50 protein-coding genes (2 of these 50 only partly in view) are annotated in these 57,671 nt (G+C 60.6%); 30 read left to right on the top strand and 20 right to left on the bottom strand.

Annotated elements, in window-relative coordinates; all coding sequences use genetic code 11:
- From etfB to AB4N64_RS27095, 6 genes are all read right to left on the bottom strand, one after another.
- Positions 1-380, bottom strand: partial view of an electron transfer flavoprotein subunit beta gene (gene etfB, locus AB4N64_RS27120; RefSeq protein ID WP_460120193.1) — the start only. 391 nt of this gene lie to the left of the window's left edge; the window shows 380 of its 771 coding nt (coding positions 1-380); the start codon lies at positions 378-380; the stop codon falls past the left edge of the window.
- 15 nt (positions 381-395) lie between these two features.
- Positions 396-1,616 (bottom strand): electron transfer flavoprotein subunit alpha, encoded by a 1,221-nt coding sequence (gene etfA / locus AB4N64_RS27115; RefSeq protein ID WP_460120191.1) that lies wholly within the window; start codon positions 1,614-1,616, stop codon positions 396-398.
- Positions 1,616-3,562, bottom strand: a complete 1,947-nt coding sequence (gene dgcB, locus AB4N64_RS27110) for a dimethylglycine demethylation protein DgcB (RefSeq protein WP_460120190.1) — start codon at positions 3,560-3,562, stop codon at positions 1,616-1,618. Before dgcB ends, etfA begins: the two co-directional genes overlap by 1 nt.
- A 111-nt stretch (positions 3,563-3,673) precedes the next feature.
- Positions 3,674-5,734, bottom strand: a complete 2,061-nt coding sequence (gene dgcA / locus AB4N64_RS27105) for a dimethylglycine demethylation protein DgcA (RefSeq protein ID WP_460120188.1) — start codon at positions 5,732-5,734, stop codon at positions 3,674-3,676.
- A 152-nt stretch (positions 5,735-5,886) separates the two neighbouring features.
- Positions 5,887-6,420 carry a DUF5943 domain-containing protein gene (locus tag AB4N64_RS27100; protein WP_108589013.1) on the bottom strand — a complete coding sequence of 178 codons (534 nt, stop codon included), beginning with the start codon at positions 6,418-6,420 and terminating at the stop codon, positions 5,887-5,889.
- Between the two features lie 78 nt (positions 6,421-6,498).
- Positions 6,499-7,476 carry a dipeptidase gene (locus tag AB4N64_RS27095; protein ID WP_175376594.1) on the bottom strand — a complete coding sequence of 326 codons (978 nt, stop codon included), beginning with the start codon at positions 7,474-7,476 and terminating at the stop codon, positions 6,499-6,501.
- Between the two features lie 221 nt (positions 7,477-7,697).
- Between AB4N64_RS27095 and AB4N64_RS27090 the strand changes: the two genes are divergently transcribed.
- The 5 genes from AB4N64_RS27090 to AB4N64_RS27070 all read left to right on the top strand — a co-directional run bounded on the left by AB4N64_RS27090 (position 7,698) and on the right by AB4N64_RS27070 (position 12,087).
- Positions 7,698-8,099 carry a lysozyme inhibitor LprI family protein gene (locus AB4N64_RS27090; RefSeq protein WP_460120186.1) on the top strand — a complete coding sequence of 134 codons (402 nt, stop codon included), beginning with the start codon at positions 7,698-7,700 and terminating at the stop codon, positions 8,097-8,099.
- 191 nt (positions 8,100-8,290) lie between these two features.
- Positions 8,291-8,545 carry a type II toxin-antitoxin system RelE family toxin gene (locus AB4N64_RS27085; RefSeq protein WP_460126876.1) on the top strand — a complete coding sequence of 85 codons (255 nt, stop codon included), beginning with the start codon at positions 8,291-8,293 and terminating at the stop codon, positions 8,543-8,545.
- Complete coding sequence (locus AB4N64_RS27080) at positions 8,529-8,852, top strand: helix-turn-helix domain-containing protein (protein ID WP_460120184.1); 324 nt, start codon at positions 8,529-8,531, stop codon at positions 8,850-8,852. The genes AB4N64_RS27085 and AB4N64_RS27080 overlap by 17 nt, the downstream gene beginning before the upstream one ends.
- Positions 8,853-8,884: 32 nt before the next feature.
- Positions 8,885-9,301 carry a DUF3010 family protein gene (locus AB4N64_RS27075; RefSeq protein ID WP_460120181.1) on the top strand — a complete coding sequence of 139 codons (417 nt, stop codon included), beginning with the start codon at positions 8,885-8,887 and terminating at the stop codon, positions 9,299-9,301.
- Positions 9,302-9,384: 83 nt separating this feature from the next.
- Positions 9,385-12,087 carry an RHS repeat domain-containing protein gene (locus AB4N64_RS27070; RefSeq protein WP_460120179.1) on the top strand — a complete coding sequence of 901 codons (2,703 nt, stop codon included), beginning with the start codon at positions 9,385-9,387 and terminating at the stop codon, positions 12,085-12,087.
- A gap of 2 nt (positions 12,088-12,089) precedes the next feature.
- On the opposite strand, the gene AB4N64_RS27065 is transcribed toward AB4N64_RS27070, so the two are convergent.
- The gene (locus AB4N64_RS27065; RefSeq protein WP_460120177.1) at positions 12,090-13,088 is read right to left on the bottom strand and encodes a GlxA family transcriptional regulator; all 999 of its coding nucleotides are present in this window, start codon (positions 13,086-13,088) and stop codon (positions 12,090-12,092) included.
- Positions 13,089-13,280: 192 nt separating this feature from the next.
- Here AB4N64_RS27065 and AB4N64_RS27060 point away from each other — a divergent pair, with 192 nt between their 5' ends.
- The 6 genes from AB4N64_RS27060 (at position 13,281) to AB4N64_RS27035 (ending at position 18,758) form a co-directional block, all read left to right on the top strand.
- Complete coding sequence (locus AB4N64_RS27060) at positions 13,281-14,225, top strand: choline ABC transporter substrate-binding protein (protein ID WP_460120175.1); 945 nt, start codon at positions 13,281-13,283, stop codon at positions 14,223-14,225.
- Between the two features lie 92 nt (positions 14,226-14,317).
- The gene (locus tag AB4N64_RS27055; protein ID WP_460120173.1) at positions 14,318-15,205 is read left to right on the top strand and encodes a beta-keto acid cleavage family enzyme; all 888 of its coding nucleotides are present in this window, start codon (positions 14,318-14,320) and stop codon (positions 15,203-15,205) included.
- Positions 15,206-15,359: 154 nt separating this feature from the next.
- Positions 15,360-16,325: an L-carnitine dehydrogenase gene (locus AB4N64_RS27050; RefSeq protein ID WP_460120171.1), complete on the top strand. Its 966-nt coding sequence runs from the start codon at positions 15,360-15,362 to the stop codon at positions 16,323-16,325.
- A 123-nt stretch (positions 16,326-16,448) separates the two neighbouring features.
- Positions 16,449-16,925, top strand: a complete 477-nt coding sequence (locus tag AB4N64_RS27045; RefSeq protein ID WP_460120170.1) for a thioesterase family protein — start codon at positions 16,449-16,451, stop codon at positions 16,923-16,925.
- Positions 16,926-16,937: 12 nt separating this feature from the next.
- The gene (locus tag AB4N64_RS27040; protein WP_460120168.1) at positions 16,938-18,101 is read left to right on the top strand and encodes a gamma-butyrobetaine dioxygenase; all 1,164 of its coding nucleotides are present in this window, start codon (positions 16,938-16,940) and stop codon (positions 18,099-18,101) included.
- A 393-nt stretch (positions 18,102-18,494) separates the two neighbouring features.
- Entirely contained in the window at positions 18,495-18,758 is a 264-nt protein-coding gene (locus AB4N64_RS27035; protein ID WP_460120166.1) for a hypothetical protein, read from the top strand.
- Between the two features lie 129 nt (positions 18,759-18,887).
- Here the strand turns inward: AB4N64_RS27035 and gbdR are convergent, their stop codons facing one another.
- Together gbdR and AB4N64_RS27025 are read right to left on the bottom strand one after the other, a co-directional pair.
- Complete coding sequence (gbdR, locus tag AB4N64_RS27030; RefSeq protein WP_460120164.1) at positions 18,888-19,991, bottom strand: choline metabolism transcriptional regulator GbdR; 1,104 nt, start codon at positions 19,989-19,991, stop codon at positions 18,888-18,890.
- A 476-nt stretch (positions 19,992-20,467) separates the two neighbouring features.
- Positions 20,468-21,844, bottom strand: coding sequence for an L-serine ammonia-lyase (locus tag AB4N64_RS27025; protein WP_460120162.1), 1,377 nt, complete (start codon positions 21,842-21,844; stop codon positions 20,468-20,470).
- A 437-nt stretch (positions 21,845-22,281) separates the two neighbouring features.
- On the opposite strand from AB4N64_RS27025, the gene AB4N64_RS27020 reads away from it, so the two are divergent.
- From AB4N64_RS27020 to yccS, 12 genes are all read left to right on the top strand, one after another.
- The gene (locus AB4N64_RS27020; RefSeq protein ID WP_460120160.1) at positions 22,282-23,232 is read left to right on the top strand and encodes a choline ABC transporter substrate-binding protein; all 951 of its coding nucleotides are present in this window, start codon (positions 22,282-22,284) and stop codon (positions 23,230-23,232) included.
- 77 nt (positions 23,233-23,309) lie between these two features.
- Positions 23,310-24,155, top strand: a complete 846-nt coding sequence (gene choW, locus AB4N64_RS27015; RefSeq protein WP_192306691.1) for a choline ABC transporter permease subunit — start codon at positions 23,310-23,312, stop codon at positions 24,153-24,155.
- Positions 24,152-25,330 (top strand): choline ABC transporter ATP-binding protein, encoded by a 1,179-nt coding sequence (gene choV / locus AB4N64_RS27010; RefSeq protein ID WP_460120158.1) that lies wholly within the window; start codon positions 24,152-24,154, stop codon positions 25,328-25,330. Before choW ends, choV begins: the two co-directional genes overlap by 4 nt.
- A 458-nt stretch (positions 25,331-25,788) precedes the next feature.
- Positions 25,789-26,382 (top strand): transcriptional regulator BetI, encoded by a 594-nt coding sequence (betI, locus tag AB4N64_RS27005; protein WP_368555772.1) that lies wholly within the window; start codon positions 25,789-25,791, stop codon positions 26,380-26,382.
- Between the two features lie 63 nt (positions 26,383-26,445).
- Positions 26,446-27,918 carry a betaine-aldehyde dehydrogenase gene (gene betB / locus AB4N64_RS27000; RefSeq protein ID WP_460120156.1) on the top strand — a complete coding sequence of 491 codons (1,473 nt, stop codon included), beginning with the start codon at positions 26,446-26,448 and terminating at the stop codon, positions 27,916-27,918.
- 128 nt (positions 27,919-28,046) lie between these two features.
- Positions 28,047-29,747 carry a choline dehydrogenase gene (betA, locus tag AB4N64_RS26995; RefSeq protein WP_460120154.1) on the top strand — a complete coding sequence of 567 codons (1,701 nt, stop codon included), beginning with the start codon at positions 28,047-28,049 and terminating at the stop codon, positions 29,745-29,747.
- Positions 29,748-30,003: 256 nt separating this feature from the next.
- Entirely contained in the window at positions 30,004-31,446 is a 1,443-nt protein-coding gene (locus tag AB4N64_RS26990; RefSeq protein ID WP_460120152.1) for a TldD/PmbA family protein, read from the top strand.
- On the top strand, positions 31,446-32,792 hold the full coding sequence (locus tag AB4N64_RS26985; protein ID WP_460120150.1) for a TldD/PmbA family protein: 1,347 nt from the start codon (positions 31,446-31,448) through the stop codon (positions 32,790-32,792). Before AB4N64_RS26990 ends, AB4N64_RS26985 begins: the two co-directional genes overlap by 1 nt.
- A 72-nt stretch (positions 32,793-32,864) precedes the next feature.
- Positions 32,865-34,292 carry a multidrug transporter subunit MdtD gene (gene mdtD, locus AB4N64_RS26980; protein ID WP_460120148.1) on the top strand — a complete coding sequence of 476 codons (1,428 nt, stop codon included), beginning with the start codon at positions 32,865-32,867 and terminating at the stop codon, positions 34,290-34,292.
- 144 nt (positions 34,293-34,436) lie between these two features.
- Complete coding sequence (gene dbpA, locus AB4N64_RS26975; protein WP_460126874.1) at positions 34,437-35,774, top strand: ATP-dependent RNA helicase DbpA; 1,338 nt, start codon at positions 34,437-34,439, stop codon at positions 35,772-35,774.
- 158 nt (positions 35,775-35,932) lie between these two features.
- Positions 35,933-37,111: a BaiN/RdsA family NAD(P)/FAD-dependent oxidoreductase gene (locus AB4N64_RS26970; RefSeq protein WP_460120147.1), complete on the top strand. Its 1,179-nt coding sequence runs from the start codon at positions 35,933-35,935 to the stop codon at positions 37,109-37,111.
- 253 nt (positions 37,112-37,364) lie between these two features.
- Positions 37,365-39,551, top strand: coding sequence for a YccS family putative transporter (gene yccS, locus AB4N64_RS26965; RefSeq protein WP_460120145.1), 2,187 nt, complete (start codon positions 37,365-37,367; stop codon positions 39,549-39,551).
- 49 nt (positions 39,552-39,600) lie between these two features.
- On the opposite strand, the gene AB4N64_RS26960 is transcribed toward yccS, so the two are convergent.
- Positions 39,601-40,338 carry a substrate-binding periplasmic protein gene (locus AB4N64_RS26960; protein WP_460120143.1) on the bottom strand — a complete coding sequence of 246 codons (738 nt, stop codon included), beginning with the start codon at positions 40,336-40,338 and terminating at the stop codon, positions 39,601-39,603.
- A 254-nt stretch (positions 40,339-40,592) separates the two neighbouring features.
- Between AB4N64_RS26960 and AB4N64_RS26955 the strand changes: the two genes are divergently transcribed.
- Complete coding sequence (locus AB4N64_RS26955; RefSeq protein WP_460120141.1) at positions 40,593-41,045, top strand: GNAT family N-acetyltransferase; 453 nt, start codon at positions 40,593-40,595, stop codon at positions 41,043-41,045.
- A 92-nt stretch (positions 41,046-41,137) separates the two neighbouring features.
- On the opposite strand, the gene AB4N64_RS26950 is transcribed toward AB4N64_RS26955, so the two are convergent.
- From AB4N64_RS26950 to AB4N64_RS26940, 3 genes are read right to left on the bottom strand one after another with little or no spacing between them, the layout of a single operon-like run.
- Positions 41,138-41,434, bottom strand: coding sequence for a winged helix-turn-helix domain-containing protein (locus AB4N64_RS26950; protein WP_427581334.1), 297 nt, complete (start codon positions 41,432-41,434; stop codon positions 41,138-41,140).
- A gap of 15 nt (positions 41,435-41,449) precedes the next feature.
- Positions 41,450-41,941 (bottom strand): M48 metallopeptidase family protein, encoded by a 492-nt coding sequence (locus tag AB4N64_RS26945; protein ID WP_460120139.1) that lies wholly within the window; start codon positions 41,939-41,941, stop codon positions 41,450-41,452.
- A 46-nt stretch (positions 41,942-41,987) separates the two neighbouring features.
- Entirely contained in the window at positions 41,988-44,111 is a 2,124-nt protein-coding gene (locus tag AB4N64_RS26940) for a putative bifunctional diguanylate cyclase/phosphodiesterase (RefSeq protein ID WP_460120137.1), read from the bottom strand.
- 322 nt (positions 44,112-44,433) lie between these two features.
- Between AB4N64_RS26940 and AB4N64_RS26935 the strand changes: the two genes are divergently transcribed.
- Positions 44,434-45,102 (top strand): polysaccharide lyase family 7 protein, encoded by a 669-nt coding sequence (locus AB4N64_RS26935; protein WP_460120135.1) that lies wholly within the window; start codon positions 44,434-44,436, stop codon positions 45,100-45,102.
- A gap of 58 nt (positions 45,103-45,160) precedes the next feature.
- Here AB4N64_RS26935 and fba read toward each other — a convergent pair whose 3' ends face one another.
- The 6 genes from fba to tkt all read right to left on the bottom strand — a co-directional run bounded on the left by fba (position 45,161) and on the right by tkt (position 51,501).
- Complete coding sequence (gene fba, locus AB4N64_RS26930; RefSeq protein WP_007913760.1) at positions 45,161-46,225, bottom strand: class II fructose-bisphosphate aldolase; 1,065 nt, start codon at positions 46,223-46,225, stop codon at positions 45,161-45,163.
- A 238-nt stretch (positions 46,226-46,463) separates the two neighbouring features.
- Positions 46,464-46,796, bottom strand: a complete 333-nt coding sequence (locus AB4N64_RS26925; protein ID WP_460120134.1) for an MliC family protein — start codon at positions 46,794-46,796, stop codon at positions 46,464-46,466.
- 56 nt (positions 46,797-46,852) lie between these two features.
- Positions 46,853-47,074 carry a hypothetical protein gene (locus AB4N64_RS26920; protein WP_460120132.1) on the bottom strand — a complete coding sequence of 74 codons (222 nt, stop codon included), beginning with the start codon at positions 47,072-47,074 and terminating at the stop codon, positions 46,853-46,855.
- Positions 47,075-47,108: 34 nt separating this feature from the next.
- Positions 47,109-48,272: a phosphoglycerate kinase gene (locus AB4N64_RS26915; protein WP_460120130.1), complete on the bottom strand. Its 1,164-nt coding sequence runs from the start codon at positions 48,270-48,272 to the stop codon at positions 47,109-47,111.
- Positions 48,273-48,284: 12 nt separating this feature from the next.
- On the bottom strand, positions 48,285-49,352 hold the full coding sequence (gene epd, locus AB4N64_RS26910) for an erythrose-4-phosphate dehydrogenase (protein WP_460120128.1): 1,068 nt from the start codon (positions 49,350-49,352) through the stop codon (positions 48,285-48,287).
- A 151-nt stretch (positions 49,353-49,503) separates the two neighbouring features.
- On the bottom strand, positions 49,504-51,501 hold the full coding sequence (gene tkt, locus AB4N64_RS26905; RefSeq protein WP_460120126.1) for a transketolase: 1,998 nt from the start codon (positions 51,499-51,501) through the stop codon (positions 49,504-49,506).
- A 259-nt stretch (positions 51,502-51,760) separates the two neighbouring features.
- On the opposite strand from tkt, the gene AB4N64_RS26900 reads away from it, so the two are divergent.
- The 4 genes from AB4N64_RS26900 (at position 51,761) to AB4N64_RS26885 (ending at position 56,308) form a co-directional block, all read left to right on the top strand.
- Positions 51,761-52,756, top strand: coding sequence for an ArsR/SmtB family transcription factor (locus AB4N64_RS26900; RefSeq protein WP_460120125.1), 996 nt, complete (start codon positions 51,761-51,763; stop codon positions 52,754-52,756).
- A gap of 18 nt (positions 52,757-52,774) precedes the next feature.
- Positions 52,775-53,965, top strand: a complete 1,191-nt coding sequence (metK, locus tag AB4N64_RS26895; protein ID WP_460120123.1) for a methionine adenosyltransferase — start codon at positions 52,775-52,777, stop codon at positions 53,963-53,965.
- Between the two features lie 174 nt (positions 53,966-54,139).
- Entirely contained in the window at positions 54,140-55,816 is a 1,677-nt protein-coding gene (gene ligB, locus AB4N64_RS26890; RefSeq protein WP_460120121.1) for an NAD-dependent DNA ligase LigB, read from the top strand.
- A gap of 96 nt (positions 55,817-55,912) precedes the next feature.
- Entirely contained in the window at positions 55,913-56,308 is a 396-nt protein-coding gene (locus AB4N64_RS26885) for a DUF1090 domain-containing protein (protein WP_460120119.1), read from the top strand.
- Between the two features lie 46 nt (positions 56,309-56,354).
- Here the strand turns inward: AB4N64_RS26885 and AB4N64_RS26880 are convergent, their stop codons facing one another.
- The gene (locus tag AB4N64_RS26880; RefSeq protein ID WP_460120117.1) at positions 56,355-56,804 is read right to left on the bottom strand and encodes a c-type cytochrome; all 450 of its coding nucleotides are present in this window, start codon (positions 56,802-56,804) and stop codon (positions 56,355-56,357) included.
- 128 nt (positions 56,805-56,932) lie between these two features.
- Between AB4N64_RS26880 and mltA the strand changes: the two genes are divergently transcribed.
- Positions 56,933-57,671, top strand: the 5' portion of a protein-coding gene (gene mltA, locus AB4N64_RS26875; protein WP_460120115.1) for a murein transglycosylase A. The gene runs 446 nt beyond the window's last position; only the first 739 of its 1,185 coding nucleotides appear in the window; it begins with the start codon at positions 56,933-56,935; the stop codon falls past the right edge of the window.

Here is a 57,671-nt window from a genome sequence, read left to right as displayed (position 1 = left end):
TCCACCTGCGCCAGCCCCACCACCAGCGGCCAACCAAGGCCCTCCGCCAGCAAAAACGGCAGCATGCCCGAGCCTTCGCCGGTTTCCGCCTGGCTGCCGGTCAGCACCACCTGGGCGCCTGCTTCACGCAGGTAAGCGGTCAGCGCCGGCAGCGCGTCGGCACCCGCCGGTTGCTCGAGCACATGCATCTGCTCCAGCCCCATGCCCAGGTAGGCCCGTAACGCAGGTTCTGCGACGTCCCCGGCATGCAGCACCTGCAAGTTATCCCCAGCCAGTTGCAGGCCCAGTTCCACTGCCCGCGCATCCTGCTCCGCACGGCGTGGACGGCCGGAGGTCGGGTGGGCGCCGATGGACACCAGGCTGACGATTTTCGTGCTCATAACCCTTTCCTTCCCTTAAGCCGCATCGCGCTTGGCGTCGTTGCGATAAGCCGCTATTGCATCGATCAAGGCTTGAAGAAGCTCGGCGCTTTCGCCGATCACCGACAGGTCGGCCCGTTTGATCATGTCGCAGCCCGGGTCGAGGTTGATCGCCACCACCTTGTCGCAGGCGCCAATGCCCTGCAGGTGCTGGATCGCCCCGGAAATCCCCACCGCCACGTAGACCCGTGCCGTGACCCAGGTGCCGGACGCACCGACCTGACGGTCGCGCGCCATGAAGCCATCGTCCACCGCGACTCGCGACGCGCCCTCGGTGGCGCCAAGTGCCTGAGCCGTCCTGTGGAAAAGCTCCCAGTCCTTGACCCCGTTGCCGCCGGAGAAAATGAATTCGGCTTCGGCCATCGGAATCGCCGCCGGATCCACCGCCACCGAGCCCAGATCCTCGATACGCGACAAGCTGCGCGCCACGGCTGTGGATAACTCCACCGGCAACACTTCGTGACGAGTTTCACTGACCGGCTCAGCGCATTCGACCGCACCCAGAATCAGACGCGCGAGCGGACGCGCAAGGTCCTGCAAGCCCGCACCGGCGCGGCCGACGCATTGCTCATCCTTGACCTGCCAGACCCGTGTCGCCGGGCGCTCGCCCAAGGCAGCAGCGAAGCGACGGCCGAGTTCGCCGCCACCCGTGCGGCTGTCCGGCAGCAGCCAGTGCCGGGGGTTGAACTGGTTATCCACAGCCCGAAGACCCTGGATGCGTTGCTCGGGTGCATAACCGCTGAACTCGTCACCTTCAAGTACCAGCAGGCGATCGACGCCAGCGCTGGCAAACGCATTTTCCTTGTGCTCGCCAAATACCACCGCCAACACCGCACCCTCCTTGCCCGCCAACTGATGGGCAAGGCCGAGCAAGTCGCGGTCGTGGCTGCTCAGGCGACCACCGACCATGTCCGGCACCACGCTGATATAGAACGCCGGTTGTGGAACCTGATGCAGCGGCAGTTGCACCGCTACGGCGGCCGAACGCTTGGCCGAGCCACCCTGTTGCGCGCCGCTGCGATCGATGCGTTTGATGCCGTTGGGGCCGATGAAACCCATGCCATGGGGATTCTTGCGGATAACGCCATTGGGCCCCATCCAGCTGTGCTGCGCCGGTTGCATGGCCGCGTGCAGCGGGTGCAGGCGGTTACGGGCAATCCATTCGGCGCGGGGGTCGCGGCGGATAATGTCGCTCATCAGTGCACCTCCGCAGGTTCGCGTTTGGCCGGCGCGGCGGATTTCGGCGCGTCTTCTTCAAGCAGCGCATCAGCCACCAGTTCGGCAATGTCCTTGATCAACGGCCGGGGCTCGACCACGCCTTCGAGCATCGCAGTGCACTGCGGACAGCCCACGGCGACCAGTTCGGCGCCAGTTTCGCGGATGTCCTCCATGCGCATGTCGGGGATTCGTTGCTTGCCCGGAATGTCGGTGATTGGCGCACCGCCACCACCACCGCAGCACCGGGAGCGGAAACCGGAACGTTGCATCTCTTTCACTTCGATCCCAAGGGCACGCAGCACTTCGCGCGGCGCCTCGTATTCACCGTTGTAGCGACCGAGGTAACACGGGTCGTGATAGGTCACGCTGTCACCTTTGTGCTGGCCGAGGTTCAGTGCGCCGGTTTTGATGATTTCCGCCATATAGGTGCTGTGGTGCTGCACCCGGTAGTTGCCATCGAAAGCCCCGTACTCGTTTTTCAGCACGTGGAAGCTGTGCGGATCACAGGTGACGATGCGGTTGAAGCTGTACTTGGCCAGGGTCTGGATGTTGCGTTTCGCCAGCGACTGGAAGGTCGCTTCATCGCCCAGGCGACGGGCCACGTCGCCGCTGTCGCGCTCTTCGAGGCCGAGTACCGCGAAGTCGATTTTGGCCGCTTTCAACACTTTGACGAAGGCGCGCAGTGTGCGCTGGTTGCGCATGTCGAAGGCGCCATCACCCACCCAGAACAGCACGTCAGTGGATTTCTTCTCGCTGAGCAGGTTGAGATTGAGGTCCGCCGCCCAGTTCATCCGCCCACCCGGGGCGAAACCGCCGGGGTTGTCGGTGGCGATCAGGTTTTCCAGCACCTCGGCGCCCTTGTTCGGGGTCGCGCCCTTTTCCAGCGTCAGATGGCGGCGCATGTCGACGATGGCGTCGACATGCTCGATCATCATCGGGCATTCCTCGACGCAGGCCCGGCAAGTGGTGCACGACCACAGGGTTTCCGCGTCGACCAGACCGTTGACGATCGGTTGATGTGGATTGCCCGAGTGTTCGCCAACCGGTTTGCCCGGATAGGGGCTGCCGGCAAACTTCGCGTCAGTACCGCCCGCGAGGCCGACGACCATGTCCTGAATCAGTTTTTTCGGGTTCAGCGGCTGGCCGGCGGCGAAGGCCGGGCACGCCGCTTCGCACTTGCCGCACTGCACGCAGGCATCGAAGCCGAGCAACTGGTTCCAGGTGAAATCCTTGGGTTTTTCCACGCCCAACGGTGCGGTCGGGTCGCCCAGGTCCAACGGCTTCAAACCGGTGGAGCGGCCGCCGCCAAAACGTTCGGCGCGACGGTGCCAGGCCAGGTGCAAGGCACCGGCGAAGGCGTGCTTCATCGGCCCGCCCCAGGTCATGCCGAAAAACAGCTCCGACACGCCCCATAACACGCCGATACCGAGGATCACCGTCACCAGCCAGCCACCGAAGTTTTCCGGCAGGATGCCGGCCACCGGCAAGGTCACCAGGAAAAACGAGGCCGAGAAGGCCAGCAGGCTTTTCGGCAAGCGCATCCACGGGCCTTTCGACAGCCGCGACGGCGGGTTGCGCCGACGCAGGTACATGAAGATCGCCCCGACGAACATCACCGCTGACATCAACAGCAGTGCATAGCCGAGCCAGCGGTTATGCAGGCCAAAGCCGTGCACCAGGATCGCCAGGACGATGGACGCCACCGCGCCACCGGCCGTGGCCACGTGGGTGTTGGCAATGTATTTGTCCCGCGCCACCACATGGTGCAAATCGACCATGTAGCGCTTGGGCATGGCGAACAGGCCGCCGATCAGGTCGACCTTGGAGGCTCGACCCCGACGCCACATGGCCACCCGCCGCAGCGCACCCAGGGCCGCAAGGCCCAGGGCGGCGAACAACAGGATTGGAAGAAGGGTGTTTAACATCAGAGTCACCTCTGGCGAGGTGCAAGCTGCAAGCTGCAAGCTGCAAGAAAGAGCCGCGATGAGGCTGTGCTTTTACTTGTCGCTTGTAGCTTGCGGCTTGCAGCTACGCCGTCAAAAATCCTTACAGAGCCGGAGTGCGTCATAGATGGCAGCGTGCACGTTACGCTGTGCCACGCAGTCGCCGATGCGGAACAGCAGGTAGCCGTCGCCGCTCTGCTCGAGGCATGGTTGCGGCTTGATAGCGAACAGCGCCTCGACGTCGATCTGGCCCTTGTTGCGCGCACCTTCCTTCAACGCGTAGTAGATTTCCTCGTCCGGACGCACGCCGTTTTCGACGACAACCTGGTCCACTACCCGCTCCTCCTTGGCGCCGGTGTATTCGTTTTCCAGGACCGCCACCAACTTGTCGCCTTCGCGGTAGACCTTCTCCAGCATCATGTCGCCGGTCATGATCACTTCTTTGGGGTACATGCTGCGGTAGTAGGTCGGGAACGACGTACCGCCAATTGCCACACCCGGCTTGATGTCATCGGTGACGATCTCGACCTGGCTGCCCTTGTCCGCCAGGAAGTCGGCGGTGGACATGCCGGTGAACTCGCAGATGGTGTCGTACACCAGTACGTTCTTGCCCGGTGCAACCTTGCCGTCAAGCACGTCCCAGCTGCTGACCACCAGGCCTTCAGCCGCGCCCCAGTGCTCGTTCTGTTCGAGGAACGGATGACCGCCGACCGCCAGCACCACCACATCCGGACGCAGGTCCATGATGGTCGGCGCATCCGCCGCCGTGCCCAGGCGCAGGTCGACTTTCAGACGAGCCAGCTCCAGTTGATACCAACGGGTAATACCCGCGATCTGATCCCGTTGCGGGGCTTTCGCCGCCGTTGTGATCTGCCCGCCGATGAATTCCTTCTTCTCGAACAGGGTCACGTCATGGCCACGCTCGGCGGCCACACGCGCCGCCTCCATCCCCGCAGGCCCGGCGCCGACCACCACCACCTTGCGTTTTACGCCGGTGGTTTTTTCGATGATGTGCGGCACACCCATGTATTCACGGGAGGTCGCGGCGTTCTGGATGCACAACACATCCAGGCCTTGGTACTGACGGTCGATGCAGTAGTTGGCACCGACGCATTGCTTGATCTGGTCGATCTGGCCCATCTTGATCTTGGCGATCAGGTGCGGATCGGCGATGTGCGCACGGGTCATGCCGACCATGTCGACGTAACCGCCCTCCAGGATCCGCGTCGCCTGGTTCGGGTCCTTGATGTTCTGCGCGTGCAGCACCGGAACCTTGACCACTTCCTTGATACCGGCCGCCAGGTGCAGGAACGGCTCCGGCGGATAACTCATGTTCGGGATCACGTTGGCCAGGGTGTTGTGGGTGTCGCAACCCGAACCCACGACACCGATGAAATCGAGCATGCCGGTGTCGTCGTAATACTTGGCGATCTGTTTCATGTCTTCATGGGACAGGCCGTCCGGGTGGAACTCGTCACCGCACAGGCGCATACCCACGCAGAAGTCGTCGCCAACTTCGGCGCGCACAGCCTTGAGCACTTCCAGGCCGAACTTCATGCGGCCCTCGAAACTGCCGCCCCATTCGTCGGTGCGCTTGTTGACCCGTGGGCTCCAGAACTGGTCGATCATGTGCTGGTGCACGGCCGACAGTTCGACGCCATCGAGGCCACCGGCCTTGGCGCGGCGGGCCGCTTGTGCGTAGTTGCCGATCACCCGCCAGATTTCTTCCGGCTCGATGGTCTTGCAGGTAGCGCGGTGCACCGGTTCACGGATGCCGGACGGCGACATCAGTGTCGGCCAGTTAAAGCCGTCCCAGCGCGAGCGTCGCCCCATGTGGGTAATCTGGATCATGATCTTGGCGCCGTGCTTGTGCATGGCGTCGGCCAGGTTCTGGAAGTGCGGAATGATCCGGTCGGTGGACAGGTTCACCGAACTCCACCATTCCTGCGGGCTGTCGATGGCCACCACCGACGAACCGCCGCAGATTGCCAGGCCGATCCCGCCCTTGGCTTTCTCTTCGTAGTACTTGACGTACCGGTCGGTGGTCATGCCGCCGTCGGTCGCGTAGACCTCGGCGTGGGCGGTGCTGATCACGCGGTTGCGGATGGTCAATTTACCGATCTGGATCGGCTGGAACATAGCTTCGAAAGCCATGGCGGTCTCCTCAAATCGTTAAAAAACTACTGCGCTCGACCATGCTGCGTTGAAATCAGACTCGAAATGCTCATTGACTAAAGTCAACTGTGCTTTCTCGCCTGACTTCGCCTTGCCTGGCCTTCGCTCGCTACGTTTTTTCAACGATTTGCTTATTGTTTAGGTTTGACGGTGAACAAACCGTCGTCGTGGCCTTCTTCGGAGCCACCGTAGACCTGCTCGGCCACGGTGCGGATCTTGCTGCCGCGTGCGGCGAGGATCTGGTCCATGGCACCGGCGAACCAGCCAGTGAACATGTAATCGACCTTGCGCCCGACCTTGCCGTAGACGTAGACGAATGCGGAGTGTTCGAGCTTGACGCTGGCGGTGCCTTTGTCGAGGTCGATGTCCTGGATCTTGAACAGGCCCCAGCCGCGTTGCGACAGGCGCTTCATGTAGTGCTCGAACACCGCGACGCCTTCCAGGCCGTGGCATTCGGCTTCTTTTTCACACCAGTGCCAGGCGGACTTGTAGCCGGCCTTGTAGAGGATCTCGGCATAGGCGTCGGCGCCCAGCACTTCCTCGATGCCCATGTGGTTATTCACGAAGAAATGACGTGGCACGTACAGCATCGGCAGGGCGTCGGACGTCCAGACACCGGTCTCGCTGTCGACTTCGATAGGCAATTGCGGGGCGATCTTGGCCATGGAAACTTAACTCCAGAAGAATTTTGGTGTTGCCCCCGGCGCGGACGGCCGGGGGAAAAGGATTCAGCGCGCGGCGGTTTATTCGCCCCAAACGTCTTTTAAGACGTTCACCCAGTTTTCGCCCATGATCTTGCGCACCACCCGTTCGGAGTGGCCGCGCTTGAGCAGGGTTTCGGTCAGGTTCGGGAACTCGCCGACGGTGCGGATGCCCAGCGGGTTGATGATCTTGCCGAAGCTGGTCAGACGGCGGGCATAGCCCTTGTCATGGGTCAGGTATTCGAAGAAGTCCTGGCCATGGCCCTGGGTAAAGTCGGTGCCGATGCCGATGGCGTCTTCGCCGACGATGTTCATGGTGTATTCGATCGCTTCGGCGTAGTCGTCGATGGTCGAATCGATGCCCTTGGCCAGGAACGGCGCGAACATGGTCACACCGACGAAACCGCCGTGATCGGCGATGAACTTCAGTTCTTCATCGGATTTGTTGCGCGGGTGAACCTTCAGGCCAGATGGCAGGCAGTGCGAGTAGCACACCGGTTTCTTGGATTCGAGGATGACCTCTTCGGAGGTTTTCGAGCCAACGTGGGACAGATCGCACATGACGCCGACGCGGTTCATCTCGGCAACGATTTCACGACCGAAGCCCGACAGGCCACCATCACGCTCGTAGCAACCGGTGCCCACCAGGTTCTGGGTGTTGTAGCACATCTGCACGATGCCGACGCCGAGCTGCTTGAAAATCTCGACATAGCTGATCTGGTCTTCGAATGCGTGAGCGTTCTGGAAACCGAAGAGGATGCCGGTCTTGCCCTGCTCCTTGGCCTTGCGGATGTCAGCCGTCGTGCGGACCGGAATCACCAGGTCGCTGTTCTCGCGGATCAGTTTCTGGCTGGCGGCGATGTTATTGACAGTGGCCTGGAAGCCCTCCCACACCGACACGGTGCAGTTGGCCGCGGTCAGACCGCCCTTGCGCATGTCTTCGAACAGCTCACGGTTCCATTTGGCAATAATCAGCCCGTCGATAACGATGCTGTCGGCGTGCAGTTCGGCTGGGCTCATCAGGCTGTCCCCTATTGTCGATTCATGCGCCGAATCGTGTGCCGGCGCTTTGGGGCCAGCATATGCCTCGGTGCCTTGGCAGCCGGGTGCAAAAACGACAGGGGAATTGCCGAAAGCGTCAATCCGCGACAAAGGGTCGTCGCAAGCCGACACAGGCCACCTGTTCAAGGGCCTGCGCATGGGCCAGAATTCGCGCCATTACGGAATTTTGGGGTGATGCGATGAAATCTGTTTTGCTGGCCTTGCTACTGATAACGACCGGCGCACACGCGGCGCAGGAGTCCGACACCAACCCTTGCGATACCGTCGAAAACGACGTGCAGACCCTGGAATGCTCGGTGTACGGCCGCACCACCGCCGAAGACCTGCTCAAGGACAACCTCCAGAGCCTGACGGAGCGGCTGCAAGGCCTGTACGGCAAAAACCCGACGCAACTGGCCGACATCACCGCCAAACTCAAGAACGTCCAGCAACAATGGCTGAAAACCCGCGACGCCGACTGCGCCGTCGAGGCCTTTCCGGCGACCAGCGGCAGCAAGGCGTTCACCATCGCGCAAAACGATTGCGTGGCGCGCATGAGCGACGAGCGGTCGGAGTTTTTGGAGTCGATTGGACAGGAGTGAAATGACGCTTTTACAGAGAGCTGGCACTCTTGCCAGCTCTCTCCTACACACCTTGCAGAGCCTGCCTACAGACCCCGCATCACCCCGTGTCGGACCCTCTCCTTGGGCAACACCCCGACATGTTTTGTTGATTGGCCCGCAGAGAAATATAAGTAAATATTGGAAATCTTATAAAAGACTTATATTCTCTCATAAACAGTATCCACTGGACTCGAAAGGCCGTTAAGCAACTCCTGAAATTGCATTCCTCTCATCAGAGCCAGGTTCGCGATGCCGTGACGTCGCTAGCTGACATGCCCGATACGGGCAACGTCAAAGCACTCGTCGGCCATCTGTATGCCTATCGACTTCGAGTAGGCCATTACAGAGTTATGTTCGATTGGGATGGAGCAATCAAAGTGGTCAGTATTCAAGAGGTCAAAAAACGTGATGAACGCACCTACTGACGTTCAAATCATCAACGACGCAGACGGAAATCCTGCCTTCGTGGTCATTCCCTACGCACAATATGTGGCACAGAAGGTCGAACCCGATCTGATTCCCCACGAAGTGGTCAGTCGTATCGTCGACGGGGCGACACCGATTCGCGCCTGGCGCGAACACTTGAACCTTACCCAGGATGAAGTGGCCCAACGCATGGGTATCTCGCAACCGGCCTTTGCCCAGCAGGAAACCGTCGCGAAGCCGCGTCGGGCCACCCGCGAGAAAATTGCGGCGGCGTTTGGCATCACGGCCAATCAGCTTGAGCTTTGAGCTGCACTCCAACCATTGTGAAAAGGATCGACATGAAAATCTGCGGCATCGAAATCAAAGGCAGCGAAGCGATCATTGCCGTGGCGGCGCTCGACGGTCAGGCGCTGCGCCATGTCGCGCTCAACACCAAGAAGATCGCCCTTGAAGATGACGACGAAGCGGCGAACGTCAAAGTCTTTGCCGCTCAGGTTGCGTCGTTTGTACGTGAAAACTCCATCGACCGGATCGCGATCAAGAAGCGCAGCAAGAAAGGCGAATTCGCCGGTGGACCGACAACGTTCAAGATCGAGGGCGTCTTCCAGTTGCTGGAGAGTTGCGAGGTGTCGCTGCTGTCGCCGCAGACGATTAATGCGCAGGCCAGGAAGCACGGCTTTGAACTGCCAGCGACACTGAACAAGTATCAGCATGAGGCTTATAAAGCGGCCTGTTCGGCGTTGATGAAGAAGTAACCTCGTCACGCACCTGTTACTTGTGACAGTAGCCAGCAGGGGAAAATCGGTGCATAGGTTGGCAACTTTCATCAGAGCCGCCGATGATGACCGCCAACCTGCACCACAATACGCCCACCCTGGCGGTTTACGACCCGCGCAGCCAGGCGATTCGCAGTGTGGCTTACCACCGCGCCCAGCCGGGTGAAACGCCGCAATCGCGCATTACTCGCCAGGCCTACGACGCCAACGGGCACTGGGTGGCGGGCTGGGACCCGCGTCAGTGGGTTACGGAGGGCGATCCTTCGTCGACAAATGTGCATGCCCTCTCTGGGGGATCTTTGCTGAGCAGCAGTGCTGACGCAGGCTGGAAAGCGGGGATGTTGGGCACTGCCAACGAACTGCGCTTCGAATGGGATGGCCGGCAGCTTCTTCGACAAGTCGACTACGACGATCAGCTACGTCCGACGACCATTACCGAGCAGGTCGACGACGCCCCGCCTGTTGTCAGCGAACGAATGGTCTATGGCGAAGACGGCGTTGAATTCGCCTCACGCAATCAATGCGGGCGCCTGATTCGCCACGACGATCCGGCCGGTAGCCTGCATGCCGACGCCTACGACCTCCGAGGTTCAAGAGTCAGCGAGTCCAGGCACTTCACAAATGACCTCTCGCAGCCCGATTGGCCAGTCAGTCTAAATGAGCGTGATCAAAAACTGGTCGCTGATGGCGAAACCACGATCTGGCAATTCGACGCCTTGGGCGCTCTTCTGTCCCTGGCCGATGCACGGGAAAACCGACGCCTGTTCGCCTACGACATGGCAGGCCAGTTGCTACGGATAAATCTCAAGCGCGACGGTTTGCCCGATGCCCCTTTGCTCAGTGACAGGCGCTATAGCGCAACGGGCCAGATAGAACATGAAACCGCCGGCAATGGCGTCGAAACGACCCGTCGTCATGACGCTCAGGACGGTCGCCTGTTGCAACTCACGTCCGCTCGCTCGGGCCGCACCTTCCAGGACCTTGTCTACGACTACGACCCCGGGGGCAACATCAGCCGGATCCACGACTTTGTCCCGGCCACGCGTTACTTCAAAAACCAACGCACTGACGCCATCAACCACTACCGCTATGACTCGCTGTCACAACTGGTTCAAGCCAGCGGACGAGAATGTATCGCCAGCGCGGACGCGATGACGGCGTATACACAGACCTTTTCATATGACCAGGCGGGGAATTTGCTGAGGCTTGTCCATGAAGGCGTTCAGGGTTACACCCGTGACATGGTCATCGCGCCCTCAAGCAACCGAAGCCTGCTGAAACCGCAGGCGGGCGAAGCGGATTTCATCAACAGTTTTGACGAAAACGGCAACTTGCGGGTTTTGGCACCTGGTGCGCAGGCGATGCTCTGGGATTGTCGCAACCAACTGAGCAAAGTCATTCAAGTCATCAGGAATGATGAACAGAACGACGATGAACTCTATCGCTACGACGCTGGCGGCCAGCGGCTGCGCAAGGTGCTCCAGCGCAAGACTAAAACGGCAACTGCAACCCGCGAAGTGCGTTACTTGCCAGGGCTGGAGATCCATGACACCGGCAATAACGAAGTGCACTATGTGATCAGTGTCGACACCGGCAACTGCATCGTCCGGGCTGTGCATTGGCATCAGCCACCCCCGGAAAATATCGCCAACGATCAGATCCGCTATAGCCTGGGGGACCACCTTGGCTCCTGCACTTTGGAACTGGACGAAAATGCAGCGCTGATCAGCCAGGAGTGGTACTACGCCTTCGGCGAAACGGCCTGTTGGTCGGCGCGAAGTGAAGTGGAGGGAAGCTACAAGACCCTTCGGTATTGCGCGAAGGAACGGGATGCCACCGGGCTTTACTACTATGGGTTTCGTTATTACGCGCCTTGGTTACAGCGGTGGATCAACCCGGATCCGGCGGGTGATATCGATGGCTTCAATCGCTATCGGATGGTTCGCAATAACCCGCTGCGATTAAAGGACAGTGAGGGTTTGAATCCGATGGATGAACTGAAACCCGTTGATGAGATCGAAACAACATTTGTCGGCTGGGGGCAGAAGATACTGCATCGCCGGGCCAGCGCTTTGCCTGACGAAAAGAGAAACGAATTCAAACACGATTTATTGAACATGATCCGCTTCACCACTGCTGCGCTTACGGATTTGCGCCAAAGCCCTCTATCGGCGGAAACTCTGCAAAAATTGAAATACATTTATGGAGAGCAAGCGAGCCCGCAATACTTGGAAATGGCTGCAATGGCAGCTAAAGAAAAACTGAAATGGATACTTTCCGGAGCCTTACAGGATTACGAAAGCGGTGAGCGTTTTGTATTTGTCGAGATACTTCCTGATGGACCTTTCGAGCGTGGATTTACCTATGCTCAAACTTCGGATAGGAACAAGTTCGTTTACCTCACCCCTCATTATCATCAGGAGTCGGCGACATTGCGACCGGGAATAATCTTTCATGAGCTCTCCCATGTTCACGGCGACGCTTATGACTACTGGTCGGTGTTTTCTTTAACCTCACGTGATGCTACATCAGAGACATCTGATTCAATCGTGCAGTCAAACATTGAAAATTCCTTGGGGACTCACTTAACTCCCAATACTTCAGACTTGGGCCAGAGGGAACGTGATTCCATACAACGGCATATTGACCAAGCGAAACGAATGTACCCGGACTTAGAACGCCAAAGGTGGGCTTCAAGCATCGCAATCACAACTCACAACGCTGATAGCTTGACTGCTTTGATGCTTCAGTTCAGGCATCGGTAGATTCACTGAACCATGGGCGGCTTGAAGACGGTCGCCAATGCGATGGTTGCGACTTGTCGCCCTTCACCGTTGCGCCGATCCTCCCGCGGGCAGCGCTCGAACTTCGCCCGATAACTGCGGGTGAAATACGACGGCGATTCAAACCCGCAGGCAATGCTCACCTCCAGCACGCTCATGTCGGTCTGGCGCAACAACTTGCGGGCCTTTTCCAGCCGCAACCTCAGGTAGAAATTGCTCGGTGTGTCGTTCAGGTGCAGGCGAAACAGCCGCTCCAGTTGCCGGCGTGTCACCTTGATCGATTCGGCCAGTTGCAGGGTGGTCAGAGGCGGTTCGCTGTGTTGCTCCATTTCGCCAATGACTTGCACCAGTTTTTTGTTGCTGATGCCATACCGCGTGGCGACTTCCATGCGCTGGTGGTCCTTGCGCGGACGGATGCGGCCGAGCACGAATTGTTCGCTGACCTGGATCGCCAGTTCCGGGCCGTGGGCCTGGGCGATGAGGTCGAGCATCAGGTCGATGGAAGCGGTGCCGCCCGCCGAGGTGATGCGCCGACGGTCGATCTCGAACAGCTCCTGGGTGACGCTCAGTTGTGGATAAGACTCCTTGAACGCGTCGATGGCTTCCCAGTGCAAGGTCAGGCGATGACCGTCGAGCAAGCCCGCTTCGGCGAGAACGAAACTGCCGGTGTCGATGGCACCGAGGGTCACGCCTTCCTTGTCGAGCCGGCGCAGCCAGTGTTCCAGCGCGGGCGTGGCGAACTTCAGCGGTTCGAAGCCAGCGACCACCAACAGCGTCGCGCCTTTCTTCAAAGGCTCCAGCGCGGCATCGGCGTTGACCGACATGCCATTGCTGGCCAGGACCGCGCCGCCATCGGCGCTCAGGACATGCCAGCGGTACAGCTCGCCGCGAAAGCGATTGGCCACCCGCAGCGGCTCGATGGCCGAGATGAAACCGATGGCCGAAAAACCCGGCATCAACAAAAAGTAGAAATCCTGGGACATGGCGCACTCGATCTGCCGGTAGCGTGTCGACGTTGATACGCCACTTGCACACGGCATTCAAGAGCACAGGTCGCTGCAGTGCAAGAGCTGGTCGCCGCAGTGCGTTTTCAGGGGGCCAAGGCTGCGTAACGTTGGCATCACCGGCGCACAGACACCGGGCCCCACAATAACGATCTGCCGAGGAAACCTGTGATGAAACGACTGATCAGCAGCTGTGTTCTTGCACTCAGTGGTACCGCTTTGCTGAACGCCAGCGTCATGGCGGCCGAACCTGCGTCGTGCCAGAACGTGCGCATGGGCGTGGTGAACTGGACCGACGTAATCGCCACCAGTGCCATGACCCAGGCCCTGCTCGACGGCCTCGGCTACAAGACCAAACAGACCAGCGCCTCCCAGCAGATCATCTTCGCCGGGATCCGCGACCAACGCCTGGACCTGTTCCTGGGCTACTGGAACCCGCTGATGACCCAGACCATCACCCCGTTCGTCGAGGCCAATCAGGTCATGGTATTGAAAGAACCAAGCCTGAAAGATGCACGCGCCACGCTGGCGGTGCCCACCTACCTGGCGGACAAGGGCCTGAAAACCTTCGCCGACATCGCCAGGTTCGAAAAAGAACTGGGCGGCAAGATCTACGGCATCGAGCCGGGTTCGGGCGCCAACACCCAGATCAAGGCAATGATCGCCAAGAATCAGTTTGGCCTCGGCAAGTTTCAGTTGGTGGAATCCAGTGAGGCCGGCATGCTCGCCGCCGTCGATCGCGCCGTGCGCCGCAAGGAAGCCGTGGTGTTCTTCGGCTGGGCGCCGCACCCGATGAACGTCAATGTGCAAATGACTTACCTGACCGGCAGCGACGATGCCCTGGGCCCGAACGAAGGCATGGCCACCGTGTGGACCGTGACTGCGCCAACCTATGCCGAGCAGTGCCCGAACATCGGGCGCCTGCTGACCAACCTGACTTTCACCGCCGAAGACGAGAGCCGGATGATGCAGCCGCTGCTGGATCACAAGGACGCCCTCGAATCGGCCCGCCAATGGCTCAAGGATCACCCGCAGGACAAGGAGCGCTGGCTTGAAGGCGTCACCACCTTCGATGGCAAGCCGGCAGCTGAGAACCTGCAACTGACCAGCAAATAACCCCACAACCGAACCACCGATTCGCAGTCCCGAGGACTGCGAACGGCGCCCATACGCCACCTGAAAAGTACTCGCCTGTAAGGAACCGCCCAATGAACCATGACGTCATCATCACCTGCGCACTCACCGGTGCTGGCGACACGACCGCCAAGAGCCCACACGTGCCGGTCACCCCCAAGCAAATTGCCGCCGCAGCCGTAGAGGCCGCCAAGGCTGGCGCCACCGTGGTCCACTGCCACGTACGTAACCCCGAGACGGGCAAGTTCAGCCGCGACGTGGCGCTGTACCGCGAAGTCATGGAGCGCATTCGCGAGGCCGACGTCGACATCATCGTTAACCTCACTGCGGGCATGGGCGGCGACCTGGAAATCGGCGCCGGTGAGAATCCCATGGAATTCGGCCCCAACACCGACCTGGTCGGCCCGTTGACCCGCCTGGCCCACGTAGAGGAACTGCTGCCGGAAATCTGCACACTGGACTGCGGCACCCTCAACTTCGGCGATGGCGACACCATTTACGTCTCGACCCCGGCGCAACTGCGCGCGGGCGCCAAGCGCATCCAGGAGCTGGGTGTTAAGGCCGAACTGGAAATCTTCGACACCGGACACCTGTGGTTCGCCAAGCAGATGATCAAGGAAGGGTTGCTCGACGATCCATTGTTCCAACTGTGCCTGGGCATCCCGTGGGGCGCGCCGGCGGACACCACCACCATGAAGGCCATGGTCGACAACCTGCCGGCAGACGCCGTCTGGGCCGGCTTCGGCATCGGGCGCATGCAGATGCCGATGGCGGCGCAAGCGGTGCTGCTGGGCGGGAACGTGAGGGTCGGCCTTGAAGACAACATCTGGCTGGACAAGGGTGTCCTGGCCACCAACGGCCAACTGGTGGAACGCGCCAGCGAAATCCTCAGCCGCCTGGGCGCCCGCGTCCTGACCCCAGCCGAGGGCCGCAAGAAGATGGGGCTGAAACAGCGCGGCTGACCACTTTTCACCTTCCCCCTGTAGGAGCGAGCTTGCTCGCGATGACGTCAGCACATTCAGCATTGATGTCGACTGGCCCGCCGCTATCGCGAGCAAGTCGAAGCGTCGAACCGTCGCTCCTACAGTTTTTTTGAGCCAAATTCAGGATGCAATCATGAGCTTCATCACAAAAATCAAAACCTTCGCCGCCCTCGGCAGCGGTGTCATCGGCAGCGGCTGGGTGTCTCGCGCCCTCGCCCATGGCCTGGACGTTATCGCCTGGGACCCGGCACCCGGCGCCGAAGCGGCGTTGCGCAAACGCGTGGCCAATGCCTGGGGCGCTCTGGAGAAACAAGGCCTGGCGCCCGGTGCGTCGCAAGATCGCCTGCGCTTTGTTGCCACGATCGAAGAATGCGTGCGAGACGCCGACTTCATCCAGGAAAGCGCCCCGGAACGCCTTGAGCTCAAACTCCACCTGCACAGCAAGATCAGTGCGGCGGCCAAGCCCAATGCCCTGATCGGCTCCAGCACTTCGGGCCTGCTGCCCAGCGAGTTCTACGAGAGCGCCACTCACCCGGAACGCTGCGTGGTCGGTCACCCGTTCAACCCGGTGTACCTGCTGCCCTTGGTGGAAGTGGTCGGAGGCAAGAACACCGCCCCGCAAGCCGTGCAGGCCGCCATGCAAGTCTACGAATCCCTGGGGATGCGCCCGCTGCATGTGCGCAAGGAAGTGCCGGGCTTCATTGCTGACCGCTTGCTCGAAGCGCTGTGGCGCGAGGCACTGCACCTGGTCAACGACGGCGTGGCGACCACCGGCGAAATCGACGACGCCATCCGTTTTGGCGCAGGTCTGCGCTGGTCATTCATGGGTACGTTCCTCACCTACACCCTGGCCGGGGGCGACGCGGGCATGCGCCATTTCATGGCGCAGTTCGGCCCGGCGTTGCAGTTGCCGTGGACCTACCTTCCTGCGCCGGAGCTGACCGACAAGCTGATCGACGATGTGGTCGATGGCACCAGCGATCAACTGGGATCACACAGCATTTCGGCGCTGGAGCGCTATCGTGATGATTGCCTGATGGCGGTGCTGGAGGCGGTGAAGGCGACCAAGGCCAAGCATGGCATGAGTTTCAGCGAATAGCAGGTCTGGCCTCATCGCGGGCAAGCCCGCTCCCACAGGTTTTGCGGTGCTCACGAATCCTGTGGGAGCGGGCTTGCTCGCGATGACGGCCTCTGAATCCCCCCACACTTCGGATCAATCACCATGCCCACCCTCACCACCTACCAGACCCGCATCATCCCCGACTGGGTCGATTACAACGGCCACCTGCGCGATGCGTTCTACCTGCTGATCTTCAGCTACGCCACCGATGCCCTGATGGATCGCCTGGGGCTCGACAGCGACAACCGAGAAGCCAGCGGCCATTCGCTGTTCACCCTGGAACTGCACCTCAACTACCTGCACGAAGTGAAACTCGACGCTGACGTTGAAGTGCGCACGCAGATCATCGGCTACGACAGCAAGCGCCTGCATCTCTATCACAGCTTGCATTTGGCGGGTGATGACAAGGAGCTGTCGGGGAACGAACAAATGTTGCTGCACGTCGACCTCGCCGGCCCGCACTCCGCGCCGTTCAGCGAATTGACCCTGGGCAAACTGCAAGCCATCGTCGCCGATCAGGCCGATCTTCCGGCCCCCGCGTACATCGGCCGAGTGATCGCCTTACCTGCAAAAAAATAACAAGGACACGCCATGAACACCGCTGCCGCTTTAGCCGATTTTCGTACGTATCCGTTGATCAGCGCGCTCGGTAGCGTGCGAACCCTGACGGATCGTATCGTGGTGACCTGGGCCGACCAGCGAGTCAGCCCCTTCCATCATCCATGGCTGCGGGACAATTGCCCGTGCACCCAATGCGTTTACAGCGTCACCCGCGAGCAGGTACTGGAGATTGTCGATGTCGCCCAGGACCTGGCGGTGACCAACGTATGCATCGACGAGCACGGTTGCCTGAATATCGACTGGCAGGACGGCCATCAGAGCCGCTTCGATCCAGGCTGGTTACGCGCCCATGCCTATGACGATGAATCACGAGCCGAACGCCTGTCGACCAAGCCCAGGGCGAAGCTCTGGCACAGCGATCTGAAACTGCCGGTGTTCGACTATCAAAAGCTGATGAACGACAACGACGCCCTGTTGCAATGGCTGTTGGCCGTGCGTGATATCGGCCTGACCCAGGTCCGAGGGGTGCCCGTCGAACCCGGCTCGCTGAAGCTGATCGCGCAACGCATTTCCTTCATCCGCGAGAGCAACTTCGGCGTGTTGTTCAACGTGCAATCCAAAGCCGACGCCGACAGCAATGCCTATACCGCTTTCAACTTGCCGTTGCACAGCGATTTGCCGACCCGCGAGTTGCAACCGGGGCTGCAATTTCTGCATTGCCTGGTCAACGATGCCGAGGGGGGCGAAAGCATTTTCGTCGATGGTTTTGCCATCGCCGAGGCACTGCGCCAGGAATACCCTGAGTCGTTCCAGACGCTGTGTGACATTCCCGTGGAGTTTCGCAACAAGGACCGCCACAGCGACTATCGCTGCCTGGCGCCGATCATCGCGTTGAACGCTCTGGGGCAGGTTTCGGAAATCCGCATGGCCAACTTTCTGCGTGGGCCGTTCGATGCCTCGGTGGAGCAGATGCCCAGGCTGTATCGGGCCTATCGCCAATTTATCGCCATGACCCGCGAAAACCGGTTTCGCCTGATGCAAAGGCTCCAGCCCGGTGAGCTGTGGTGCTTTGACAACCGGCGCACGTTGCATGCGCGCAATGCGTTCGACCCGGCCACCGGCGCGCGGCATTTCCAGGGATGCTATGTGGATCGGGATGAGTTGCTGTCGCGCATCCTGGTGTTGCAACGCTAGACCGCATCGACTTCATCGTCGGAACGCCGCCCGGACCAAGCCCGCTCCTATAGGAGATTTGTGCCAGCCACTGATCCACTGCAGGAGCGAGCTTGCTCGCGATGAGGCCCTCCCAGACAACACAAAACCCAAGAATTCACAGACAAAAAAAGCCCCGATACAAGCCGTGACTGAATCGGGGAAGAGGGTACTGTTGAGGAGCCGCCATGCGAGGGTGACCAGACCTTCGTGAAGCAAGCTGGGTCCAGTGTGCCGGCTCCCGGGCAAGGCAAGTTAGCCGAAAACGACATGTTCATAGTCAATGCGGCCATAACGACAAATCGCCCTTGCCGAGCCCCCTCACCCCTACCAGAATCGAGCCACGACATCGTTCCCGGAAGAAGGACTTACGCCATGATGCATGCCGATTTGATCGATCAGGAAGACCTGTTGGGGCAACTCAAATCACTGGGTTTCCAGGTCCCTAACGGCTCCACCGCCGAACAAGCCTGCGAGTGCGCCGTACGCGGTTTGAACGACGAACGTGCGATGACCCTGCGGACCATGGTCAAGCAGATGTACACCAGCAGCGCCACCATTCTCCCGGCCGTACGCCAGGCGATTGATCGGCAACTGCTGCCGGCGTTGGCGGCGTATCAGCAAGGTCGTGCGGTGTAAAAACTCGCCCCCCTGTAGGAGCGAGTTTACTCGCGATGGTAGCCCAGACACCGCGGGCATCCAGACACCCCGTGTCATCGTTAACGACAGTCGCGAGCAAGCTCGCTCCTACAGAAGAGGATGAGGTTTTTACAGCCTCACACTGGCAAACGTCGACTCGTTGCGCGCCTGGCTCAACGCCGATAGCGGTCCGGAAAGTGGCGACAGCACCAGCGCTTGTGGCAGCGGCATCAGTGCCACTTGCTGGGTGGTATTGGAGCCGACGCGTTCGTCACGCGGCGGGATGCCGAAGTACTCACGGTAGCACTTGGAGAAGTGCGGTGTAGACACAAAACCGCAGACCGACGCCACTTCGATGATCGACATCGGCGTTTGCTTGAGCAACTGCCGGGCGCGGATCAGACGAAGCTTCAGGTAGTAACGCGATGGCGAGCAATGCAGGTATTTCTGGAACAGCCGTTCGAGCTGGCGACGGGATACGGCGACGTACACCGCCAGTTCGTCGAGGTCGATCGGCTCTTCAAGGTTGGCTTCCATCAGCGCGACGATTTCCTGCAGCTTCGGCTGGTTGGTGCCCAGCATGTGCTTGAGCGGTACGCGCTGGTGATCCTGTTCGTTACGGATACGCTCGTAGACGAACATCTCCGAAATTGCTGCCGACAACTCACGACCGTGGTCGCGGCTGATCAGGTGCAGCATCATGTCCAGCGGCGCGGTGCCACCGGAGCTGGTGAAGCGGTTACGGTCCAGGGTGAAGAGGCGAGTGCTCATGGCCACACGCGGGAAGGCTTCCTGCATCGAGGCCAGGCATTCCCAGTGCACGCTGCAATCGAAGCCGTCCAGCAAACCGGCGCAGGCCAAGGCCCAACTGCCGGTGCAGACCGCGCCAAGGCGCTTGGACTGACGCGCCTGGCTTTGCAGCCACGACACGTGCTCACGGGTTACGGTGCGTTGAATTCCGATACCGCCGCAGACAATGATGGTGTCCATGGGCGGTGCTTTGTGCATGGAGGCGTCGGGGGTGATCTGCAGGCCGTCACTGGCCCAGACCTGGCCGCCATCGACGGTGAGCGTGGTCCAGCGATACAACTCGCGACCGGACAATTGGTTGGCCATGCGCAGGGGTTCTACGGCAGAGGCCAGGGAAATCAGCGTGAAATTGTCCAGCAGCAGAAAGCCGATGGATTGAGGCGCACGGTTCTGGGGTTGAGCCCCGGAGTTGAACGACGTCATCGCGGTATCTCCTCACACAAAGCAGGTGATGGCCTCAGGCAGAGGCTCTTGTTATGGCCATCGTTCTCGCTCGGGAGACGGGCTTTGTAATGACAGAGCAAATGCCATGCCTAAACTTGAATACGCGTTCAATAAATCCTGAAAACGACCTATGGGCGTGTCTATATAAGCCGCGTCATGAAGAGGGTAATAAGTGCCATAAGGGGCGCAAAGCGCAGTATGGCGAGCGGCGTGAGCAGTTCGGTAGCACTTGTGGGAAGGGGCTGCGGGCGATCTGAGGGGAGTGTCACCCCTGGCACGGGATGACGGGTGGCCTGAGCGGCAAACATACCTCACCGTAAGTGGGGGCATTTATCTGTGAGCGACGCGCTAAAAGGTGGCGTGATAGGCCGAGGGTGTTCGATTTGCGCGCAGTTTTGACTGGTCTACCACTATCGCGGGCAAGCCCGCGATGCAGGTGACTTAGTCCTAAAGACTCAACACTCCACCGCACTCACCGCCAAGCCACCGCGCGATGTTTCTTTATATTTGTCATGCATGTCCGCCCCGGTGTCACGCATGGTGCGGATCACCCGATCCAGGGAAATGAAATGCTGGCCATCACCACGCAGCGCCATTTGCGCCGCGTTGATCGCTTTCACTGCGGCAATCGCATTGCGTTCGATGCACGGAACCTGAACCAGGCCGCCCACCGGGTCGCACGTCAGCCCAAGGTTGTGCTCCAGGCCGATTTCCGCCGCGTTGCACAATTGCTCCGGCGTGGCGCCCAGAATCTCCGCCAGGCCTGCTGCCGCCATGGCGCAGGCCGAACCGACTTCGCCCTGACAACCGACTTCGGCACCGGAAATCGATGCGTTTTTCTTGCACAGGATGCCCACCGCTGCCGCACCCAGGAAATAATCGACCACGTTGGCATCCGTGACCGCTTCGCTGAACTTCATGAAGTAGTGCAACACCGCCGGAATGATCCCCGCAGCGCCGTTGGTCGGCGCCGTCACCATGCGCCCCCCGGCGGCGTTTTCTTCGTTGACCGCGAGGGCAAACAGGTTAACCCACTCCATGGCGCTCAAGGTGGAGCCGATGACATTGGGCTTGTTCAACTCCTGCAGGCTGCGGTGCAACTTGGCCGCGCGCCGACGCACATTCAAGCCGCCGGGCAGGATGCCTTCGTGCTTGAGGCCGTGCTCAACGCAGTCCTGCATGGCCCGCCAGAGCTTCATCAGGCCGGCGCGGATTTCTTCCTCGCTGCGCCAGACGAGTTCGTTGGCCATCATCAGTTCGGCAACCCGCAGGTTGTGACGCTTGCAGAGTTCGAGCAGCTCCACGGCGCTGGAAAAATCGTAAGGCAGCTCGGTGCGGTCCAGATCGACCACGCCGCTGCTGGCCTGCGCCTCATCGACGACAAAACCGCCACCGACGGAATAATAAGTGTCGCGATGCAGCTCGCCGTCATCGCCTTCGGCGACCAGGGTCATGGCGTTGGGATGGAACGGCAGGTTTTCATCGATCAAGCGCATGTCCCGTGTCCAGATGAACGGCACGGGTAGGCGACTGTCGAGCAGCAGGGTGTCGGTTTCGCGCAGGGTGGCGATGCGAATGCCTATTTGCGAAGGATCGATCGCGTCCGGCCACTCGCCCATCAGGCCCATGATCACCGCGTTGTCGCTGCCGTGGCCAATGCCGGTGGCCGACAACGAGCCATACAGCTGGACTTCGACACGCCGCACCTGCTCCAGCACCCCTTGTTCACGCAAACCCTGCACGAACAGCGCTGCGGCGCGCATGGGTCCCACAGTGTGCGAACTGGACGGTCCGATGCCGATTTTGAACAGGTCGAAAACGCTGATAGCCATTGCTGCCGAACTCCTGGATATGCCGATTCCAGGCGCACAGGCGCCCGGTGACGGAGCTGCTACGCTCAAGCTGCAATCCGCCGAGATGGCCGCATCATCGGGCTTTTACGGTGTCGTGCGACGTCTCGAACCGACGCACTCATGTCCACAAACGCCGCTGGCGTTTTACGCCATGTTTCGCCGGTTTTTTGCAGCTCAGCGCGGCAAAAGGACCTGAAAAAATCTGTAAACGACGTCACCAACACTGGATGCGACCATCCCTGTACTGGATACGACGCCCCCTGTAGGCGTCAGATTTTCACTGGTACATGATCTTAATCGACTCGATTGCAGGCGCTGCGGTAAGAGCTGTCTCAAGAACGCCACCCAACCGCAACCCATAAGTGCGGTGGTCCCAGTCGGAACACTGCCAAAAAAAAACACCAAGGAGTCCATTCATGAAAGGTTCCCCGTCGTTGTTGTTGGCCGCCATGCTTAGCCTGCCGCTTCTGGCACAGGCCGCTGAACCCGCACAATGCAATACCGTGAACTTCTCCGATGTCGGCTGGACCGACATCACCGCAACAACCGCCACCACCAGCGTCGTGCTCAACGCACTGGGCTATAAAACCAAGACCACCATGATTTCCGTCCCGGTGACCTACAAGTCCCTGGCCGATGGCAAGAACATGGACGTTTTCCTCGGCAACTGGATGCCGACCATGGAAAACGACATCAAGGCCTATCGCGACGCGGGCACCGTCGAAACCGTGCGCACCAACCTCAAGGGCGCCAAGTACACCCTGGCCGTGCCTCAAGCCCTGTACGACAAGGGCCTGCATGACTTCGCCGACATCGCCAAATTCAAGAAAGAGCTGGACGGCAAGATCTACGGTATCGAGCCGGGCAATGACGGCAACCGCCTGATCCAGAGCATGATCGACAAGAACGCCTTCGGCCTGAAGGACGCCGGCTTCAAGGTCGTCGAATCCAGCGAAGCGGGGATGCTGTCGCAGGTCGACCGCGCGCAGAAACGCGACACCGCCGTCGTCTTCCTCGGCTGGGCGCCACACCCGATGAACAAGCGTTTCAAGATCCAGTACCTCACCGGTGGTGACGATTTCTTTGGCCCCGATTTCGGCGCCGCCACCGTGGCAACCAACACCCGCAAGGGTTACGCCGAGGAATGCAGCAACGTGGGCCAACTGCTGAAAAACCTGGAGTTCACGGTCGACATGGAAAGCGAACTCATGGGCAACATCCTGGACGACAAGATGAAGCCTGACGCGGCCGCCAAGGCGTGGCTGAAAAAGAACCCACAGGTGCTCGATACCTGGCTCGCTGGCGTGACCACCACTGACGGTAAACCTGGCCTGGAGGCCGTGAAAGCCAAGCTTGCGCAGCCTTGATGTAAGAGGCATCGCTTATGCCGGACGGCCTCGGCCGTCCAGGCTGTTTATTTCCTTGCATGCGGACGTTCACTACCATGCTGATTGATCAGAAAATACCTCTAGGCCAGTACATTGCAGGCTTCGTTGAATGGTTGACGCAACACGGCGCCAACACCTTCGACGCCATCGCCGTGTCACTGGAAACGATGATCCACGGCGTGACGTTCGCGCTCACCTGGTTCAACCCGCTGGTCTTGATCGGACTTATCGCCCTACTGGCGCACTTCATCCAACGCAAATGGGGCTTGACCGCCTTCGTCGTTGCCTCCTTTCTGCTGATCCTCAACCTGGGGTACTGGCAGGAAACCATGGAAACACTCGCCCAGGTGATGTTCGCCACCCTGGTCTGCGTACTCATCGGCGTGCCGCTGGGCATCGTCGCCGCGCACAAACCGATGTTCTACACTCTAATGCGACCGGTACTGGATCTGATGCAGACCGTACCGACATTCGTATACCTCATTCCTACCCTGACCCTCTTCGGGCTGGGTGTGGTCCCGGGCCTGATTTCGACGGTGGTGTTCGCGATTGCCGCTCCCATCCGCCTGACTTACCTGGGTATCCGCGATGTTCCACAGGAACTGATGGACGCTGGCAAGGCCTTCGGCTGCTCGCGACGTCAACTGCTGACCAGGATCGAACTGCCCCACGCCATGCCGAGCATCGCGGCCGGCATCACCCAGTGCATCATGCTGTCGTTGTCGATGGTGGTGATCGCGGCACTGGTGGGCGCCGACGGACTCGGCAAACCGGTGGTCAACGCACTGAACACTGCTGATATCGCCCTGGGCTTCGAAGCGGGCCTGGCGATCGTACTGCTGGCGATCATGCTCGACCGTATCTGCAAACAACCCGACGCCAAAGTAGGGGGTGACGCATGAGCATAATTCGCTTCGAAGACGTCGACGTAATCTTCACCAAGGATCCGCGCGAGGCACTCAAGCTGCTGGATCAGGGCATGACCCGTAACGAAATCCTGAAAAAAACCGGGCAGATCGTTGGCGTTGAAAAGGCCAGCCTGGATATCGAGAAAGGCGAAATCTGCGTGTTGATGGGCTTGTCCGGTTCCGGCAAGTCCAGTCTGCTGCGTTGCATCAACGGCCTCAACACCGTCAGTCGGGGCAAGCTGTTCGTCGAGCACGAAGGCCGGCAGATCGACATTGCCTCCTGCTCCGCCGCGGAACTTAAAATGATGCGCACCAAGCGCATCGCGATGGTGTTCCAGAAATTCGCCCTGATGCCTTGGCTGACAGTGCGCGAGAACATCAGCTTCGGCCTGGAAATGCAGGGTCGCCCGGAGAAGGACCGCAGGAAACTGGTCGATGAAAAACTCGAACTGGTGGGCCTGACCCAATGGCGCAACAAGAAACCCGATGAGCTGTCCGGCGGCATGCAGCAGCGTGTGGGCCTGGCACGCGCCCTGGCGATGGACGCCGACATCCTGCTGATGGACGAACCGTTCTCCGCTCTCGACCCGCTGATCCGGCAGGGCCTGCAGGATGAACTGCTGGAGCTGCAACGCAAGCTGAGCAAAACCATCGTGTTCGTGAGTCACGACCTCGACGAAGCGCTGAAGCTGGGCAGCCGAATCGCGATCATGAAAGACGGACGGATCATCCAGTACAGCAAGCCTGAAGAGATTGTACTGAACCCGGCGGACGACTATGTGCGTACCTTCGTCGCCCACACCAACCCGCTGAACGTGTTGTGCGGCCGCAGCCTGATGCGCACCCTGGACAACTGCAAGCGTATCAACGGCTCGGTATGCCTGGATCCGGGCGGTGATTCCTGGCTGGACCTGGCGGAAGGCAACACCATCAAGGGCGCCCGCCAGAATGGCTCAAGCCTGGACCTGCAAAACTGGGCGCCAGGGCAAGCCGTGGAAGAGTTGGGCCGCCGACCTACGCTGGTGGACTCGAACATCGGCATGCGCGATGCGCTGCAAATCCGCTACCAGACCGGCAACAAACTGGTGCTGCACGACAACAACAAGGTGGTGGGGATTCTGGGCGACAGTGAGCTGTATCACGCACTGCTGGGCAAGAACCTGGGCTGAGGCCACAGAAACGAAAGCGCCGCGAGAGATCGCGGCGTTTTTATTTTGGGGTCGTCGGTTACTCACCTTTGAGGCTCATGTCCCCTCCGCGGGCAAGCCCGCTCCCACAGTTCTGGTGGTTGCTCCCAAATATTGTGGCCACCGCCAATCTACTGTGGGAGCGGGCTTGCTCGCGATGAAGGCGGCGCGGTGCTGCGAAAGAACAAATACCCGACCAGCGGGTGTTATAAAGACATCCCGAAAAAGCCCAAAACCCTGCAAGCGCTTGCGCACGCAGGTTTGGAGCTTTTGGGGATGTCGGATTGTCACCACCTGCAAAGTGGAAAAGCCGGCAAGGAGCGACGTTTCGTCGTAGAGCTCACTTTTTGTTGATTGAACGTTCAATCAAAACAAAATAGACTGGCCGCAAGCCGGTAGTCGTTTGACGTCTACCGAAAAGGCCCAAGGAGATGCGCAAGATGCCCAAGGTCGGTATGCAACCCATCCGTCGCCAGCAATTGATCGAAGCCACGTTGCTGGCGGTCGATCAGGTCGGAATGGGGGACGCCAGCATTGCGCTGATCGCCCGTTTGGCCGGTGTCTCGAATGGCATCATCAGTCACTACTTTCAGGACAAGAACGGCCTGATCGCTGCCACCGCGCAGTACCTGATGACGGTCCTGGCCGAGAACGTCACCGCACGTCGTCAGGCGCTGACAGATGACAGCCCGCGGGCGCATCTGCAGGTGATCATCGAAGGCAACTTCGACGCCAGCCAGGTCAATGGCCCGGCAATGAAAACCTGGCTGGCCTTCTGGGCCACCAGCATGCACCACCCGTCCTTGCACAGGTTGCAGCGGATCAACGATCACCGCCTGTATTCCAACCTGTGCTGCCAGTTCCGCCGCGAATTGCCGCTCGATGATGCGCGCAGTGCAGCCCGGGGCCTGGCGGCACTCATTGACGGTTTGTGGTTGCGCGGCGCGCTGTCGGGAGATGCTTTCGACACCGAACAGGCGCACCGGATCGCTTACGAATACATGGATTTCCAACTGGCCAAGCGGGTGAGTTAGAGCACACCTAGAACGCTCAATACCCCCGATCGAGCCAATCACTGATGCACTTGCGAGGACTTTATGGCCCGTTTCGAACTGCAAAAACTCTACATCGATGGCGGTTACAGTGACGCTGGCAGCGATGCCACCTTCGAAACCATCAACCCGGCTAACGGTGAAGTCCTCGCAAAAGTACAACGCGCCACCAGGGACGACGTCGAGCGCGCCGTGGTCAGCGCCGAAAAGGGCCAGAAAATCTGGGCCGCCATGACCGCCATGGAGCGTTCGCGCATCCTGCGTCGCGCCGTGGAAATCCTGCGTGAGCGCAATGACGAACTGGCCGCGCTGGAAACCCTGGACACCGGCAAGGCCTACTCCGAGACCCGCTACGTCGACATCGTGACCGGCGCTGACGTGCTGGAATACTACGCGGGCCTGGTGCCTGCCATCGAAGGCGAGCAAATCCCGCTGCGCACCACATCGTTCGTCTACACCCGTCGCGAGCCACTGGGCGTCGTGGCTGGTATCGGTGCGTGGAACTACCCGATCCAGATCGCCCTGTGGAAATCCGCACCGGCCCTGGCCGCGGGCAACGCGATGATCTTCAAGCCGAGCGAGGTGACCTCGCTGACCACCCTGAAACTGGCCGAGATCTACACCGAAGCCGGCGTTCCGGCCGGTGTGTTCAACGTGTTGACTGGCAGCGGTCGTGAAGTCGGTACCTGGCTGACCGAGCACCCGCGCATCGAAAAAGTGTCGTTCACCGGCGGCACCGACACCGGCAAGAAAGTCATGGCCAGCGCCTCCAGCTCTTCGCTCAAGGATGTGACCATGGAACTGGGCGGCAAATCGCCGCTGATCATCTGCGATGACGCCGACCTGGATCGCGCCGCCGACACCGCGATGATGGCCAACTTCTACAGCTCCGGCCAGGTCTGCACCAACGGCACTCGCGTGTTCGTGCCCAGCCACCTCAAAGCCGCGTTCGAAGCCAAAATCGCCGAGCGTGTGGCGCGCATTCGCATCGGCAACCCGGAAGACGAAAACACCAACTTCGGCCCGCTGGTCAGCTTCGCTCACATGGAAAGCGTGTTGGGTTACATCGCCAAAGGCAAGGAAGAAGGCGCTCGCGTGCTCTGCGGTGGCCACCGTCTGAGCGAAGGCGAATTCGCCAAGGGCGCGTTCGTGGCGCCAACCGTGTTCACCGACTGCACGGATGACATGACGATCGTGCGTGAAGAAATCTTCGGCCCGGTGATGGCGATCCTGACCTACGACACCGAAGAAGAAGTGATCCGCCGCGCCAACGACACCGACTTCGGCCTGGCCGCCGGCGTGGTGACCAAGGACCTGAACCGCGCCCACCGCATCATCCATCAACTGGAAGCGGGCATCTGCTGGATCAACGCCTGGGGCGAATCCGACGCCAAGATGCCGGTCGGTGGCTACAAGCAGTCGGGTGTGGGCCGGGAGAACGGCATCAGCTCGCTGAACAACTTCACGCGTATCAAATCGGTACAGGTCGAGCTGGGCGATTACGCATCAGTGTTCTGATGAGCCCCGAGCGGCAAGCTTCAAGCTGCCAGTAAAAGCAGTTTGGCTTGCCGCATCTCTTCGATACGCCGCTCGCTGCTTTTTCTTGCAGCTTGAAGCTTAGAGCTCGCAGCTCTCAAGGAGCCCCCATGACTCAAGAATATGACTACATCATTGTTGGCGCAGGATCGGCAGGCAACACCTTAGCCACCCGCCTCACCGAAGACGCTGGCGTTACCGTGCTGCTGCTCGAAGCAGGCGGCCCGGATTACCGCCTCGATTTCCGTACACAAATGCCGGCCGCCCTGGCCTTCCCGTTGCAAGGTCGCCGCTACAACTGGGCGTACGAAACCGATCCTGAGCCGCACATGGACGGGCGCCGCATGGAGTGTGGTCGCGGCAAGGGCCTGGGTGGCTCTTCGTTGATCAATGGCATGTGCTACATCCGTGGCAACGCCATGGACTACGACGGCTGGGCCAAACTGCCTGGCCTGGACGACTGGTCCTACCTCGATTGCCTGCCGTATTTTCGCAAGGCGGAAAGCCGTGACATCGGTCCCAATGACTACCACGGTGGCGATGGCCCGGTCAGCGTGACCACGCCCAAAGCTGGCAACAATCCGTTGTTCCACGCCATGGTTGAAGCCGGCGTGCAGGCCGGCTACCCGCGTACGGAGGACCTCAACGGGTTCCAGCAGGAAGGTTTCGGCCCCATGGACCGCACCGTGACACCGAAGGGCCGCCGCGCTTCCACTGCCCGCGGTTACCTGGACGTGGCGAAGAAGCGTTCGACCCTGACTATCGTCACCCACGCCTTGACCGACAAGATCATTTTCGAAGGCAAGCGCGCCGTCGGCGTGCGCTACCTGGTGGGTGCTGCCGAAGAGCGCGTCGAAGCCCGCGCGCGCAAGGAAGTGCTGGTGTGCAGCGGTGCAATCGCCTCGCCGCAGCTGTTGCAACGCTCCGGTGTTGGCCCGGCCAAACTGCTGCAAAGCCTGGACATCCCAGTGGTCCACGACCTGCCGGGTGTCGGTGAAAACCTGCAGGATCACCTCGAACTGTACCTGCAATATGCCTGCACCCAACCGGTCTCGCTGTACCCCTCGCTGCTCTGGTACAACCAGCCGGCCATTGGTGCCGAGTGGCTGTTCAACGGTACCGGCATCGGCGCCAGCAACCAGTTCGAAGCCGGCGGTTTTATCCGCAGCCGCCCGGAATTCGAGTGGCCGAACATCCAGTACCACTTCCTTCCGGTGGCGATTAACTACAACGGCAGCAACGGTGTGAAGGAACACGGTTTCCAGGCGCACATGGGTTCGATGCGTTCGCCGAGTCGCGGGCGCATCCAGGTCAAGTCCAAGGACCCGCGCCAGCACCCGAGCATTCTGTTCAACTACATGGCCACCGAGCAGGACTGGCAGGAATTTCGCGATGGCATCCGTCTGACTCGGGAAATCATGCAGCAGCCAGCACTGGATGCGTATCGTGGTCGTGAGATCAGCCCGGGCATCGAAGTGCAAACCGACGAGCAGCTCGATAAATTCATCCGCGAGCACGCCGAAACCGCGTTCCACCCGTCCTGCTCGTGCAAGATGGGCACCGACGACATGGCAGTGGTCGATGGCCAGGGTCGTGTACACGGCATGCAGGGCCTTCGTGTGATCGATGCCTCGATCATGCCCATCATCACCACGGGCAACCTGAACGCGCCGACGATCATGATCGCCGAAAAAATTGCCGACAAAATCCGTGGTCGCCAGCCATTGCCGCGCAGCACGGCGGATTACTATGTGGCCGGCGATGCGCCAGTGAAGGGCAAGGCGGTGCGGGAAGTCAGCCAGCCAGCTTAAGACCGCGTCGCCCCAATCGCGGGCAAGCCCGCTCCCACAGGTTTTCGGTCGGAACACAAATTTGTGATTCAGCCGAGAGACTGTGGGTGCGGGCTTGCCCGCGAATAGGCCCTCACAGGCACCAAACATGATCGTTCTGGCAGTGCACCAACCTTGATCCCTCCCCCCTGGCAGGCCTACTCTAGCGCCACGCGACCGTTTCACCCTCCCCCCGCAACGCCGCTCCACCATCACTCCATCGCCAGGAGGTTCAGGCATGTTCGATTTCCACCCCCAGCTCAAGCAGCGCTTCGCTGCCTTGCGCACGGGCGCTGACTTCTTTTCATTGCGTTATGTACGCGAGTCCGGCCAGTACTTGTCGGTGCGCAAGAACGTCGCCGAACCGCCGAGCCTGCGGCGTGACGAAGGTGCGATGCTGACCGTGCGCGTGAACGGCGTCGAAGCCTACGCCGCCACCAACGACTTGTCGCAAACCGGCCTGCAGGCCGCACTGGAAAAAGCCGAACAGCAAGCGCGCCAGCTCAAGCCCCATGCCTTGCTCGACCTGCGCGAGCAGCGCGTGTCCAGTGACCGCGCCGATTACTTTTCGCCAAACCTCGACCAGCCCTTCCCTTCCTTGAGCGAATGCTACGAGTTGCTGGGCGCCGAATCCGCCGCAGTGCCCAAGGACGAGCGACTGGTGAACTGGCAGGTGAGCATCGGCATCACCCACGTCGAGCAGATCTACTTGAGCAGCGCGGGCGCCGAACTGCGCCAGGCCCAACGTTTCGTCTACCCGGGCCTGGACGTCACCGCCTACGACGGCAATGACAGCCAGACCCGCAGCCTGGGGCGCGAGAACTTCGGTCAGCAGGGCGGCGCGGACGTGATCAACCGATGCGGCTTGATCGGTGCTGGCCCGAAAGTCGCCGACCAGGCGCTGCAATTGTTGTTGGCGCCAAACACTCCACAGGGCCCTCGGGACCTGTTGCTGATGCCCGATCAGATGATGCTGCAGATCCACGAGTCCATTGGCCACCCGCTCGAGCTGGACCGCATCCTCGGCGACGAGCGCAATTACGCCGGCACCAGCTTCGTCAAGGCGCAGGACTTCGGCCATCTGCAGTACGGCTCGAAGCTGCTCAACGTGACCTTCGACCCCGACATTCCCGAGCAATTGGCCAGCTACGGTCATGACGACGACGGCGTTGCTGCGACCAAGCAGTTTTTGATCAAGCAAGGATTGCTCCTGCGACCACTGGGCGGAGCGCTGTCGCAATTTCGCGCCGGCATGGACGGCGTCGCCAACAGCCGCGCATGCAGCTGGAACCGTCCGCCCATCGACCGCATGGCCAACCTCAACATCGAACCCGGCGATCAGCCGCTGGCGCAACTGATCGGCAACATCGAGCACGGCATCCTGATGTCCACCAATCGCTCGTGGTCAATTGACGATGCGCGCAACAAATTCCAGTTCGGCTGCGAGTGGGGTCAATTGATCGAGAATGGCGAACTCAAGGGTGTGGTGAAAAACCCGAATTACCGGGGCGTTTCCGCGCAGTTCTGGAAGAGCCTGAGCGCCGTTGGCGATGCAGACACCTTCCAGGTATTGGGCACTCCGAACTGCGGCAAGGGCGAGCCCAACCAGGTCATCCGCGTCGGCCACGCGTCGCCGGCCTGTGTGTTCAGCCATATTGATGTATTCGGGGGAGAAGCCTGATGCCGCTATCCAATCCAGCCAACAGTCAGGCAGAGTCGTTCAAGGCGCTGGTCAAAGGCCTGCGCGAAGCGATTCGTGAGCCTGAACAATTCACCCTCAGCTATGGTGCCGAATCGTCAGCCTTCGTGCGTTTCAACCATGGAAAAGTGCGCCAGGCCGGCCAGGTGCAGCAGGCGAGCATCGGATTGAAGCTGATCAGCGAAGGCCGGCATGCCGACCTCGATATCACGCTGACAGGTGAGGCGCAGGTGGATCAACAGCGCTTGGCCGAGGGCCTTCAACAACTGCGCGAGACCCTGCCGTTGCTACCGCAGGACCCTTATTTGCTGCTCAATCACAACAGCTGGCAAAGCAACAACGTGCAGGCGCATCCGCTACCGGACACCGAACACGTCGTTGGCCTGATTACCCGAGCCGCCGTAGGCCTGGATCTGGTGGGTTTCTATGCGGCAGGCCCGATCAGCCGAGGCTTCGCCAGTTCGGCGGGCGCGTTCGGCTGGCATCAGGCGAACAGCTTCAACTTCGACTTCAGCCTGTTCCATGAAAATGGCCAGGCAGTGAAAGCCAGCTATGCCGGGCACGACTGGAGCGCTGACAGCTTCACCCGACGTTTCTCCCAGGCGCGCGAGCAACTCGAACTGCTGGGTCGGCCCCTGCGCACCCTGGCACCCGGACAATACCGCGCCTACCTGGCGCCCGCCGCGCTGGAAGAAATCATGGGTTTGTTGAGCTGGGGTGGTTTCTCGGCGCAGTCGATCGCCAGCAAAAGCAGCCCGTTGCAGAAACTCTATGCCGGCGACCAGTCGTTCAGCCCGCTGGTGTCCATCGATGAGCGGGTCAGCGGTTCGTTGAGCCCGGCATTCTCTGGCGAAGGTTATCCGCGCAGCGATCTGAAACTGATCACCCAAGGTCGGGCCGACGCGCAACTGGTGAGTTCACGCAGCGCCGCCGAATACGGCCTGACAGCCAACGGCGCCAGCGGCTACGAAGCACCGAGTGCCTTGAACATGGCCGCCGGAACGCTGCCTGACGCAGACGTTCTCAAACAACTGGGCACGGGCCTGTACATCAGCAACCTGTGGTACCTCAACTACTCGGATCAACCGGGTGCCCGCATGACCGGCATGACCCGCTTTGCGACATTCTGGGTGGAGAATGGCAAGATCCAGGCGCCCGTCAGCACCATGCGTTTCGATGACAGCGCCTTCAGTCTGCTCGGCTCACAACTGGAAGCGCTGACCCAGGAGCGGGAACTACTGCTGTCAGCGAGCACCTATAGTCAGCGGGCAACGGATTCGGCGTTGTTGCCGGGGGCGTTGGTGAGCAAACTGACCTTGACCTTGTAAACACAGAAACTGTGGGAGCGGGCTTGCCCGCTCCCACAGTTTCTGGTTACCCGACCATTCAAAAGAGGCCCCATGCCCAACCGCCCCGCTCTCGATGCTGTCACTGCCCGCTGGTTGCCGTGGGTGGTGGCGATTGCATTCTTCATGCAGTCCCTGGACGGGACCATTCTCAACACCGCCCTGCCGGCCATGGCCCGCGACCTGGCGGAAGACCCCTTGCGCATGCAGGGCGTGATCATCGCCTACATGCTCACGGTCGCCTTGCTGATCCCCGCTTCGGGCTGGATTGCCGACCGCTTTGGCACCAAGAAAATCTTCTTTGGCGCCATCCTGCTGTTCAGCATCGGCTCACTGCTCTGCGCCCTGTCGAGCAGTCTGAGCATGCTGATTGGCGCCCGGGTGATCCAGGGCCTGGGAGGCGCACTGATGCTGCCGGTTGGGCGGCTGGTGGTACTGCGCGCTTACCCGCGCTCGGAACTGGTGCGGATCATGGGCTTCATCACCATCCCGGGCCTGCTCGGCCCCTTGATCGGCCCGACCATGGGTGGCTGGATGGTCGAGTACTTGACCTGGCACTGGATCTTCCTCATCAACCTGCCGGTCGGCGCCATCGGTTGCTACGCCGTGTGGAAATTCATCCCCGACCTGCGCGGCAGTGAACGTACCCGCTTCGACGGCCTCGGTTTTCTGCTGTTCGGTGCGGCGATGATTCTGATCACCATCGCCATGGAAGGTTTGGGCGAGCTGCACCTGCCGCACTTGCGAGTGATGTTGCTGCTGTTTGGCGGCATGGCGTGCCTGGCGGCTTACTGGCTGCGAGCCGGGCACATTGATAATCCTTTGTTCTCGCCGTCGCTGTTCAAGACCCGAACGTTCGCCGTCGGCATTCTCGGCAATCTGTTTGCCCGCCTGGGCAGCGGGGCCCTACCGTTCCTGGTGCCGTTGCTGCTGCAAGTGGCGCTCGGGTACTCGCCGTCCCAGGCCGGGATGAGCATGCTGCCGCTGGCTGCCGCAGCGATGGTCGCCAAGTCGGTCGCACGGCCGATGATCGAGCGCCTGGGCTATCGCATCGTTCTGACCGGCAACACCCTGGCGCTGGGCCTGATGCTGGCGAGCATGGGCCTGGTCAGCGAGCAGACGCCCTACTGGCTGCTGCTGGGCATGCTTGCGGTGTTGGGGGCGATCAACTCGTTGCAGTTCACTGCAATGAACACCGTGACCCTGATCGACCTCGATGATGCCAGCGCCAGCAGCGGCAACAGCCTGCTGTCGGTGGTTGCGCAATTGTCCCTGAGCCTGGGCGTGGCCTGCGCGGGCGCATTGCTGGGCGGGTTTACAGCGCAAGTCGGCAATGACGGTGTGGACACGGTGCTGGGCGCATTCCAACTGACATTCGTCACGGTTGGCATCATGGCAATGCTCGCGGCGACGATCTTTTCCCAGCTATCGCCCAACGACGGGCGCCGGGTGGTCAATCGCGAGCACGATATCGACCACTGAGCGAGCATGGCGGCCAAAGGCTATTCGTCCAGAATTTGCAGGTAGTGTGGGCGGGACTGGTACACTGCGCGACATTTTGTTTTGCAGGCCCGTCCCGTGACCACCATTGCCACCGAATTTAATACTCTGCCGCTGTCTGCCGCCATGCTGGCTAACCTCGAATCCCTCGGTTATGCCCAGATGACGCCGATCCAGGCGCAGAGCTTGCCGGTGATCCTCAAGGGGATGGACCTGATCGCCCAGGCCAAGACCGGCAGCGGCAAGACCGCTGCCTTCGGCATCGGCCTGCTCAACCCGATCAACCCACGCTACTTCGGTTGCCAGGCACTGATCCTGTGCCCGACCCGCGAGCTGGCCGACCAGGTCGCCAAGGAAATCCGTCGCCTGGCCCGCGCCGAAGACAACATCAAGGTCCTGACCCTGTGCGGCGGCGTGTCCCTGGGTCCGCAGATTGCCTCCCTGGAGCACGGCGCGCACATCATCGTGGGCACGCCGGGCCGCATCCAGCAGCACCTGCGCAAGGGTTCGCTGGTGCTGCATGGCCTGAACACGCTGATCCTCGACGAAGCCGATCGCATGCTCGACATGGGTTTCTACGACTCCATCGAAGAAATCATCATGCAAGCCCCGGAGCGTCGCCAGACCCTGTTGTTCTCCGCCACCTACCCGGTCGGCATCAAGCAACTGGCAGCGAAGTTCATGCGCAACCCGCAGCAGGTCAAGGCCGAGGCGTTCCATGACGACTCGCAGATCGAGCAGCGCTTCTACGAGATTTCTCCAGAAGAGCGCATGAGCGCGGTGACCAAGGTGCTTGGCTACTTCCGCCCGGCATCCTGCGTAGCGTTCTGCTTCACCAAGCAGCAGGTACAGGAAACCGTCGACCACCTGACCGCCAAGGGCATCTCCGCGGTCGGCCTGCATGGCGACCTGGAACAACGTGACCGCGACCAGGTGCTGGCAATGTTCGCCAACCGAAGCACCTCGGTGCTGGTGGCCACTGACGTCGCTGCCCGCGGCCTGGACATCGATTCGTTGGACATGGTGATCAACGTCGAGCTGGCCCGCGATTCGGAAATCCACATCCACCGCGTGGGCCGTACCGGCCGTGCCGGTGAGAAGGGGCTGGCTATCAGTCTGGTGGCACCTGCCGAAGCACAGCGCGCGCAGGCCATCGAAGCACTGCAGAAGTCGCCATTGACCTGGGACCAGGTGGACAACCTGACCGCCAAGGGCGGCGGCCCCCTGCTGCCACAGATGAGCACCTTGTGCATCGCCGCCGGGCGCAAGGACAAGGTGCGTCCGGGCGACATCCTGGGTGCACTGACCGGTGACGCCGGCATTCCCGGCGCACAGGTCGGCAAAATCGCGATCTTCGATTTCCAGGCCTACGTCGCGGTGGAACGCGGCGTCGCCAAACAGGCCTTGCAGCGCCTGAATGACGGCAAGATCAAGGGCCGTTCGTTGCGGGTGCGGATCCTTTAAGACCTGACCGCATTCCCTGTGGGAGCGGGCTTGCCCGCGATGACGGCCTGACAGACAGCTACTTTGCGGGATGTGCCGACCTCATCGCGGGCAAGCCCGCTCCCACAGTTTGTTTTGTGTGTACGTGTTGTTTTGTGGTGAATGAAGAGGACACCGTTTTGCGCTCTACCGAAGTCGTGATCATTGGCGCAGGCGCCGCAGGGTTGATGTGTGCACTGACCGCCGCCGGACGTGGGCGTCAGGTGCTGTTGCTCGACCATGCGAACAAGGCCGGCAAGAAAATCCTGATGTCGGGCGGTGGCCGCTGCAACTTCACCAACATGTACACCGAACCTGGCAATTTCCTCTCGCAGAACGCACATTTCTGCAAGTCCGCCCTGGCCCGCTATACCCAGTGGGACTTCATCGGGATGGTTGCCAAGCATGGCGTGCCCTACCACGAGAAAAAACTCGGGCAGTTGTTCTGCGATAACAAATCCAGCGACATCCTCGAAATGCTGCTCAGCGAGTGCGACCAGGCCGGCGTCAGCCTGCACCTGGATACTTCGATCCAGAGCATCGAGAAGCTGGAGCGCGGCTACCTGCTGGACACCACCCTCGGCCAGGTGACGTGCCAATCACTGGTGATCGCCACCGGCGGCCTGTCGATTCCGACCCTGGGCGCCACGGGTTTCGGTTATCAGGTGGCCAAACAATTCGGTCACGAATTGCTCCCCACCCGCGCCGGCCTGGTGCCGTTCACCATCACCGACCAGCTCAAGGCGTTGTGCAGCGAGCTGTCCGGGACCTCGGTGGATTGCCTGGTGAGCTGCAACGATCAGAGCTTTCGCGAAAACATACTGTTCACCCATCGCGGCCTCAGCGGTCCGGCGATTCTGCAGATTTCCTCGTTCTGGCAGCCAGGCGACACGGTTGAAATCAATCTGTTGCCTGACCACGACGTGCCGGGCTGGCTGCAACAACAGCAAGCCGAACGCCCGAACAGCGAGCTGAAGACCCTGCTCGGTGAGATTTTCACCAAGAAGATGGCCAATCTGCTGGCGGACAACTGGTTCGCATCCAAGCCGATGAAGCAGTACACCCACGCCGAAATGGCCGACATTGCGCAGAAACTGGCGAGCTGGAAAGTCGTGCCGGCGGGCACCGAAGGCTATCGCACGGCCGAGGTGACCCTGGGCGGCGTGAACACCAACGAGGTGTCGTCCAAGACCATGGAGTCGCTTAAAAGCCCAGGCCTGTATTTCATCGGCGAGGTCCTGGATGTCACCGGGCACCTGGGTGGCTTCAACTTCCAGTGGGCCTGGGCCTCGGGCTATGCGGCTGCGCAGTACGTCTGATTGAGCGCATCCCCCCTGTAGGAGCGAGCATGCTCGCGATGGAAAAAGAACACCGCTGGGCGTCAGACAGCCAGCGTTATCGTTGACGACCATCGCGACGGTTCGACGCCTCGACATGCTCGCTCCTACAGTGGGGGGTGACGCGATGCAGGGATAAGGAACAGATTTTGCTGTCACATGTGATCGGCGCCATTGCGCCGACGTCATTAGTGGCTCAATTTAGCGGCATTGCCTCGGAAGGCCTTCGCACTTCATGTCATCGACCCCTCTTCGTCAGTCTCTGCGTCGTATCTGGGCGCTGGATAAATTCAGCTACAGCGTGCGGGTATTCATCGCCCTGACCGGCAGCATGGCGCTGTGCTGGTATCAGGATGAAATGGGCCTGCTGATTCCGTTGTTCCTCGGCATCATCGCCTGCGCCCTGGCCGAGACCGATGATAGCTGGCAAGGCCGCCTCAACTCGCTGGCGGTGACGCTGGTGTGTTTCACCATCGCCGCGCTGTCGGTCGAATTGCTGTTCCCCTACCCGATCATTTTTGTCGTTGCCCTGGCCCTCGCCGGTTTCGGCCTGACCATGCTGGGCGCGCTGGGCGAGCGTTACGGAGCGATCGCTTCCGGCACGTTGATTCTGTCGGTCTACACCATGATCGGCGTGGACCAGCGCGGTGGTGCGGTCACCGATTTCTGGCATGAACCGATGCTGCTGGTCGCGGGGGCGGCGTGGTATGGCCTGCTCTCGGTGTTGTGGCAGGCGCTGTTTTCCAACCAGCCCGTCCAGCAAAGCCTGGCGCGTCTGTTCCGGGAGCTGGGCTTTTACCTCAAGCTCAAATCGTCGCTGCTCGAACCGGTCCGGGGGATGGACGTGGAAGCGCGCCGGCTGGAACTCGCCCAGCAAAATGGCCGGGTGGTCGCCGCGCTGAACGCCGCCAAGGAAATCATCCTGCACCGGGTCGGCAACGGCCGGCCAGGCTCGAAAGTCAGCCGTTACCTGAAACTCTATTTCCTCGCCCAGGACATTCACGAACGCGCCAGTTCCTCGCACTATCCGTATAACGCCCTGGCCGAAGCATTTTTCCACAGCGACGTGCTGTTCCGCTGCCAGCGCCTGCTGCGCCAGCAAGGCAAGGCCTGCCGCGCCTTGGCCGAGTCGATCCAGATGCGCCAGCCGTTCATCTACGACGCCAGTTTCGCCGAGGCCTTGGGCGACCTGCACGCTTCACTCGAACACCTGCGCATCCAGAGCAACCCGGCCTGGCGTGGATTGCTGCGATCCTTGCGCGCGCTGGCCGCCAACCTTGGCACCATGGATCGCCTGCTCAGCGACGCCAGCAACCCCGACGCCCTCGCCGACGCCAGCGACAGCAGCCTGCTCGACCGTTCGCCGCGTAACCTCAAGGACGTGTGGGTTCGCCTGCGCACGCAATTGACACCCACGTCGCTGCTGTTTCGCCACGCCCTGCGGTTGCCCCTGGCCTTGAGCATCGGCTACGGCATGGTGCACTTGATACACCCTTCCCAGGGTTACTGGATCATCCTCACCACCCTCTTCGTCTGCCAGCCGAACTACGGTGCCACGCGACGCAAGCTCGGGCAGCGGATCATCGGCACCGCCATCGGCCTGACCGTGGCCTGGGCGCTGTTCGACCTGTTCCCCAACCCGCTGGTGCAGTCGTGCATCGCCATCGTTGCCGGGGTGGTGTTCTTTATCAGCCGCACCACCCATTACACCCTCGCCACCGCCGCTATCACCCTGATGGTGCTGTTCTGCTTCAATCAGGTGGGCGACGGCTACGGACTTTTCCTGCCTCGCCTGTTCGATACCCTGCTGGGCAGCCTGATCGCCGGCCTCGCGGTGTTCCTGTTCCTGCCAGACTGGCAGGGCCGACGCCTGAACAAGGTGCTGGCCAACACGCTGACCTGCAACAGCATCTACCTGCGCCAGATCATGCAGCAATACGCCGCCGGCAAAAGCGACGACCTCGCCTATCGCCTGGCCCGACGCAACGCCCACAACGCCGATGCGGCGCTGTCGACGACGCTGGCCAACATGCTGATGGAGCCTGGGCATTTCCGTAAGGAGGCCGATATAGGATTCCGCTTTCTGGTGTTGTCGCACACCTTGCTCAGCTATCTCTCAGGGCTGGGCGCCCACCGGGAAACCCAATTGCCAGCGGAAGTGCGTGAGCACCTGATCGAAGGTGCAGGAGTGAAACTGGCGAGCAGCATCGATGAAATCGCACAAGGACTGACCAGCAAAATGCCCATCGCGATTCAGAGCGATGAAGAAGAAGCCATGGCCAACGAACTGGAACAGATGCCGGATGAGATCGACGAAGGCCAGCGGCTGGTACAAACCCAACTGGCGCTGATCTGCCGACAACTGGGGCCGCTACGCACGTTGGCAGCACACCTGATCAAAGACACCAGCGAAACCCCATGACTTGAAGCTCGAAACTTGCAGCTTGCAGCTTGCAGCTTGAAGCTAATGCCTACATCCCATGCTGCTTCAACAACCGCGCATAACTGCCATCGGCCTTCATCCCGGCAATTGCGCGATCGAACCCGGCAACAATCTGCTCATGCTGGGGGTTTTTCAGGCTGACCAGAATGTGCAGGCTGTTTTCGCTCAGGGGCTTGGGCAGGAATTCCACGGCGTTGCGCACCTTGGCTGATTCGCGAGCCAGGTAGTAACGCGCAACGTATTCGTCCTCCAGAGTCAGCTTGACCCGGTCGGCGGCGACCATGCGCACCGCCATGGCAAAGCTGTGCACAGGGACTTTTTGCAGCGACGGATCGTTCTCGAACGCCGGCGAATAGGCATAACCGCGCACCACGGCAATCGGGTACATGTGCAGTTGTTGAAGGTTATCGAATTCGATCGGGGCATCCTTGCGCTTCAGGAAGCGCACGCGATTGATCAGGTATTCGGCGGAGAACTGCCCCAGCTTGGTGCGTTCCTCGGCGTACCAGGCATTCACCAGCACGTCGTAGCGCCCCTCTCCAATCCCCATCAGCGCACGCGCCCAGGGCACCTGCTCAAACTCGCTGGCGAAGCCGGCGCGGGCCAGCGCGGTGGCGACTATATCGGTGGCCAGTCCGCCGTTGACCAGCGTAGCGTCGGTAAAGGGTGGCCAGGTGTCGGCGACCAGTCGCAGCTTCTCAGCGGCCGCGTTTTGGGTCAGCAACAACCAAGCCATCAAGGCCCACGCTCGATTCAATCGCGGCATGCTCGAAAATCCTTAGCGGGCAGGTTGCCCACGTGTTTTCAACCAAAACTCGACGGTCCCTTACCGGCACACCAGGTACTAACCTTAGCTCATCGAAATCGCTGCACAGCTTCAATCCCAGATTACACAAAGAAGACAACTGCGCGCGAAATGAATGATGGCATTTTGGACTTTGTCACAGATTTCTCCGCCATACAGACATCCCTCTTCCAGACGCTTAGTATCGCAAGCACTGAGTGAAGGAAAACGCAAAGATGACAATCGATTGGGTCTGCAAACATCACAGCGATCTGGGCAAGGAGCAGCTGTACGCCATTTTGCAATTGCGCGCTGACGTGTTCGTGGTGGAACAGAAATGCCTGTATCAGGACATCGACGGCCAGGACCTGGAAGGGGACACCTTCCACCTGATGGCTTGGGACACAGATCGGCTGGCGGCCTACCTGCGCTTGCTCGACCCGCAACTACAGGGCGGCGATGTGGTCATCGGGCGGGTGATCACGGCGCCTGATTATCGCGGCCAGGGGCTGGGTCATGAGCTGATCGCCCAGGCCTTGAAACAGGCACAAAAGCACTGGCCGGATATGCCGATCTACCTGTCGGCCCAGGCGCATTTGCAGGGGTATTACGGGCGCTACGGGTTTGAGGTGGCGGGCGAGCAGTACCTGGAGGACGGGATTCCACACATAGGCATGCGGCGGTCCTGAGTAACATCTCGCGAGCAGGCTCCCACAAAGTACACGTCGCCCCTGTGGGAGCGGGCTTGCCCGCGATGGGGCCAGACCAGGCCCCACAACCATCACGGGTATTCCAACACCGCCTTGATCTGCCGCAGATTGCGCTCGATCCACCCCCGATCAATCGCCCCCCAATCGCGAATACGGTAGCGTCCGGCGTGGTTACGCGCGCCCTCTTCCTGCTCGAACTCGCACACAATGTCCAGGTCCGCCAACGCGGCGATGGTGTCCTGGGCCGTGCGCCGGGGCATGCCAGTCACGTCGGTCAGGGCCGGCACACTGCTGGCCAAACCGCTGTCGATCAGATACGCCACATACAGACGGCGATAGAAGCTGCTCTTGGTCTTGCTCACGTCCATCCCCACACCCCTTGGTTACTGCATTTCCCGCCACGTCAGGTACACCCGCAAGTCGAACTCGACCTGGTGGTACCCCGGCAACATGTGCTCGCACAACTTGTAGAACGCCTTGTTGTGATCCGACTCCTTGAAGTGCGCCAGCTCATGCACCACGATCATTTTGAGAAACTCGGCGGGCGCTTCCTTGAACAGTGAGGCGACGCGAATTTCCTTCTTGGCCTTGAGCTTGCCCCCCTGCACCCGGGAGATCGTGGTGTGCAGGCCCAACGCGCGGTGCGTCAGATCCAGGCGATTGTCGAACAGCACCTTGTCGATGGCCGGGGCATTACGCAGGTGGGCCTGCTTCAGGTCCAGGGCATAGGTGTACAGCGCCTTGTCGCTCTGCACATCATGCTTTTGCGGGTAACGCCGGCTCAGGTAGTCGCCCAGGCGATCCTCCGTGATCAGCTGGCGCACCTGCTCCTGCAACGCAGCAGGATAGGCCTGTAGGTACTTCAAGGGAGTCATCGCAGCGCAGGGTATCAATTACGGACAGGCCGCCAGTGTAGCGAATTCAGTCCGTCAGCGCGCTCCAGTCGAAGGGTTGCGCAAAGCCTGCGGCGTCCTCGGCGACCATCGGATGTGCCACCAGGAAACCTTGCACGTACTCGCAGCCATTGGCGCGCAGCCACTCATACTGCTCGACGGTTTCCACGCCTTCGGCGATCACCAGAATCCCGTATTCCCTGCACAGGCCGATCACATTGTGTACCAGTGCCGCATCTCGAGGTGAGCCAGGCAAGCGGGCGATCACGTGGCGGTCGAGCTTGAGTGTGTCCAGCTCCAGATCGCGCAGATGCGACAGCGAGCAAGGCCCGGAACCGAAGTCATCCAAAGCCACGCGCACCCCCAGGTTTCGCAGCAACCGCAGCTGCTTGCGCGTCTCCTCCGGGTTTTGCATCAGCGCCTCTTCAGTGACCTCGACCTCCAGATGGCGCGCCTGCAAATCATGACGCTCCAACACCAGGCGCAGCTCGGTCACCAGGTTGGGCATGCCGAACTGCGTGCTGCTCAAGCTGACGCCCAACACCAAATCCTCGCCGAACAGGGTTTCCCAGGCCTTACGTTGCCCGGCGCTACGCTCATAGATCCAGGTGCTCAGGCGGCTGATCAAACGTGCCTCCTCCAGCAAGGGCATGAACAGCCCAGGAGGTACGTCACCGACACTCGGGTGCTGCCAGCGCAGCAGCGCCTCGAAACCACGAATCCGTCCGCCCCCGATGGCCACCTGCGGCTGATACACCAGGTTGAAATCCCGGTTTTCGATGGCCGTGCGCACGCTTTCTTCGAGCATCAACCGTGAGCGCGCCCGGCCGTTCATGTCGTGGTCATAGAACCGATATTGCTGGCGACCTGCACGCTTGGCCTCGTACATGGCGATGTCGGCCGCTCGCAGCAAACCATCGAGGTTGGACCCGCAGTCCGGGAACGTGGCAATGCCAATACTGGCGCCCAGTGCGATGTCCAGGCCGTCGATCTGCTGACAGACGGACACACGCTCGATGATTTTCTCGGCAATCTTCGCCGCTTGCTCGGGAAACTCCAGGTCCAGCAGCGCCGTGAATTCGTCACCGCCCATGCGCGCAAGAATGTCGACAGGCCGCAAGCAGGTCTTCAGTTGCTCGGAAACCCAGCGCAGCGCCCGGTCGCCGGCGTCATGACCGAGGCAATCGTTGACCCGCTTGAAGCCATCGAGATCCAGGTACAACAAAACCCACGCACGCTCGGAGCGCTCGCCGCGCACCAGCAGGTTTTCCACCGTCTGGTAGAAACCCCGGCGATTGAGCAGGCCAGTCAACGGGTCGGTGACGGCCTGGAATTCCAGTTGCTGGTGCAGATGGCGCACCACCGACATGTCCAGCACCGTTACCACCATCGCGCGCTGTTCGGCCGGTAGCGGCGCACAAGACAACGCCACGGGCACCTGTTGCCCAGCGGCGGTACGCAGAGAGGCATCATGCAGGCGGAAGGTTTCGCCACGCTTATAACCGCAGAACAACTCGGAATCGGCCCAGACTGGAATGTGCGGTTTTTGCAGGTAATCAAGAAACTCCTTGCCTTGCAAATCCTGCTGCGTCGCATTGAGCAGCCGCGACATGGCCGGGTTGGCAAAGCGGATCATCCCGTCCTCATCAACCACCACAATGCCCTCGGCCGCGTTGTCCAGCACCGATGCATTGAACGCCCGCGCCGCTTCCAGATCATGGCTCAGGCGTTGCAACGCCCGGCGATTGCGCTGGTGCTCCAGCAAGGCCTGCACCTTGGGTTTGAGTATCTGGGGGTCGAAGGGTTTGAACAGGTAATCCACCGCACCGCTGGCGTAGCCCTTGATCACCGCATCCTTGGATTGCTCGTTGGCAGTGAGGAAAATGATCGGCGTCAGACGGGTTCGCTGGCTGCCGCGCATCAGGCGGGCGACCTCGAAACCATCCATACCCGGCATCTGCACATCCAGCAGCACCAGGTCGATATCGTGTTCAAGTAACAGACTGAGGGCTTCGAAACCGGAGGCAGCCGTAATGACCTGCCAATCCTGACGCTGCAACAACGCACGCATACTGACCAGGTTTTCCGGGTAATCATCGACGATCAAAAGGGTTGAGCTGCCTTCAACTGGCGTAGTTTGCGCGCATTCCATGCTGCTTCTCTTGTAGGGACGTCAGGCCGGTTTCTCGTGAAAATCGGACAGTACAATGCGTTCACTCTAGACCGGGAACCGCGAAAGCAGAAGCTGTCAGTACGCCATCATTTACCCACTGCATTCATTTACCGACTAACGGTAGCCTCTACAGCCCGCTAAATACGGGAAAGATGGCGTTTTAACAGGATTTTGACGCCATCCATTTGTCAGGCCAGCATTAACAAAAGAGTTCACTACTATTATAAAGGCCGCGCTCAAACGCCCGTGCTAGAGCTTCTGGCACGTGCGTACCGAAACCAGACACCGTGGAAGCTTCGCTATGATTGACCTTGCATCCTGGAATCTCAGTGTTCCTGTCGGCAGCCCGCCGTACACAGTTGAAACCCGAAAACTGGTGACAGGCTACAAGAATCAATACTTCCATTCCGACACGGGCACCCTCTTTTTCTGGTCGCCCGTCACGGGGACCCGGACGGAGAACGCCAAATTCCCGCGCACCGAACTGCGCGAAACCTACAGCAACGGCACCCTGAAAAACTGGTACTACCCCGATGCCGACAACTCCCTGCGTGCCACGCTGGCGGTCAACCAGGTGCCCAGTTCGGGGAAGATCGTCATCGGCCAGATTCATGCTTATCAAAGCCAAAAACCCATGGTCAAAGTCGAGTACCAATACAAGGACGCCACCAAGGCCGGCAACATCGTCGCCAAGGTACGCATGCGCCCCGATGATAGTGAAGGCAGGGTGATCACCATCGCCACCGGGGTGAAACTGGATCAGGAGTTTTCCTACCTCATTCACCTGAGCCCCGGCGGCGCCCTCGGCATCAGCGCGGCGGGCTACCAGTGGGATACCAAAATCAGCGCGACCTGGCGGGTAAAACCGCTGTACTTCAAGGCAGGCGTCTATGTGCAGGACAACACCGGCTACACGAGCGAAGGTGGCAAGGTGACTTTCAGCAAGCTGGACATCGATCACGACAAGTAAATTTGAGGCATAAAAAACCCGCATTTCTGCGGGTTTTTCATGAGCAGTCGCTGAAGGCTTAGTTGACCTTGGCGTTCAACTCACCTTTCAGATAACGCTGGTACATCGCTTCCAGCGAGATCGGCTTGATCTTCGAGGCATTGCCGGCGGTGCCGAACGCTTCGTAACGTGCGATGCACACGTCGCGCATGGCGGTCACGGTGGCGCCGAAGAACTTACGCGGATCGAACTCGCTCGGGTTGGTGGCCATCAGGCGACGCATCGCACCGGTGGACGCCAGGCGCAGGTCAGTGTCGATGTTGACCTTGCGCACGCCGTACTTGATGCCTTCGACGATTTCTTCAACCGGCACGCCGTAGGTCTCTTTGATGTCGCCGCCGTACTGGTTGATGATCGCCAGCCACTCTTGCGGAACCGAAGACGAACCGTGCATCACCAGGTGAGTGTTCGGAATGCGCTTGTGGATTTCCTTGATGCGGTCGATCGCCAGCACGTCACCGGTAGGCGGCTTGGTGAACTTGTAGGCGCCGTGGCTGGTGCCGATGGCGATGGCCAGGGCGTCGACCTGGGTGCGCTTGACGAAGTCGGCCGCTTCTTCCGGGTCGGTCAGCATCTGGCTGTGATCCAGAACACCTTCGGCACCGATGCCGTCTTCTTCACCGGCCATGCCGGTTTCCAGGGAACCCAGGCAACCCAGTTCGCCTTCTACCGAAACGCCGCAGGCATGGGCCATGGCAACGGTTTGCTGGGTAACACGTACGTTGTAGTCGTAATCGGTCGGGGTCTTGCCGTCTTCGCCCAGGGAACCGTCCATCATCACCGAGCTGAAGCCCAACTGAATGGAGCGCTGGCAGACGTCAGGGCTGGTGCCGTGGTCCTGGTGCATGCACACCGGGATGTGCGGGAATTCTTCGATTGCCGCCAGGATCAGGTGACGCAGAAACGGCGCACCGGCGTATTTGCGAGCACCGGCCGAAGCCTGGACGATCACCGGAGAGTCAGTCTTGTCAGCGGCTTCCATGATGGCGCGCATCTGCTCAAGGTTGTTGACGTTGAAGGCTGGAACGCCGTAGCCGAACTCGGCTGCGTGGTCCAGCATCTGGCGCATGCTGATAAGTGCCATTGTGTCTCTCTCTCCCGGTTTGGGTCGTTAATCGTGCCAGCCTGCCGGAGCGGCGGCGGCTATTCAAGTTTTTGCAGATCGGGGGTTGGCCGGTCTGGTGCAACGCAAATTCAATGAAACCCTGTAGGAGCGAGCATGCTCGCGATGGAAGACCTGTCACCGCGGGGTGTCAGGCAGCCAACGTTATCGTTGACGACCATCGCGAGCATGCTCGCTCCTACAGGTATGGCGCAGGGCCTTATTGCGCCTTGCAACCACGGCCAATCAAATCATTGGTGGCGACCCAGTAAACCAGGCCTTCCTCACCTTTCATGTGAAACGCCAGCATGTCGTTGCTGTACAGTACACCCGACGCACCCGGCTCTTCCTTCAGGCGATACACCTGATCGGCACCGCCGAGGCGCACATCGACGGCCTTGCGGCTGTCGTCAGTGAAACGCCAGAGCACCTGGGCCTGGCTGTCACAGGTCCAGGTGGTCCAGTTGCCCGCAGGTTCGGCGCTCTTGAACAGGTCAAAATTCGAGCAGCCCGCCAGCAGTGCCAGCGCCGTAATGGCGATAAAACCTTTCATCCGTGTTCCTCGACCAACGGCACACGCCGCCAGCCCCGAGTAAGGAATCAGACCCGTCAAGGGCAACCACGTTCCTTGGCGGGGGTCTGAGTTTCGTATTTGTCCAGGCCATCAGGCCCGGAACGCTTGTTGAGCACCGGGTTGGTTTCCGCCTGCCAGTCAGCCTGGTAGCAGCCCTTGTCCACCGCTTGCGGTGCGGGTTCGGGCGCAGCCTTGGGGTTACTCCCGCACGCCGCCAGCGAACCTGCAACCATCAACAGCGCAAGCAACCTGACCATGTGAACACTCCCTTGCCTGGTCAACTCAATGACCTCAGGCCTTGGCACGGCTTTCCAGGACTTCGACCGCCGGCAGCACTTTGCCTTCGACGAACTCGAGGAACGCACCACCACCGGTGGAAATGTAGGAAATCTGCTGGGCAACGCCATACTTGTCGATGGCCGCCAGTGTGTCACCGCCACCCGCGATGGAGAATGCCGCGCTGTCCGCGATGGCCTGGGCCAGCACCTTGGTACCGTTGCCGAACTGGTCGAACTCGAACACGCCAACCGGACCGTTCCACAAAATGGTCCTGGACGATTTCAGCAGCTCAGCGAAATTTGCCGCCGTCTGCGGACCGATATCCAGGATCATGTCATCGGCCGCCACGTCGGCGATCAGCTTGACGGTGGCCGTAGCGCTTTCAGCGAATTCCTTGGCAACCACGACATCCACCGGCAACGGCACACTGACCTTGGCCGCGATGGCGCGGGCAGTGTCCAGCAGGTCCGGCTCGTACAGGGACTTGCCGACCGGGTGACCGGCAGCCGCCAGGAACGTGTTGGCGATGCCGCCACCGACGATCAACTGGTCGCAAATCTGGCTCAAGCTGTTGAGTACGTCGAGCTTGGTCGAGACCTTGGAGCCGGCAACGATCGCGGCCATTGGCTTGGCGGGAGCGCCCAGCGCCTTGCCCAGGGCATCCAGCTCAGCGGCCAGCAACGGACCTGCAGCGGCAACCTTGGCGAACTTGGCCACGCCGTGGGTCGAGCCCTCGGCACGGTGAGCGGTGCCGAAGGCGTCCATCACAAAAACGTCGCACAGGGCAGCGTATTGCTGGGCAAGCTCGTCGGCGTTCTTTTTCTCGCCCTTGTTGAAGCGCACGTTTTCGAACAGCACGATGTCGCCGGCCTTGACGTCCACGCCGCCCAGGTAATCGGCCACCAGCGGCACGTCACGACCCAGCGCGCGGCTCAGGTAGTCAGCGACAGGCTTGAGGCTGTTTTCGGCCGAGAACTCGCCTTCGGTCGGACGGCCAAGGTGCGAGCAGACCATCACCGCCGCGCCTTTTTCCAGGGCCAGCTTGATGGTCGGCAGCGAAGCCAGGATTCGCGCATCGCTGGTGACTACACCGTCCTTGACTGGGACGTTGAGGTCTTCGCGGATCAGTACGCGCTTACCTTGCAGATCGAGGTCGGTCATCTTCAACACGGTCATGGGTCGCATTTCCTACTGGTTTGCAGAGCAGTGTTTTGGAGCGCCGGCTGTCTGCAGATAATGCTCTGCAACATCCAGCATTCGGTTGGCAAAACCCCATTCGTTGTCGAACCAGGCCAGGATGTTCACCAGCCGTGGGCCGGAAACGCGGGTCTGACTGGCATCGACGATCGCCGAATGTGGGTCATGGTTAAAATCACAACTGGCGTGAGGCAACTCGGTGTAGGCCAGGAGGCCCTTGAGGGGGCCGCTGGTGGCGGCCTCGCGCAGTATCCGGTTGACCTCGTCGGCGTCGGTGTCGCTGACGGTCTGCATCGTGATATCCAGGCACGATACATTCACCGTCGGTACGCGTACGGCTTTGGCCTGAATTCGCCCGGCAAGTTCCGGCAGCAGGCGCTCAATGCCTCGTGCCAGACCAGTGGACACCGGGATCACCGACTGGAACGCCGAGCGGGTGCGACGCAGGTCTTCGTGGTGATAGGCGTCGATGACGGGTTGATCGTTCATCGCCGAGTGAATGGTGGTGATCGACACGTACTCCAGACCAATGGCCTGGTCCAGCAACCGCAACAGCGGCACGCCGCAATTGGTGGTGCAGGATGCGTTGGATACCAGCAGCTCTTGCCCGGTCAGGCAATCCTGGTTCACCCCGTAGACGATGGTGGCGTCGACATCCGTCTCACTGGCCATCGGTTGGGAAAACAGCACACGAGGCGCGCCGGCGTCCAGGAAACGCTGGCCATCCTCGCGGGAGTTGTAAGCGCCGGAGCACTCCAGCACCAGATCGACGCCCAACGACGCCCAATCGATCCCTTCGGGGGTGGCACTGCGCAGGACCTTCACGCAGTCGCCATTGATATGCAGACAATCGCCATCGACCTTCACCTCGCCGGGAAAACGCCCGTGAGTGGAATCGAAGCGTGTCAGGTATTCGATGCTGGCCATGTCGGCCAGATCGTTGATCGCGACAATCTCGAACCCAGCCTTCTCGCCTCGTTCGAACAACGCACGCAAGACGCAACGACCAATCCGGCCGTAGCCGTTGAGTGCAACTTTGTAGGGACGCGGTTGAGGCATGGGGTTCTCGATTACCGTGGTGAATCCGTCAGTACTGTGGTGCCTGACCGATCGCTATCGCGGGCAAGCCCGCTCCTACAGGTCCTGTGTAATCCCCTGTAGGAGCGGGCTTGCCCGCGACGGCGCCAGTTCAGGCACCACACTTTCTGGATCAGTCTTCCAGCAGCTCTTCAGCCTGACCCAGGATGTTGTCCAGGGTGAAACCGAACTCTTCGAACAACGCCGAAGCAGGAGCCGACTCGCCGTAGGTGGTCATGCCGATGACGCGACCTTCCAGGCCCACGTACTTGTACCAGAAGTCCGCGTGAGCAGCTTCGATGGCGATACGGGCACCCACCTGCAACGGCAGGACTGCTTGCTTGTAGCTGGCGTCCTGGGCATCGAACACGCTGGTGCAAGGCATGGAAACCACACGCACCTTGCGGCCTTGCTCAGTCAGTTTGTCACAGGCCTGAACGGCCAGGCCGACTTCGGAACCGGTGGCGATCAGGATCAGCTCCGGCTCGCCGGCGCAGTCCTTGAGCACATAACCACCACGGGCGATATCGGCGATCTGGCCGGCATCACGGGGTTGGTGTTGCAGGTTCTGACGCGAGAAGATCAGCGCCGACGGGCCATCCTTGCGCTCCAGCGCAGACTTCCAGCTCACCGCCGATTCAACGGCGTCGGCTGGACGCCAGGTGTCCAGGTTAGGCGTGCTGCGCAGGCTCGTCAGTTGCTCGATCGGCTGGTGCGTCGGGCCGTCTTCGCCCAGGCCGATGGAGTCGTGGGTGTAGACGTGGATCACACGCTGCTTCATCAGCGCCGACATGCGCACCGCGTTACGGGCGTATTCCATGAACATCAGGAAAGTCGCGCCGTAAGGCACCAGGCCACCGTGAAGGGCAACGCCGTTCATGATCGCGGTCATGCCGAACTCACGAACGCCGTAATACATGTAGTTGCCGCTCGCGTCTTCTGCGGTGACACCTTTGCAACCTTTCCACAGGGTCAGGTTGGAACCGGCCAGGTCGGCCGAGCCGCCCAGGAATTCAGGCAGCAGCGGGCCGAAGGCGTTCAGGGTGTTCTGGCTGGCCTTGCGGCTGGCGATGGTTTCGCCCTTGGCGGCCACTTCCGCGATGTAGGCATCGGCCTTGTCGCTGAAATCAGCCGGCAGCTCGCCGCTCAGGCGACGAATCAGCTCATTGGCTTCGGTCGGGAAAGCAGCGGAATAGGCAGCAAAACGCTGATCCCACTCGGCTTCGGCAGCGCGGCCGGCTTCCTTGGCGTCCCACTCGGCATAGATGTCGGCCGGGATTTCGAAAGGACCGTGATTCCACTTCAGCGCCGCACGGGTCAAGGCGATTTCCGCGTCACCCAGCGGAGCACCGTGGCAGTCTTCCTTGCCTTGCTTGTTCGGCGAACCGAAACCGATGGTGGTCTTGCAGCAGATCAGCGTTGGCTGTGCACTTTTACGCGCCGTCTCGATGGCAGTCTTGATCTCTTCAGGATCGTGACCGTCGACATTGCGGATCACCTGCCAGTTGTAGGCCTCAAAGCGCTTGGGTGTGTCGTCGGTGAACCAGCCTTCGACTTCGCCGTCGATGGAAATACCGTTGTCATCGTAGAAGGCAATCAGCTTGCCGAGGCCCAGTGTGCCGGCCAGCGATCCAACTTCATGGGAAATGCCTTCCATCATGCAGCCATCACCCAGGAACACGTAGGTATGGTGATCGACAATGTTATGGCCGGGACGGTTGAACTGCGCCGCCAACACTTTTTCCGCCAGGGCAAAACCCACTGCGTTGGCCAGACCCTGACCCAGTGGACCGGTGGTGGTCTCGACGCCTGGGGTGTAGCCCAGCTCGGGGTGACCCGGAGTGCGGCTGTGCAATTGACGGAAGTTTTTCAGGTCTTCGATCGACAGGTCATAGCCAGTCAGGTGCAGCAGCGAGTAGATCAGCATCGAACCGTGACCGTTGGACAGCACGAAGCGGTCACGGTCGGCGAACGATGGATTGCTCGGGTTGTGCTTCAGGTAGTCACGCCACAGTACTTCGGCGATATCCGCCATACCCATCGGGGCACCGGGATGGCCGCTGTTGGCTTTTTGCACGGCATCCATGCTGAGGGCACGAATGGCGTTGGCACGCTCACGACGGCTGGGCATCGCTGATCTCCTAGGGTTTGAATAAAACGAAACGGAAAAAAGGCGAGCATTTTCCCTCACCGACCCGCTTGGGGCAATGACAGATAAGCATCCGGGCGTGTTTTTCCACCGGATAAATTCTCATTCGCCTGGTGAAACCTTTCCGCTGACCATTTGTAGAGTGAGGGCCAGCCGGAGAAGTGCCATCTATCGAGCAATATCAAAACTTTTTGATATTGCTCTTGCGACACTTACTTACCGTCACTAGACTGCTGGCCCTATGAACTTGCGCGTGCCTTCCATTCAACATGACGATTGCGACGAACTGGCCGCCCTGTGCAAGGCCGGCGGCGATCCGCTGCGTTTGAATGTACTGCGCGCGCTCGCCAACGATTCGTTTGGCGTACTGGAGTTGGCACAGATCTTCGGCATCGGCCAGTCGGGCATGAGCCATCACCTCAAGGTGTTGGCCCAGGCTGGTCTGGTGGCAACTCGCCGCGAGGGCAACGCGATCTTCTATCGCCGCGCCCTGCCGCATACCGAGCAATTGGGCGGCAAGCTGCACGCCGCGCTGCTCGACGAAGTGGATATCCTGACCCTGCCTGCCGACGTGCAGTCACGGATCGGTCAGGTCCATGGCCAGCGAGCAGCGGCCAGTCAGGATTTTTTCGCTCGGGTGGCGGAGAAGTTTCGCGCCCAGCAGGATTTGATTGCCGGCTTGCCACAGTACCGCGAAAGCGTTGTGGCCCTGCTCGACAAGCTGAGCTTCAACGAAGGCGCCACCGCCATCGAAGTCGGTCCCGGCGACGGCGCTTTCCTGCCGGAACTGGCGCGCCGCTTCAATCATGTGACGGCTTTGGACAACAGCCCGGCCATGCTCGAGCTGGCACGCCAGGTGTGTGAACGTGAAACGCTGGCTAACGTCAGCTTGCAACTGGCCGATGCACTGACAGGCGTCAGCCTGCAGGCCGATTGCGTGGTACTGAACATGGTGCTGCACCACTTTGCCGCACCGGCCGATGCGCTCAAGCACATGGCTGGCCTGCTGCAACCCGGTGGTAGCCTGCTCGTGACAGAGTTATGCAGCCACAACCAGAGTTGGGCCAGGGAGGCCTGCGGTGATCTTTGGTTGGGGTTTGAACAGGACGACTTGGCCCGTTGGGCCACCGCTGCGGGACTCGTTCCCGGGGAAAGCCTCTATGTAGGCTTACGTAATGGTTTCCAGATTCAGGTCCGCCATTTTCAGCGGCCAACTGGCGACACTCACCATCGGTAAATTCAGGAAAACATCGAGATGAGCGAATACTCCCTCTTCACCTCCGAGTCCGTGTCCGAAGGGCATCCGGATAAAATCGCCGACCAGATTTCCGATGCTGTGCTGGACGCCATCATTGCTGAAGACAAGTTCGCCCGCGTAGCGTGCGAGACGCTGGTAAAAACCGGCGTGGCGATCATCGCAGGCGAAGTCACCACCTCGGCCTGGGTCGACCTGGAACAGATCGTTCGCGATGTGATTTGCGATATCGGCTACACCAGCTCCGACGTCGGCTTCGACGGCGCCACTTGCGGCGTGATGAACATCATCGGCAAGCAGTCCCCAGACATCAACCAGGGTGTAGACCGCGCCAAGCCTGAAGATCAGGGCGCCGGTGACCAGGGTCTGATGTTCGGCTATGCCAGCAACGAAACCGACGTGCTGATGCCAGCACCGATCACCTTCTCGCACCAACTGGTGCAGCGTCAGGCCGAAGCCCGTAAATCCGGCCTGCTGCCTTGGCTGCGCCCGGACGCCAAGTCGCAAGTGACTTGCCGTTACGAAGGCGGCAAGGTTGTCGGTATCGACGCCGTGGTTCTGTCGACCCAGCACAACCCTGAAGTGTCGTACAAGGACCTGCGCGAAGGCGTGATGGAACTGATCGTCAAGCACGTGCTGCCTGCCGAGCTGCTGACCAAGGACACCCAGTTCCACATCAACCCGACTGGCCAGTTCATCATCGGTGGCCCGGTGGGCGACTGCGGCCTGACCGGTCGCAAGATCATCGTCGACAGCTACGGCGGCATGGCCCGTCACGGCGGTGGCGCGTTCTCCGGCAAGGACCCATCGAAGGTTGACCGTTCGGCAGCCTACGCGGGTCGTTACGTGGCGAAAAACATCGTGGCAGCCGGCCTGGCCGAGCGTTGCGAGATCCAGGTTTCCTACGCGATCGGTGTGGCTCAGCCAACCTCGATCTCGCTGAACACCTTCGGCACCGGCAAAATCAGCGATGACAAAATCATCAAGCTGGTTCGTGAAGTGTTCGACCTGCGCCCTTACGCAATCACCACCATGCTCGACCTGCTGCACCCGATGTACCAGGACACCGCGGCATACGGCCACTTCGGCCGCACCCCGGCGACCAAGACCGTGGGCGAAGACACCTTCACCACCTTCACCTGGGAAAAAACCGACCGCGCCGACGACCTGCGTTCGGCTGCCGGCCTGTAAGACCTTCCCGGCGATATCAAAAGCCCCGCACGGTTCGCCGTGCGGGGCTTTTTCATTCCAGAACTGCAGGAGCGAGCAGTGCCGGCGAATGAAACACCAGGCAAAACACCCACCGTCCCCTGCCAAATTTCCTGACTAACCTTCAAGCATCCCCATCGAGCAAGGATGCTCAAGATGCTTCTACGACTGCTCCGCGCCTTCATCCTGCCGCTGCTTTGCACAACGACCCACGCGGCCGATTGCCCGGACCGGCCAATCGCTCGGGGCCTCAGCGAAATCACCGCCCTGCAAAAACAGATCGACACGTGGGACGCCAGCTACCACCGCGACGGCCATTCGATGGTGGCCGACGAACTCTACGATCAAGCCCGCTCGCGCCTGACCGAATGGCGTGAGTGTTTTGCCGCCGGCCCCGCACCACAACCGTTACGCACCGCCGGCGGCAAGCTCGCCCACCCGATCGCCCATACCGGCCTGGAAAAACTCCACGATGCTCGAGAGGTCGAGGATTGGCTGCGCGACCGCAAGGACATCTGGATACAACCCAAGGTGGATGGAGTGGCTGTGACCCTGATCTACCGAAAAGGCGCACTGCATCAGGTAATCAGTCGTGGCGACGGCCAGAGCGGGCAGGACTGGACGCTTGCGGCACGAAAAATCCCCGCCATCCCCAGCCAACTGACACAGCCGCTGGATGTGCTGGTGCAAGGCGAGCTCTATTGGCGCCTGACCAACCATGTCCAAGCCAGTGCAGGCAGCCTCTTTGCCCGCAGTACCGTGGCGGGCCTGATGGCCCGCAAGGCCCTCGCACCTGGACAAGCCACCAATATCGGGCTGTTTGTGTGGGACTGGCCCAAAGGCCCCGTCGACTTGCCCTCGCGCATCGACGCAATCGATCGACTGGGTTTCCCTGGCACGGCATCTTACAGCCAGCCCGTCCGGTCATTCGCCGATGCCGAGCACTGGCGCGATCACTGGTATCGCTCGCCTCTGCCCTTTGCCAGTGACGGTGTGGTTTTACGCCAGAGCCGTCGTCCCTCGGCCGAGCGCTGGCAAGCGACACCGCCTTACTGGGCCGTCGCGTGGAAGTACCCCTTCGCCCAGGCGCTGGCCGAAGTGCGAAAAGTCGAGTTCAAGGTCGGCCGTACCGGGAAAATCACGCCGGTGCTGGTAATCAAACCGGTGATGCTCGATGACCGGCAGATCAAGCGGGTGAGCGTCAGCTCCCTGCGACGCTGGCAAGAACTGGATATCCGTCCCGGGGACCGGGTGTCCATCAGCCTGGCCGGGCTCACCATCCCAAGGCTGGACGGCGTGGTACTGCGTGCGGTCGAGCGCATGGTGTTGGACGTACCGCTGAGCGCCGATTTTCATCCGCTGAGTTGCTGGCAACCGGCGCCAGGGTGCGAGAGCCAGTTTCTCGCTCGGCTGGCCTGGCTCAGTGGCAAGCAGGGACTGGACTTGCCCCATGTCGGCCCCGGCACCTGGGAGAAACTTTTCGAAACGGGTCAACTCGGCGGCCTGCTGGATTGGTTGACCCTCGACCCTCAGGAGCTTGCTACCATTGATGGCTTCGGCGAGCGCCAAACGGCTCGTCTTTTAAACAGTTTCAAGAGTGCCCGCCAGCGTCCTTTTTTGCGCTGGCTCAAAGCCCTGGGATTACCGCCGACCGGCCAGGCACGACTTGCTGATTCATGGCAGGCGTTGGCTCAACGAAACACCGCACAATGGCAGGCCGAGGCCGGTATAGGCCCGGGACGCGCGGCGCAGTTAAACGCCTTTTTTCGCGACCCGCAGGTGCTGGCCTTGAGCGAGACATTGCGCGCGGCAGGGATCGACGGTTTCCATTGACCGCGATAGCTCGCCCCTACCGGGAACCCAACGTTACCGGTGGGCTCAAAGGCCCATCGCCGCATCGACTGATTGCATATTGCACATGGAGCTTTTATGAAATTTCTTTCACCGCTCGCCTTGTTGACCCTTTGTGGCGTGATGGCGGCTCCACTGATGGCCGCCGAACAAGCACCGGACCTGACCGGTTGCGCCGCCAAGAAACAGAACATCGTCAACCAGCTCGAACTGGCGAAAAGCCAGGGCAATACCGATCAACAGGCGGGCCTCGAAAAGGCCCTGAGTGAAGTCACCACCCATTGCACCGATACCTCCCTGAAAAAAGAACGGGAGAACAAGGTGCTGGACGCACGGCACGAAGTCAGCAAGCGTCAGGCGGACCTCGAAAAAGCCATGAAGAAGGGTGATCCCGAGAAGATCAACAAGCGCAAGGACAAGCTGGCAGAGTCCCGCAAGGAACTGCAGGACGCACTGGATGAACTGGACAAATGAGATGGCGAGTGACGGCATTCGTCGCAGGTGTCACTCGCATCGCATGTCAATGATCGCGGAATTCCTTATGGCACGCACTGCAGGCATCTTCGACTTTCTGCACCGCCGGGCCAAGGTTACTGGCCTTGTAAGGCTGGACTTTACTGGCAACCACCAATTCACCGGTGGCCGTCTCAAGGGTGCGGGCCATTTCCTGGAAGCGTGCCTGTTTCTGCCAGACATCATCCTTGGCGCTGGTGTGATCTTCTTCGCGCACCTGCGGGAAATGCTTCCACGGCTCGTGGGACAACGCATCGAGCTTCACGGCGCCTTCGGCGAACTTGGCGCCGTCGAATGCAATACGCCCGCGCAACATGCCGCCCAGGTCTTCAACGGTCTTGAGCATCTGTTTGAAGATCGCCTTACGCTGACCCAGCGGCGAATTCGGGTCGACGCCTCCGCACGCGGACAACGTCAGGCAGGCCAGCAATACAACGCAAATTTTTTTAAAAGTCATGGTGGCTTCAGGTCGCTGAAAACGGCGGCCAGTATCCTCGCGTCACCGTCAAACACCAATACCCCTATTAACAATAAGGGTTGCCTGAGCGTGCGAAGCGCCCGGGCAACTGCTTCAGGAATGATTTCATGAACAGCCGTTTCAAGGCATGGCGAGCCCACCTCGCGTGGACACTGCCGATGGTCGCCGTACTCGCGGGCTGCACCGGCGGGGATAACAAACAGCCGAAGACCCACGCCCTGGCCACATACGCCAGCGCCTCTTGGGAAGCCCTGCCCGCCGTCACCGATGACGATCTGATCGCGGGTTTCGGTTCATGGCGCAGCGCCTGCACCCGACTCAAGGCCGATGCGGTCTGGGGCTCGACCTGCGCCGCTGCCGCCAACGTGCCACAAACCGCCAACGATATTCGCGGCTTTCTCAAGCAACACCTCGACGTCTACGGCCTGCGCGCCGCCAATGACAATCCCAACGGCCTGATCACCGGCTACTACGAACCGGTCTACCCCGGCAGCCTGACCCAGACGTCGGCGGCGAACATCCCGGTGTACGGCGTGCCCGAGGACATGATCATCGTCGCGCTCGACAGCCTGTATCCGGAGCTCAAGGGCAAACGCCTGCGCGGCAGACTCGAAGGCCGCGTGCTCAAGCCATACGATGATGCGGCCACGATTGAAAGCAAAGGGGTCAAGGCGCCAGTGGTGGCGTGGCTGACCGATCCGATGAACCTGCAATTCCTGCAAATCCAGGGTTCAGGCCGCGTCCAGCTTGACGACGGTCGCCAGCTCCGAATTGCCTATGCCGATCAGAATGGTCATCCCTATCGACCGATCGGCCGCTGGCTGGTGGAACAGGGCGAACTGAAAA

It is taken from the genome of Pseudomonas sp. S2_C03 (assembly GCF_054668405.1).
This window is presented reverse-complemented; position numbering and strand designations above follow the sequence as displayed.

What these genes read in the sequence shown, in the direction of transcription:
- AB4N64_RS26990 (WP_460120152.1), top strand. Translation starts at nt 30,004, where the DNA reads ATGTTCGATTTCCACCCCCAGCTCAAGCAGCGCTTCGCTGCCTTGCGC.
- dbpA (WP_460126874.1), top strand. Translation starts at nt 34,437, where the DNA reads ATGCTGGCTAACCTCGAATCCCTCGGTTATGCCCAGATGACGCCGATC.
- betI (WP_368555772.1), top strand. Translation starts at nt 25,789, where the DNA reads ATGCCCAAGGTCGGTATGCAACCCATCCGTCGCCAGCAATTGATCGAA.
- AB4N64_RS27095 (WP_175376594.1), bottom strand. Translation starts at nt 7,476, where the DNA reads ATGAGCCCAGCCGAACTGCACGCCGACAGCATCGTTATCGACGGGCTG.
- AB4N64_RS26925 (WP_460120134.1), bottom strand. Translation starts at nt 46,796, where the DNA reads ATGAAAGGTTTTATCGCCATTACGGCGCTGGCACTGCTGGCGGGCTGC.
- AB4N64_RS26920 (WP_460120132.1), bottom strand. Translation starts at nt 47,074, where the DNA reads ATGGTCAGGTTGCTTGCGCTGTTGATGGTTGCAGGTTCGCTGGCGGCG.
- AB4N64_RS27075 (WP_460120181.1), top strand. Translation starts at nt 8,885, where the DNA reads ATGAAAATCTGCGGCATCGAAATCAAAGGCAGCGAAGCGATCATTGCC.
- AB4N64_RS26940 (WP_460120137.1), bottom strand. Translation starts at nt 44,111, where the DNA reads ATGGAATGCGCGCAAACTACGCCAGTTGAAGGCAGCTCAACCCTTTTG.
- AB4N64_RS27040 (WP_460120168.1), top strand. Translation starts at nt 16,938, where the DNA reads ATGAACACCGCTGCCGCTTTAGCCGATTTTCGTACGTATCCGTTGATC.
- AB4N64_RS26945 (WP_460120139.1), bottom strand. Translation starts at nt 41,941, where the DNA reads ATGACTCCCTTGAAGTACCTACAGGCCTATCCTGCTGCGTTGCAGGAG.
- mdtD (WP_460120148.1), top strand. Translation starts at nt 32,865, where the DNA reads ATGCCCAACCGCCCCGCTCTCGATGCTGTCACTGCCCGCTGGTTGCCG.
- AB4N64_RS27060 (WP_460120175.1), top strand. Translation starts at nt 13,281, where the DNA reads ATGAAACGACTGATCAGCAGCTGTGTTCTTGCACTCAGTGGTACCGCT.
- AB4N64_RS27045 (WP_460120170.1), top strand. Translation starts at nt 16,449, where the DNA reads ATGCCCACCCTCACCACCTACCAGACCCGCATCATCCCCGACTGGGTC.
- metK (WP_460120123.1), top strand. Translation starts at nt 52,775, where the DNA reads ATGAGCGAATACTCCCTCTTCACCTCCGAGTCCGTGTCCGAAGGGCAT.
- AB4N64_RS26880 (WP_460120117.1), bottom strand. Translation starts at nt 56,804, where the DNA reads ATGACTTTTAAAAAAATTTGCGTTGTATTGCTGGCCTGCCTGACGTTG.
- AB4N64_RS26960 (WP_460120143.1), bottom strand. Translation starts at nt 40,338, where the DNA reads ATGCCGCGATTGAATCGAGCGTGGGCCTTGATGGCTTGGTTGTTGCTG.
- choV (WP_460120158.1), top strand. Translation starts at nt 24,152, where the DNA reads ATGAGCATAATTCGCTTCGAAGACGTCGACGTAATCTTCACCAAGGAT.
- betB (WP_460120156.1), top strand. Translation starts at nt 26,446, where the DNA reads ATGGCCCGTTTCGAACTGCAAAAACTCTACATCGATGGCGGTTACAGT.
- choW (WP_192306691.1), top strand. Translation starts at nt 23,310, where the DNA reads ATGCTGATTGATCAGAAAATACCTCTAGGCCAGTACATTGCAGGCTTC.
- AB4N64_RS27065 (WP_460120177.1), bottom strand. Translation starts at nt 13,088, where the DNA reads ATGTCCCAGGATTTCTACTTTTTGTTGATGCCGGGTTTTTCGGCCATC.
- tkt (WP_460120126.1), bottom strand. Translation starts at nt 51,501, where the DNA reads ATGCCCAGCCGTCGTGAGCGTGCCAACGCCATTCGTGCCCTCAGCATG.
- AB4N64_RS27025 (WP_460120162.1), bottom strand. Translation starts at nt 21,844, where the DNA reads ATGGCTATCAGCGTTTTCGACCTGTTCAAAATCGGCATCGGACCGTCC.
- fba (WP_007913760.1), bottom strand. Translation starts at nt 46,225, where the DNA reads ATGGCACTTATCAGCATGCGCCAGATGCTGGACCACGCAGCCGAGTTC.
- AB4N64_RS26900 (WP_460120125.1), top strand. Translation starts at nt 51,761, where the DNA reads ATGAACTTGCGCGTGCCTTCCATTCAACATGACGATTGCGACGAACTG.
- AB4N64_RS27080 (WP_460120184.1), top strand. Translation starts at nt 8,529, where the DNA reads ATGAACGCACCTACTGACGTTCAAATCATCAACGACGCAGACGGAAAT.
- AB4N64_RS27020 (WP_460120160.1), top strand. Translation starts at nt 22,282, where the DNA reads ATGAAAGGTTCCCCGTCGTTGTTGTTGGCCGCCATGCTTAGCCTGCCG.
- AB4N64_RS27090 (WP_460120186.1), top strand. Translation starts at nt 7,698, where the DNA reads ATGAAATCTGTTTTGCTGGCCTTGCTACTGATAACGACCGGCGCACAC.
- AB4N64_RS27055 (WP_460120173.1), top strand. Translation starts at nt 14,318, where the DNA reads ATGAACCATGACGTCATCATCACCTGCGCACTCACCGGTGCTGGCGAC.
- AB4N64_RS27035 (WP_460120166.1), top strand. Translation starts at nt 18,495, where the DNA reads ATGATGCATGCCGATTTGATCGATCAGGAAGACCTGTTGGGGCAACTC.
- dgcA (WP_460120188.1), bottom strand. Translation starts at nt 5,734, where the DNA reads ATGGCTTTCGAAGCTATGTTCCAGCCGATCCAGATCGGTAAATTGACC.
- ligB (WP_460120121.1), top strand. Translation starts at nt 54,140, where the DNA reads ATGCTTCTACGACTGCTCCGCGCCTTCATCCTGCCGCTGCTTTGCACA.
- dgcB (WP_460120190.1), bottom strand. Translation starts at nt 3,562, where the DNA reads ATGTTAAACACCCTTCTTCCAATCCTGTTGTTCGCCGCCCTGGGCCTT.
- AB4N64_RS26985 (WP_460120150.1), top strand. Translation starts at nt 31,446, where the DNA reads ATGCCGCTATCCAATCCAGCCAACAGTCAGGCAGAGTCGTTCAAGGCG.
- betA (WP_460120154.1), top strand. Translation starts at nt 28,047, where the DNA reads ATGACTCAAGAATATGACTACATCATTGTTGGCGCAGGATCGGCAGGC.
- epd (WP_460120128.1), bottom strand. Translation starts at nt 49,352, where the DNA reads ATGCCTCAACCGCGTCCCTACAAAGTTGCACTCAACGGCTACGGCCGG.
- AB4N64_RS26955 (WP_460120141.1), top strand. Translation starts at nt 40,593, where the DNA reads ATGACAATCGATTGGGTCTGCAAACATCACAGCGATCTGGGCAAGGAG.
- AB4N64_RS27050 (WP_460120171.1), top strand. Translation starts at nt 15,360, where the DNA reads ATGAGCTTCATCACAAAAATCAAAACCTTCGCCGCCCTCGGCAGCGGT.
- etfA (WP_460120191.1), bottom strand. Translation starts at nt 1,616, where the DNA reads ATGAGCGACATTATCCGCCGCGACCCCCGCGCCGAATGGATTGCCCGT.
- AB4N64_RS26950 (WP_427581334.1), bottom strand. Translation starts at nt 41,434, where the DNA reads ATGGACGTGAGCAAGACCAAGAGCAGCTTCTATCGCCGTCTGTATGTG.
- AB4N64_RS26935 (WP_460120135.1), top strand. Translation starts at nt 44,434, where the DNA reads ATGATTGACCTTGCATCCTGGAATCTCAGTGTTCCTGTCGGCAGCCCG.
- AB4N64_RS27100 (WP_108589013.1), bottom strand. Translation starts at nt 6,420, where the DNA reads ATGGCCAAGATCGCCCCGCAATTGCCTATCGAAGTCGACAGCGAGACC.
- yccS (WP_460120145.1), top strand. Translation starts at nt 37,365, where the DNA reads ATGTCATCGACCCCTCTTCGTCAGTCTCTGCGTCGTATCTGGGCGCTG.
- AB4N64_RS26885 (WP_460120119.1), top strand. Translation starts at nt 55,913, where the DNA reads ATGAAATTTCTTTCACCGCTCGCCTTGTTGACCCTTTGTGGCGTGATG.
- AB4N64_RS27070 (WP_460120179.1), top strand. Translation starts at nt 9,385, where the DNA reads ATGATGACCGCCAACCTGCACCACAATACGCCCACCCTGGCGGTTTAC.
- AB4N64_RS26915 (WP_460120130.1), bottom strand. Translation starts at nt 48,272, where the DNA reads ATGACCGTGTTGAAGATGACCGACCTCGATCTGCAAGGTAAGCGCGTA.
- gbdR (WP_460120164.1), bottom strand. Translation starts at nt 19,991, where the DNA reads ATGACGTCGTTCAACTCCGGGGCTCAACCCCAGAACCGTGCGCCTCAA.